The sequence below is a fragment of the Citrobacter sp. NCU1 genome, assembly GCF_010231475.1.
Lineage (GTDB): Bacteria > Pseudomonadota > Gammaproteobacteria > Enterobacterales > Enterobacteriaceae > Citrobacter_D.
Genome location: NZ_NRDO01000084.1, coordinates 1 through 56,865, shown reverse-complemented (window position 1 = coordinate 56,865; position 56,865 = coordinate 1). Strand labels below are relative to the sequence as shown.

Here is a 56,865-nt window from a genome sequence, read left to right as displayed (position 1 = left end):
ATTAAGCCTATGGTATGAAATAAACATAGCATAACAAAGTTGCGAAAAGTGTGACATGGAATAAATTAGTGGAATCGTTTACATTTCGATGTCTTTACGTCCTGCGATAGATTACTTCATTGTAAATCATGGGATTATGGAGTGGCTGCGGTGTTTGTCCGAAAAAAGGGCGCATTGACGCGCCCACGGATGAAAATCAATGTCGTGCTGTCTGTCGGTAGAGATACCCGTCGCCTTCTGGCACAAACTCTAGGCGATGGGTGATGCAGTCTGGCGCGTCTTCAGCATGGTGCGAGACAAACAGCAACTGAGTTTCCCCTTCACCGATCAGTACGTCGATAAAGCGACGGACAAGCTGACGATTCAGCGGGTCCAGCCCCTGTAGCGGTTCATCAAGGATCAGCAGAGTAGGGTGTTTCACCAGCGCACGTACAATCAGCGCCAGCCGCTGTTGTCCCCAGGAGAGGCTGTGGAACGGCGCGTCAGCAGTGCGTTTGTCCATTCCAAGAATATCCAGCCACTGTTGCACCAACTTGCGCTGCCTGTCCGAGACGGCCTGATAGATGCCGATCGAATCAAAAAAACCCGACAGGATCACATTACGTAGCGTGGTACTGACACGGTAGTCAAGGTGCAGGCTGCTGCTGACATAGCCAATGTGTTTTTTGATATCCCACAGGGTTTCACCGCTGCCACGACGACGACCAAACAGCGTCAGATCGTTGCTGTAGCCCTGAGGGTGATCGCCGGTCACCAGGCTGAGCAGTGTCGATTTCCCTGCGCCATTAGGACCGACAATCTGCCAGTGCTCGCCCGGATTTACCTGCCAGCTCAGGTGGTTGAGGATCGGACGATCGTTGTAGGAAACGACAGCGTCTTTAAGCACAATCCGCGCTTCTGTCTCTGGCAGGGTATGGCGTGCACAGGGAACATCGGGTTCTGGTAATTGCATACCTGCAAGTTGCTCGCTGTGGGCGAGTTGCGCGATCAGCGCTTGTTGCAACAGACCGGATTTCTCGCCGGTTTCCGTGAGTGTGCAGTCGGCGAGGACGCCAGCAAATTGCACAAAATCAGGGATCTCATCGAAACGGTTTAAGACCAGCACGAGCGTATAACCCGATTGATGCAGGGTGGCGAGGAGCTCTGCTAACTGGCGGCGGGAAGCAACATCAAGCCCGTCAAACGGTTCGTCGAGGATCAGCAGGTCTGGCTCAGACATCAGCGCCTGGCAAAGCAGGGTTTTGCGTGTTTCGCCGGTGGAGAGGTATTTAAAACGTCGGGTGAGTAACCCGGTGATGCCAAACAGCGTCGCGAGTTCCGCGCAACGGATGGGGTTTTTGACCTCATCCTGAATAATTTCCGCCGTTGTGCGCCCGGTATCCTCTTCGCCTGGGCTGAGCAAATCGGTGTTATTCCGTTGCCATTCATCGCTGACCAGTTGTTGCAACTGTTCAAATGAGAGGCGAGTCCTGCGCGTAAACCCGCACTGGCGTTCGCCTTTTAATAAGGGGAGTTCACCCGCCAGCGCTCGCGCCAGCGCGGATTTTCCACCGCCGTTTGAGCCAACAAACGCCCAGCTATCACCCGCATTCAACGTAAACGTGTTCAGTTGAAGCGTTTTGGTATCGCTCAGACGAAACGTGCCTTGCGAAATATGCAACGATGACATTTTGTATCCCATTTTTTGCAGCGATGAACCACAGGGATACGTCTTTCGTGAAACAATGTCAATGTGCTTAGCACAACGTGGCGATAATCACCCGGTCAGCATTAAAATACGCGGTAACGTTAGCGCCTTCGGCTAATTTCGCCGCCTCTTCAACCGGTAAGGTTGCACACAACGTCTGACCATCCGGAAGCGTCATTAGCACTTCGCACTGTTCAGCGCCATGTTCGATATGGCTGATGGTGCCCTGAAGTTGGTTGTCGGCAGCCTGCGCGGTGGCATCGTCCTGGGTAATACCAACCCAGGGGGCTTTCAGGAGGATCAGCACTTCTTTGCCTTCATTCAGCCCCAGACGTTCACCGCTTTGCGCCGTGATCGCCACTTTCAGTCGCGTTTCGCCGTCGGCTAACAGAACGTCGACGTGCTGCTGTACCTGATCGTGGTCGCGAGAGGTGATCGTACCAAACCACTGGTTGCGGGCGCTGGTTTGGAGTGAAAAACGGGAAATTGCCGCCAGCAGACTATTGAGTGGCAACGCATCGTCGTCGCTTAGAACATCGAAGGCTTTTTGCTGAATTTGCGCCAGTAAATCGTAAAGCTGGATCAGCCGTTGACCGTAGCGCGTTAACACCGCGCCACCGCCGCCTTTACCGCCAGTGGCGCGCTCTACGAGCGTCTGATCGCTGAGCTGATTCATCTCGTTAATGGCATCCCAGGCGCTTTTGTAACTGATGCCTGCATCTTTCGCTCCCTGACTAATGGAGCCGGAAAGCGCAATGTGCTTAAGCAGAGAAATGCGTCGTGGGTCCGCAAACAGTTTTTGCTGAAGTTTCAGGGTGAGAAGGATTTCGGCTTGCATAACAAGATCCTGGCAAAAGGACTATTGTGACGGAAAACGGCGGGCGCGCAAAGTCGATAGCACAAAAGGGGAGTGCTTTTCTCGCTTATAAGGTTAGAATAACTGAAGGATTATATCTGGAGTTGACCATGTTAGAGTTATTGAAAAGTCTGGTATTCGCCGTAATCATGGTACCTGTAGTCATGGCCGCCATCCTCGGGATGATCTACGGCCTCGGAGAAGTGTTCAACATTTTCTCCAGTATCGGTCAAAAAGACCAGTCCAGACAGAACCATTGATTCCCCAAACGCCCGCTCAGTCGGGCGTTTTTGTTTTCTCAAGATCCTGCTTTCCCTGCCGATATTTTCTTTGTGTCATCTCTCATGGGTGTGAATAACCGCTGGGAAAATAGTGGCAATATCGTTATATTTGCAGATACATAACGATATTCGAAAGGAGTTACAAATGGCACGTACATGGTTACGCCTGTTTGCCGGGGCAACACTCTCTCTGACAGTTGCCGGACAAACGCTGGCGGACGAAGGGAAAATCACCGTTTTTGCGGCGGCGTCACTGACCAATGCGATGCAGGATATTGCCGCGCAGTACAAGAAAGAGAAGAACGTTGACGTCGTCTCTTCTTTTGCCTCCTCTTCAACACTGGCGCGCCAGATTGAAGCGGGTGCGCCTGCGGACCTGTTTATCTCTGCCGACCAGAAATGGATGGATTACGCGGTGGATAAAAAAGCGATTGATACCGGTTCGCGTCAAACGCTGCTGGGCAACAGTCTGGTGGTTGTCGCACCGAAAGCAAGCGAGCAGAAATCGTTCACCATCGACAACAAAACGAATTGGACTCAACTGCTGAACGGCGGGCGTCTGGCCGTCGGTGATCCGGAACACGTTCCGGCAGGCATTTACGCAAAAGAAGCACTGCAAAAACTGGGCGCATGGGATACTCTGGCTCCGAAATTGGCGCCTGCTGAAGATGTTCGCGGCGCGCTGGCGCTGGTGGAGCGTAACGAAGCGCCGCTGGGCATTGTTTACGGCTCTGATGCCGTTGCCGGCAAAGGCGTGAAAGTGGTGGCGACCTTCCCGGAAGATTCGCACAAAAAAGTGGAATACCCAGTTGCGATTGTCGATGGACACAAAAACGCAACGGTCAGCGCGTTCTATGACTACCTGAAAGGACCGCAGGCTGCTGACATTTTTAAACGTTACGGATTTACGACGAAGTAATGATACTGACCGATCCAGAATGGCAGGCTGTTCTACTTAGCCTGAAAGTCTCTTCCCTGGCCGTGCTGTTTAGCCTGCCGTTTGGGATCTTTTTTGCCTGGTTACTTGTCCGGTGCACGTTTCCGGGCAAAGCCCTGCTCGATAGCATCCTGCATCTTCCGTTGGTGTTACCGCCCGTGGTGGTCGGTTATCTCCTGCTGGTTGCGATGGGGCGGCGCGGATTTATCGGTCAGTGGCTGTACGATGTGTTCGGCATTACCTTTGCCTTTAGCTGGCGCGGCGCGGTGTTGGCGGCAGCGGTGATGTCTTTCCCGTTGATGGTGCGGGCTATTCGCCTGGCGCTGGAAGGGGTGGACGTCAAACTGGAACAGGCCGCACGCACGCTCGGCGCAGGCCGTTGGCGCGTGTTTCTGACCATTACATTACCCCTCACCTTGCCAGGTATTATTGTTGGAACGGTGCTGGCGTTTGCCCGTTCGCTCGGCGAATTTGGTGCGACCATTACGTTTGTTTCCAATATTCCTGGCGAAACGCGCACGATCCCTTCCGCGATGTATACCCTGATCCAGACGCCTGGCGGGGAAAGCGCGGCGGCGAGACTGTGTTTGATTTCTATCGTACTGGCGCTGATTTCCCTGTTGGTGTCGGAATGGCTGGCCCGTATCAGCCGTGAACGGACGGGGAGATAACAATGCTGGAACTCAACTTCTCCCAAACATTAGGCTCACACTGCCTGACACTCAACGAAACGTTACCTGCCAGCGGGATCACCGCAATTTTTGGTGTTTCCGGCGCGGGAAAAACGTCACTCATTAATGCCATCAGTGGCCTGACGCGCCCGCAAACAGGGCGTATTGTGCTTAATGGCCGGGTACTGAACGATGTCGAAAACGGTATCTGTTTAACCCCAGAAAAACGGCGTGTGGGGTATGTTTTTCAGGACGCCCGCCTTTTCCCGCATTATAAAGTGCGCGGCAATCTGCGTTACGGTATGGCGAAAAGCATGGCCGGGCAGTTTGATAAGCTGGTGGCTTTGCTGGGCATTGAACCTCTGCTGGATCGTTTGCCGGGAAGTCTCTCCGGTGGTGAGAAGCAACGCGTAGCCATCGGGCGGGCGTTGCTGACAGCGCCAGAACTCCTGTTACTGGATGAACCGCTGGCCTCGCTGGATATTCCGCGTAAGCGTGAACTGCTGCCTTACCTGCAACGTCTGGCCCGCGAAATCCATATTCCGATGCTGTATGTCAGCCACTCCCTTGATGAGATTTTACATCTGGCAGATAAAGTCATGGTGCTGGAAAACGGTCAGGTAAAAGCCTTTGGGGCACTGGAGGAGGTGTGGGGGAGCAATGTTATGCATCCGTGGCTGCCGCAGGAACAGCAGAGCAGTATTCTGAAAGTCAGCGTGCTGGAACATCATCCGCATTATGCGATGACGGCGCTGGCGCTGGGGGATCAGCATCTGTGGGTGAGTAAGCTTGATGAGCCTCTGCAAACGGCGATGCGCATCCGCATTCAGGCCTCGGATGTGTCACTGGTCCTGCAACCGCCGCAGCAAACCAGTATCCGTAATATTTTGCGCGCAAAAGTGGCGCAGTGTTATGACGATAAAGGACAAGTTGAAGTGCAACTGGAGGTCGGGGGCAAGACTCTGTGGGCGAGGATCAGCCCGTGGGCCAGGGATGAGTTAGCTATCAAGCCTGGCCTGTGGCTCTATGCGCAAATCAAGAGCGTGTCGATTACCGCCTGATTACAGCAGATGCGAATAGATAAACGCCGCAATACTGTCGGTGGTGTTGTCGCCGATGACAATATTGGCTCTTTCTTTCACCGCATCCTCGGCATTGCCCATGGCGACGCCGGTGCCAGCGGCTTCCAGCATACTGATATCATTAAAGTTGTCGCCGAATGCGATCACGTCTTGCATTGAACCTCCCTGCGCCTCAACCCACTGTGTCAGGCGTTTTCCTTTACTGTTGCCTTCACGCGCAATATCGACCTGATCGTGCCACGACCATTCGCACTCCAGACCCAGACTCTGCCCGACATGCTGACTAAACTGTTGTAACTTTGGAATATCTTCATCAGTCAGAGCAAACTTCCAGACGGCATTCACTTCATGCGCGGCTTGCGCCAGCGAAGGCACCTGGGTAAACGTCGGGCGCTGTTCCGGCGGCAGGGCTTGCGCCCAGTTAGCGGTGCGAATCACGTGCCCGGTAGGACGCTCGTAGAGCATGGCGTCATCAACGTACATCAGCCCGTGGATCTGGTGCTCATTAAGCATATCGATTACTTGCAGCGCCTGACTCACTGGCAATGGGTCCGCTTCCAGTACGCTTTTTGCATGATAATCATACAAATAGGTGCCGTTACAGCAAATTGCAGGTGTATCCAGCGCCAGTGCCTGATAAAAAGGATGAATAGCAACGTGATGACGACCCGTGACAATGATAAGTTGATACCCGGCTTTTCTGGCGCGCGAAAGTGCCTCAAGGGTAGAGGGGAGCAAGGTCTTTTTCGGGGTCAGCAATGTACCGTCTAAATCCAGAGCAATCACGCGAGCGGTCATAGGTATTTCCAGGTTAAGGTTGAGAGTTTTGTCTGAGAGAATGGTACACCGAGACGAGGATCGGGCAAAACTCTGAGCGTTAATTCAGAATTCATCGTTAAAAGCGACTACGTTAAGCTGTATCCGGTTAGTGCAGTCAGTTGCCAAAAGCAAAGGAGCATTCATGAAGCAAACAGTTTATACCGCCAGCCCTGAAAGCCAGCAAATTCACGTCTGGAGCCTGAATCATGAAGGCGTGTTGACGCTTGTGCAGGTGGTTGACGTACCCGGACAGGTTCAGCCGATGGTCGTCAGTCCGGATAAGCGCTATCTCTACGTGGGCGTGCGTCCAGAGTTTCGTGTACTGGCGTATCGCATTGGGCCAGACGACGGTTCGCTGACGTTTGCTGCAGAATCCGCATTGCCGGGCAGTCCGACGCACATTTCCACCGATCGCAAGGGGCGCTTTGTCTTTGTCGGATCTTACAATGCCGGAAACGTCAGCGTGACGCGTCTGGAAGATGGACTGCCTGTTGAGGTAGTGGATGTTGTTGAAGGGCTGGAGGGATGCCATTCCGCGAATATCTCGCCGGATAATCGTACCCTGTGGGTTCCGGCACTCAAACAGGATCGCATTTGCCTGTTTACGCTTAGCAATGACGGCAAGCTGGTGGCGCAGGAACCGGCGGAAGTGACGACCGTTGAAGGGGCAGGTCCGCGCCATATGGCATTCCACCCGAACCGGCACTACGCCTACTGCGTTAATGAGCTGAACAGCTCTGTGGATGTCTGGGAACTCAAAGATCCCCATGGCAACGTGGAGTGTGTACAAACGCTGGATATGATGCCGGCAGATTTCTCCGACACCCGCTGGGCGGCAGATATTCACATTACGCCGGATGGCCGTCATCTGTACGCCTGCGATCGTACTGCCAGTTTGATCACGGTGTTCAGCGTTTCTGAAGACGGTAGCGTGCTGACCAAAGAAGGCTACCAGCCGACGGAAACCCAGCCGCGTGGCTTCAATGTTGATAACATGGGTAAATATCTGATCGCCGCCGGGCAAAAGTCACATCATATTGCGGTGTATGACATTGTCGGCGAGCAGGGACTGCTCAGCGAAAAAGCGCGCTATGCGGTAGGTCAGGGGCCAATGTGGGTTGTGATTAACGCGTACTAACTCTGTTTTGTAGACCGGATAAGGCGTATCAGCCATTATCCGGTTCATGTTCATGGCCCGGTGGCGCATGTGCTTACCGGGCCTGGACTGCGATTATTGCTTCGGTTCTGCAACCACTTTGCTGCCTAACCCGCGGTTGTTGTACTCCCACAGGCGGTTGAAGTTGGCGTCGTTCAGGTCGCGCTGAACGTCACCCTTATCATCCATCGTTCCGGTATTCCCGGTAAACGGGCGTTTAAAAATCGCGGTATCTGCCCACGGTTTGGCCATATTAAAGCCTTCATTGATCACGCTATCGCGGATCACCACCTGACCGTTGGTGTTGGTATCGACATCCAGCGAACGGCCCAATTGCGCGACATTATCACCACTTGCCGTGAAACGGCTGTTGGTCGCGAGGAAGCCGTAGAAGACGTTTGACAGCGTTGCCGGGGCGAAAACGTAAGCTTCTTTTTGGGTACGGGAGTTCACTACGCGGAAGTCCGTGTTGTCAAACACCACGGCGCCACGACCCGAAACAATATCCACATCCCCTTCGAGGTAGCTATTGGTGACCAATGTGCGCGGCTGACGATCGTTTTGCAGGCGGTTTTGCACCCCGCTGTTAGTCACCAGGAAGGTGTTCTGACGACCGAGAAGGTTCACATTGTTGATCTGAACTTTGTCGCCGTCGGTGCGCAGGGCAACGGCAGGGTGATGACCGTCATCTACGCTGTCACCGAGATTATTTTCGATAGTCAGGTTCTGCAATTGCAGGCCGTTATTCTGCGACCAGAATGCCGCTGAGCACATGACGCCAATGTTCGCGTTACGCTGGCTCTGGCAACTGTCAAACATGTACCACGCGGGTTTGCCCGGCATGTATTTACCGCCTGGGTTCACCGTGCGGCGCCAGTCAGCAATACTCATATCGCCGTCAATGGCATAACCAATTTTCACATCAATCGGCTTCTCGCCCATACCGTACAGCGTCAGGCTGCCAGGCGCGGCCGGAATGTACACGGTTCCCTGATATTCACCTGGCATAATCGCAATAAACTGACGTTTATCGGTACGTTTGGTAATTGCAGCGTCCACTGCCGCCTGAACCGTCGTATGCGTGACGCCCTGCGTGCCTGCCGGGCCGACCACAAAGTCAGGCTGTGCTGGCAGAGAAATAGAAGAAGGCGACCACGGTGCCGTGTTCGGTGTCAGTGAAGAGAAATAATGAGCAGCAACAAAGTTCTGCGCTTCATTCGCCGACAGGATCGGACGCGAGGACGTTCCTGGCGCAGTCTGATCGGAAGGGATTTGGTCGGGCGGCGTAGAGCTACAGGCGGTCAGCGTCACGCCAAAAGCCAGTGTCAGCGCCAGACGGGAAACTGATAATGTGTTCACAGGTTGCTCCGGGCTTTGAAAGTTAAATTAATTCCATCGAAGCCTGCTTTTTTATACTAAGTTGAGCGAAACGGGAAGGCGAAAAGGCAAAAAGTTCATTTTTAGGCGGTGGATGCCGCGTGGATTGGGCCTGCATGTCACAAATAAGCAACATTTATCGTCCCCCCGGTTGACAATAGTGCCGGAATAAAAATAAATGTCTATACAACCTATGACAAGTGGTGGATGGAATGCGGCAACTTTTACCTGATGACGTAATTTGGCGGAATGTCCGGCTGGCGACCATGGATCCCGAACGCAACACGCCGTATGGCATGGTCGATGGGCATGCGCTGGTGGTGCGTCAGGGCAACATACTGGCGATTGTCCCCGAAGCTTCATTAGACGTGGCGCAAGGAAAAACGTTTGATATGCAGGGCCGCCTGGTCACGCCTGGGTTGATAGACTGCCATACGCACCTGATTTTTGGCGGCAACCGCGCCGCAGAATGGGAACAGCGGCTGAACGGCGTATCGTATCAACAGATTAGCGCGCAGGGCGGTGGGATTAATTCGACCGTGGCAGCGACGCGAAAAGCCTCCGCAGACGATTTGCTTACCATCGCACGGGCCAGAATGGCGCGCCTTGTTAAAGAAGGCGTTACGCTACTGGAGATAAAGTCGGGCTACGGTCTGGATTTGCCGACAGAAGAGAAGATGCTACAGGTTGTCGCGGCGCTGGCTGCTGAAAATACCGTGGAAATCAGTCCGACGTTACTGGCGGCGCACGCCACCCCTGCGGAATATCGCGACGATCCTGACGGTTATATCACGCAGGTGTGCGAGTCGATGCTTCCTCGCTTATGGGAAAAGGGGTTGTTTGAGACGGTGGATCTGTTCTGCGAAAGCGTCGGCTTTACGCTGGCGCAAAGCGAGCGTGTGTTTCAGGCCGCACAGGCGTTGGGGATCCCGGTTAGGGGGCACGTCGAGCAACTCTCTTTGTTGGGCGGCGCGCAGTTAGTCAGTCGCTATCACGGTCTGTCTGCCGATCATATCGAATATCTGGACGAAGCGGGCGTGGCGGCGATGCGCCAAAGCGGCACCGTTGGCGTCCTGCTGCCGGGGGCGTTTTATTTTCTCAAAGAGACGCAGCGTCCGCCGGTTGAACTGCTGCGCCGCTACCAGGTGCCGATGGCCGTCGCCACCGATTTTAACCCGGGCACCAGTCCATTCATCAGTCTGCATCTGGCCATGAATATGGCCTGCGTTCAGTTTGGTCTAACGCCGGAAGAGGCATGGGCAGGTGTCACACGCCATGCTGCGCGCGCGCTCGGGCGGCAGGCCACGCATGGGCAGCTAAAAGCGGGCTATGTGGCTGATTTTGTGGTCTGGGATGCGGCGCTTCCGGTTGAAATCCTGTATGAACCGGGCCGTAATCCGTTGTATCAACGTGTTTTCAGAGGGCAAATCAAATGACGCAATGGCAACCGACCCCCCGTTCTTTGTGGCAAGGGCGTGATGACAGCGCTGAAGCCGCCAATGCGTTGCGCCTGTTCCAGACGATAACGCTCAGTCCGACATTCTCCCCCTCCTCATATCCGGATAGCATTGCGCTACTGGGTTTTGCCTGCGACGAAGGCGTAAAGCGTAATCAGGGGCGTCCTGGCGCGGCGGGCGCACCGGATGCGCTGCGAAGAGCGCTGGCGAACCTGGCGGCCCATCAGGGGCACGAGCGACTGGTGGATTTAGGCAATATCATCGCGCAAGCCCCCGATCTGGAGGCGGCGCAAAACGCGTTGCGTGATGCCGTACGACACTGTCACCAGGCCAGTATGCGTACTCTGGTATTGGGCGGCGGGCATGAAACCGCGTTTGGTCACGGGGCTGGCGTTCTGGATGCGTTCCCGGATGCACGCGTGGGGATCCTCAATCTGGATGCGCATCTCGATCTTCGCCACGCACAAAGCGCGACGTCCGGCACGCCATTTCGGCAACTGGCGCAGCTCTGCGAGTCTCAGGGGCGCGGGTTTCATTATGCCTGCTTTGGCGTGAGTCGGGCGGCAAATACCGCCGCGCTATGGGATGAAGCGCAACGGCGTAAGGTGACGGTCGTTGAGGATCTGGACTGTGGTGACGCACAACCGCAACTGTCGCAGTTTATCGCCAGCGTGGACAAAATCTATCTGACTGTCGATCTCGACGTGCTTCCCGTCTGGGAAATGCCCGCCGTTTCCGCACCTGCCGCGCTGGGGGTGCCGCTGGCCACCGTGATGCGTCTGGTGGAACCTGTTTGTCGAAGCGGTAAACTTCAGGCGGTGGATATGGTTGAATTTAACCCCCGCTTTGACGATGATGGCAAAGCAGCGCGAGTTGCAGCGCGGCTTGGCTGGCAAATCGCGCACTGGTGGCACTAACACCAGACCCACTTTTATACGCATAAGGAAGGCTGTTGCATGTTCCCCTCTCGCTCACGTTCTGCCACGGCCAGTGCGCCTGCGCCCTTTTATGAAAAGGTCAAACAGGCCATCAGCGAAAAAATCGCCAGCGGAGTCTGGCAACCTCATGATCGTATTCCGTCGGAAGCGGAGCTGGTGGCGCAGTATGGTTTCAGTCGAATGACCATCAACCGGGCGCTGCGGGAGCTTACCGATGAGGGGCTGCTGGTCCGTCTACAGGGCGTTGGGACATTCGTCGCGGAGCCGAAAGGGCAATCTGCGCTGTTTGAAATTCGCAGCATTGCTGACGAAATCATCGCCCGTCACCATCAGCACCGTTGCGAAGTGCTGACGCTGGAGAGCACGCGGGCAACGGCGTTGCAGGCGGCGGCGCTCAACGTCAAAGAAGGGACGCCCATTTTCCATTCCATCATGGTGCACTACGAAGACGCTCTGCCGGTGCAGATTGAGGATCGCTGTGTGAATGCAGACGTGGTGCCGGAGTATCTCTCTCAGGATTACCACCAGACCACGCCACATGCGTATTTGTCGCTGATCGCCCCACTGACGGAAGGGGAGCACATTGTTGAGGCGGTGCGCGCCACGGCGGAGGAGTGCGCCTTATTAACTATCAAAGAACATGACCCTTGCCTGCTGATCCGTCGTACCACCTGGTCGGCAACACAGATCGTCTCCCATGCGCGTTTACTCTTTCCGGGGTCGCGTTATCGCCTGCAAGGCCATTTTATGTCCTGACCGGACACCCCTGAAAACCGTGATTGCTGACGCAATATAACAAAAATGTATCATTTCTGTTAATTGCGTCCTTGCGATAGCTTGTATAGACAAGTATATGTTAGTGACTTATCTGAGCGTTAGTGAGGAATCTGTCATGCCCCAAAGCAAATATCGTGAGCAGGATATCCGTGCCCCAAGAGGGACGACCCTAACAGCCAAAAGCTGGCTGACCGAAGCGCCGCTGCGCATGCTAATGAATAACCTTGATCCCGATGTTGCTGAAAATCCCCATGAACTGGTGGTGTATGGCGGGATAGGGCGCGCCGCACGCGACTGGCAATGTTACGACGCTATCGTTAACGCGTTGACCCAACTGAATGACGATGAAACTTTGTTGGTGCAATCCGGCAAACCGGTGGGCGTATTCAAAACGCATGAAAATGCGCCGCGCGTGTTGATCGCCAACTCCAACCTGGTACCACACTGGGCGACCTGGGAGCACTTCAACGAGCTGGATGCGAAAGGTCTGGCCATGTACGGCCAAATGACGGCCGGAAGCTGGATCTACATCGGTAGTCAGGGGATCGTACAAGGCACGTATGAAACGTTTGTCGAAGCCGGACGGCAGCATTATCAGGGCAAACTGGCAGGGCGCTGGGTTCTGACCGCCGGGCTTGGCGGTATGGGGGGCGCTCAACCGTTGGCCGCAACGCTGGCTGGCGCGTGTTCACTGAACATTGAATGTCAGCAAAGCCGTATCGATTTCCGTTTGCGTACCCGCTATGTGGACGAGCAGGCTGAATCCCTGGATGACGCGCTGGCGCGGATTGCAAAATACACCCGTGAAGGTAAAGCCGTCTCAATCGCACTGTGCGCCAATGCGGCGGACATTGTGCCAGAACTGGTAAAACGGGGCGTACGCCCGGACATGGTGACTGACCAGACCAGCGCCCACGATCCGCTGCATGGCTATCTGCCCTCCGGCTGGAACTGGGAAGAGTACCAGCAGAAAGCGATTTCTGACCCGCAAGGCACGGTACTGGCCGCGAAACGTTCAATGGCGACGCACGTCCAGGCCATGCTGGCATTTAGCGAAATGGGCGTACCGACATTTGACTACGGCAACAATATTCGCCAAATGGCTAAAGAGATGGGCGTCGAAAAGGCGTTTGATTTCCCCGGCTTTGTCCCTGCCTATATTCGACCGCTGTTCTGCCGTGGGATTGGCCCGTTCCGCTGGGTGGCGCTTTCCGGCGATCCGCAGGATATTTATAAAACCGATGCCAAAGTGAAAGAAATCGTCAAAGACGATAAACACCTGCATCACTGGCTGGATATGGCCCGTGAACGCATCAACTTCCAGGGACTTCCCGCGCGTATCTGCTGGGTCGGACTGGAGTGGCGGCAAAAACTGGGACTGGCATTTAACGAAATGGTACGCAGCGGCGAAGTCTCCGCGCCGATTGTGATCGGACGTGACCATCTCGATTCCGGCTCCGTCGCCAGCCCAAACCGTGAAACCGAAGCGATGCGTGATGGCTCCGATGCGGTCTCCGACTGGCCGCTGTTGAATGCGTTGCTCAACACCGCCAGCGGCGCAACCTGGGTTTCACTGCATCACGGTGGCGGCGTGGGAATGGGCTTCTCCCAGCATGCCGGGATGGTGATCGTCTGTGACGGCACCGACGAAGCGGCAGCGCGCATCGCCCGGGTACTGCACAACGATCCGGCCACGGGCGTGATGCGTCATGCCGATGCCGGTTATGACATTGCCGTCGAATGCGCGGTTGAGCAGGGGCTGAACTTACCCATGATCGCGGCTACTCAAGGAACTCGTTGATATGAATACGCTAATGTTAACGCCAGGCCAGTTAACTCTTGAACAACTGCGTGCCGTCTGGCAGCAGCCAGTGCAACTGAGTCTGGATGCCTGTGCGATTGATGGCATCAATGCCAGCGTCGCTTGTGTGAACACGATCGTGGCTGAAGGGCGTACGGCTTACGGGATCAATACCGGTTTCGGCCTGCTGGCACAGACGCGCATTGCCAACGAAGATCTGCAAAATTTGCAGCGTTCGCTGGTGCTTTCACATGCGGCAGGGGTCGGCGAGCCGCTGGATGACGCGATGGTGCGTCTGATGATGGTGCTGAAAATCAACAGCCTGGCCCGTGGATTTTCAGGCATTCGCCTGAGCGTCATTGAAGCCCTGATCGCGCTGGTCAACGCAGAGGTCTATCCGCTGATTCCGGCAAAAGGTTCGGTGGGGGCGTCTGGCGACTTAGCGCCGCTGGCGCACATGTCACTGACGCTACTCGGCGAGGGCAAAGCGCGCTGGCAAGGTGAGTGGCTACCTGCGAAGGACGCGCTGCGTAAAGCGGGTCTGGAGCCTGTCACGCTGGCGGCAAAAGAGGGGCTGGCGCTGCTTAACGGCACGCAGGCATCGACGGCGTTTGCTCTGCGTGGTTTGTTTGAGGCGCAAGAATTATTTGCTTCTGCGTTGGTGTGCGGCGCGCTGACCACGGAAGCCGTGCTGGGATCGCGTCGCCCGTTTGATGCGCGCATTCATGCGGCGCGTGGGCAACGCGGGCAGATAGACGCGGCGGCGCTTTATCGCCATGTACTGACTGAAAACAGCCCGATTTCCGACTCTCACCATAACTGTGAAAAAGTGCAGGACCCGTACTCTCTGCGCTGTCAGCCACAGGTGATGGGCGCGTGTCTGACGCAAATGCGTCAGGTCATGGAGGTGCTGCTGGTGGAGGCCAACGCGGTCTCGGATAACCCGCTGGTGTTTGCCGAAGAGGGCGATGTGATTTCCGGTGGCAATTTCCACGCGGAGCCGGTGGCGATGGCAGCGGATAACCTTGCGCTGGCGATCGCGGAGATTGGCGCGCTCTCAGAAAGACGCATTGCGTTGATGATGGACAAACACATGTCGCAGTTACCGCCGTTCCTCGTGAAAAATGGCGGGGTTAACTCCGGCTTTATGATAGCCCAGGTGACGGCGGCGGCGTTGGCCAGCGAGAACAAAGCGCTGGCGCATCCGCACAGTGTCGACAGTCTGCCGACATCGGCGAACCAGGAAGACCATGTCTCGATGGCGCCGGCGGCGGGTCGTCGGTTGTGGGAAATGGCTGCCAATACACGAGGGGTGATCGCCGTCGAGTGGCTGGCCGCCTGTCAGGGGATTGATTTACGTGAAGGGTTAACCTCAAGTCCACTGCTGGAGCAGGCGCGCCAGGCATTACGTGAACAGGTTCCGCACTATACTCAGGATCGTTTCTTCGCCCCGGATATCGAGTGCGCCACTGCGCTATTGGCGCGGGGGGATTTATTGCGCCTGGTGCCTGCGTTTTTGTAACAATACCGGATGGCGCGAAGGCTTATCCGGCCTGTGCATGAGCCAGGCAGGCCGGGTAAGGCGCAAGCGCTGCCCCCCGGCATAACGACACTTAACTAAACATCGCGGTAATTGACGCGCTGGCGAGCGAATGGAAATGGACATTAAATCCGACCATCGCGCCGCTGGCGCCTTCATCGACGTCAATGCGTTCCACATTCAGGGCATGCACCGTAAAGATATAGCGGTGAGTTTCCCCTTTTGGCGGCGCGGCGCCGCCGTAACCTGCTTTACCAAAATCGGTGCGGGTTTGAATCGCTTCTTCCGGCAGCGGCGTCAGACCGGAGCCGGAGCCTTGCGGTAAAACGCGCGTGTCGGCGGGCAAGTTGGCGACAATCCAGTGCCACCAACCTGAACCGGTGGGTGCGTCAGGATCGTAACAGGTCACGACAAAGCTTTTCGTTCCGGTCGGGACGTCGTCCCAGGCCAGGTGCGGAGAGATATTATCCCCGTCATAACCCATCCCGTTGAACACCTGGCGATGGGGTAGTTTTTCCCCGTCACGCAGGTCGTGGCTGATAAGTTTCATGCCCCCTCCGTTAATCGACTGAATCGCAAAAAAGTGTAGCCAGTATCCGACGGGCTTACCGCCGATTAATGGATAAAAAATGTTTCCTGCGTCACGGCGTCGTTCACTGCCTGCGTCAGCTTACGCAGTTGCTCAGGCTGAATCAGGTAAGGCGGCATCAGATAGACAAGTTTACCGAACGGGCGAACCCACACCCCTTGTTCCACAAAGAAGCGTTGCAGCGCCGCCATATTCACCGGATGCGTTGTTTCCACCACCCCAATGGCGCCCAGCACGCGCACATCCGCCACCCATGGTGACTGCGCGGCAGGCGTTAATTCTGCGCGTAATTGCGTTTCGATGGCGGCAACCTGTTGTTGCCACTCTCCGCTTTCCAGCAGCGACAAGCTGGCGGTCGCCACGGCGCAGGCCAGTGGATTGCCCATAAACGTTGGGCCATGCATAAAGCATCCCGCTTCGCCGTTGCTGATGGTTTCCGCGATATGGCGGGTGGTTAACGTTGCGGAGAGGGTCATAGTACCGCCAGTCAGCGCTTTGCCCAGGCACAGAATGTCCGGCGAGATGTCGGCGTGCTCGCAGGCAAACAGTTTACCTGTCCGGCCAAATCCGGTGGCAATCTCGTCGGCAATCAGCAGGATGCCTTCACGGTCGCACATTTTGCGGATGCGTCGTAGCCATTCAGGATGATACATCCTCATGCCGCCCGCGCCCTGGACTATCGGCTCCAGAATGACCGCCGCAATCTCGTTGCGGTGTGCGGCCATGACACGGGCAAACGCCACCATATCCCGTTCATCCCACTCACCGTCCATCCGGCTTTGCGGCGCGGGAGCGAACAGGTTATCCGGCAGATAACCCTTCCACAGGCTATGCATGGAGCTCTCCGGATCGCAGACGGACATCGCGCCAAATGTATCCCCGTGATAACCGTTACGAAACGTCAGGAACTGCTGGCGGGATTCGCCTAATGCCCGCCAGTATTGCAGCGCCATTTTCATCGCCACTTCCACCGCGACGGAACCGGAATCCGCCAGAAAAACGCATTCAAGTCGCTCTGGCGTCATCGCCACCAGTTTACGGCACAGATTGATGGCTGGGGCGTGGGTGATACCGCCGAACATGACGTGTGACATGGCGTCGATCTGCGTTTTCATGGCCGCATTGAGCTGTGGGTGGTTGTAGCCATGAATGGCTGCCCACCAGGAGGACATGCCGTCAACCAGGCGTTCGCCATTAGACAAAATCAGCTCGCAACCTTCGGCGCGCTCCACCGGATATACCGGGAGCGGTGAGGTCATGGAGGTGTAGGGATGCCAGATATGGCGTTGGTCAAAGGCAAGATCATCCGTTGTCATAATCGACTTGTAAACCAAATTAAAAAGATTTAGGTTTACGAGTCTACACCGAATCAAAAATTAACAACACCTTTTGGAGAGGCCACATGGCTCACCACGCTCGCTGGACAATGTCGCAAGTCACCGAATTATTTGAAAAACCGTTGCTGGATTTGCTGTTCGAAGCACAACAGGTTCATCGTCAACATTTTGACCCGCAGCAGGTGCAGGTCAGCACGTTGTTGTCGATCAAAACCGGCGCCTGCCCGGAAGACTGTAAATATTGCCCGCAGAGTTCTCGCTACAAAACGGGTCTGGAGTCAGAACGTTTGATGGAAGTTGAACAAGTTCTGGACTCTGCGCGGAAAGCCAAAAATGCGGGGTCGACCCGCTTCTGTATGGGAGCGGCCTGGAAGAATCCACATGAGCGCGATATGCCGTACCTGCAACAGATGGTGCAGGGGGTGAAAGCGCTGGGGCTGGAGGCGTGTATGACGCTGGGCACCCTCAACGAATCCCAGGCGCAGCGCCTGGCTGAAGCCGGTCTGGACTATTACAACCACAACCTCGACACCTCGCCAGAGTTCTACGGCAACATTATCACCACCCGTTCGTATCAGGAGCGTCTCGACACGCTGGATAAAGTCCGCGAGGCGGGAATTAAGGTTTGTTCTGGCGGTATTGTGGGTTTAGGTGAAACCGTAAAAGACCGGGCCGGACTGCTGCTGCAATTAGCCAACCTGCCGACGCCGCCGGAAAGCGTGCCCATTAACATGCTGGTGAAGGTGAAAGGAACGCCGCTGGCTGATAATGACGACGTCGACGCGTTTGATTTTATTCGCACCATTGCCGTGGCGCGAATCATGATGCCCACCTCGTTTGTGCGTCTCTCCGCGGGCCGTGAGCAGATGAACGAACAGACCCAGGCCATGTGCTTTATGGCGGGCGCAAACTCGGTGTTCTACGGCTGTAAACTGCTGACCACGCCAAACCCGGAAGAGGATAAAGATCTGCAGTTGTTCCGCAAACTGGGGCTGAATCCGCAACAAACGGCTGTGCTGGCGGGTGACAACGAACAGCAGCAACGCCTCGAACAGGCGCTGATGACCCCGGACACCGACGATTATTACAACGCGGCAGCCGTATGACCTGGCAGCAAAAAATCGACGATGCGCTGACAGCGCGTCGTTCTGCCGATGCGTTGCGCCGCCGCCATGCGGTGGTGCAGGGGGCCGGGCGCTGGCTTTCTGCGGGCGATCGTCAGTATCTCAATTTCTCCAGCAATGATTATCTGGGGCTGAGTCACCATCCGCAGATTATCTGCGCCTGGCAACAAGGCGCGGAGCGTTTTGGCGTCGGTAGCGGCGGTTCGGGTCATGTTAGCGGTTATTCCGTTGCCCATCAGGCGCTGGAGGAAGAACTGGCCCAGTGGCTGGGGTATTCGCGTGCGCTGTTATTCATCTCCGGTTTTGCGGCGAATCAGGCGGTCATTGCCGCATTGATGGCCAAAGACGATCGCATCGTGGCAGACCGGCTCAGCCATGCGTCGCTGCTGGAGGCCGCCAGCCTCAGTCCTGCGCAACTGCGTCGCTTTACGCATAACAACCCTGAACATTTGTCTCGTTTACTGGCTGCCCCGACTTCGGGTCAACAACTGGTGGTGACCGAAGGGGTATTCAGCATGGATGGCGACAGCGCGCCGCTCGCCGATATTCAGCGTGCCGCGCAACAGCATCGTGCGTGGCTGTTGGTGGATGATGCGCACGGTATTGGCGTTATCGGAGATGAGGGGCGAGGAAGTTGCTGGCAGCAGCAGGTGAAACCTGAACTGCTGGTGGTCACGTTCGGCAAAGGGTTCGGCGTCAGCGGGGCGGCGATTCTCTGTTCCGACAGTGTGGCAGAGTATCTGTTGCAGTTCGCCCGTCACCTGATCTACAGCACCAGTATGCCACCCGCTCAGGCCCAGGCGTTGCGCGCCTCTTTGGCGGTGATTTGCAGCGATGAAGGTCGTCAGCGCAGAGAAAAACTGGCGTCATTGATTGCATATTTTCGCGCGGGCGTGGATACCACGGCGTTCGCCCTGGCGCCTTCGCACAGCGCAATCCAGCCGCTGATCGTCGGCGATAACGCGCGCGCATTACAACTGGCGGAAACGTTGCGCAGCCAGGGGTGCTGGGCGACCGCGATCCGCCCGCCCACCGTTCCTGCTGGCACTGCGCGGCTACGTTTGACGCTGACCCAGGCTCACGAAAAACAGGACATCGATCGTTTGCTGGAGGTGCTGCATGGCGCAGTTTGATAAGCAGGCCATCGCAGCGGCATTCGGGCGAGCCGCGACGCAGTACGAACAACATGCCGAACTGCAACGCCAGAGCGCGGATGCGTTGCTTGGGTTATTGCCGGATCGCGCGTTTTTACAGGTGCTGGATGCCGGTTGCGGGCCGGGACGCATGAGCCGCTACTGGCGAGGGCTGGGTTGTGAAGTGACGGCGCTTGATCTCTCGGCGCAAATGCTCGAGGAGGCGCGTCGGCAACAGACGGCGAACCATTATGTGATGGCGGATATTGAAGCGATTTCGCAGCCCACGGCGAGCTTCGATCTGGCCTGGAGTAACCTTGCGGTGCAATGGTGCAGTGATTTACCCCAGGCGTTGTCGGAGCTGTATCGCGTGGTACGCCCCGGTGGACAGGTGGCGTTTACCACCCTGGCGCAAGGATCGTTACCGGAGCTGCGTCAGGCGTGGCTGGCGGTCGACAATCGGGCGCACGCCAATCATTTTTTAGACGGCGTTGCGATAGAAAACGCCTTGCGAGGCTGGCGTGCCCGTCACAGGATTCAGGCGATCACACTCTGGTTTGACGATGCACTGAGCGCGATGCGTTCGCTCAAAGGCATTGGGGCAACCCATCTGCATGAAGGGCGCGAACAGCGAGTGCTCACCCGCCGTCAGCTCCAGCAGCTGCAACTGGCCTGGCCGCAACAGCAGGGGAAATACCCGCTGACTTATCATCTTTTTCTGGGAGTGATTGAACGTGACTAAGCGTTATTTTGTCACCGGGACTGACACCGAAGTCGGGAAAACCGTCGCCAGTTGCGCGCTACTGCAGGCCGCCGCTCTGCGGGGTTACCGTACGGTGGGTTACAAACCGGTGGCGTCGGGCAGTGAAATGACGACGGACGGTTTACGCAACGGCGATGCGCTGGCATTACAGCGTAACAGCGCGTTGAGGCTGGCGTATGAGGAGATCAATCCGTACACCTTTGCGGAGCCGACATCGCCGCATATTATCAGCGCCGACGAGGGAAGACCCATTCTCGCGACGGTCATGTCTGACGGTTTACGGGCATTAGAAGCCCAGGCTGACTGGGTGTTGGTTGAAGGGGCTGGGGGGTGGTTTACGCCACTTTCAACCACGCTGACGTTTGCTGACTGGGTCTGTGCCGAGCAACTGCCGGTGATTCTGGTGGTGGGCGTCAAACTGGGATGTATCAACCACGCGATGCTGACAGCGCAGGCGGTTCAGCAAGCCGGTTTAACGCTCGCAGGCTGGATTGCCAACGACGTAACGCCGCCAGGGAAGCGTCACCAGGAGTACATGGCGACGTTATCACGGGTGATCCCCGCGCCGCTGTTAGGGGAAATTCCCTGGCTTGCCGAGTCGCCGGAATACGTCCCGACAGGCCATTACCTCGATCTCAGCGCTCTGGAGCCGGCGTCATCCACTGATTAAGAAGTCTGTCGTTTAGCTGGGTCAGATGCCCCTGTGCCACGTTGCGTCCCCGGTGCAGGAGGCAAAAGCGGTCGGCGACCCGGCGAATAAACGGCAGGCGTTGTTCCACCAGCAAAATGGTGAGTCCCTATTCCTGATTCAGCCTCACAAGCACATTCCCCAGTTTGTGGATAAAGGCGTGTCCTATCCCTCGCGTCGGTTCATCCAGGATCAGCAAACGTGGTTGCGTTACCAGCGCACAGGCCAGCGCCAGTTGCTGTTGATGGTTCTCGGGGAGAATGACGCCTTTGCTGTGGCGCAGGGCATAAAGTTCAGGGAAGAAACCGTAGATATCACCGCGCGCCGCGGTGTTGTTTTCCCCTGCGGCTTTGCGGGCAATATGCAGATTCTCTTCTACGGTCAGTTGTGAAAAGATGCGTCGCTCTTGCGGGACATAACCCATTCCCATCGCAGAACGCGCAGCGGCAGGCATGGCGCGCAGGTCCCGGGGCGGAGCCCCCGTTTCGTGCCAAAAGATTGTCCCGCTTTCGATGGGCAGACTCCCCGTAATACAGTTCACCAGCGTTGTTTTCCCCATCCCAGGCAGCCCCAGCACGCAGGTGCATTGTCCGGGGATTAAATCGAGATCAACATTCCACAGCGTGTGTTGACCACCGTAATACTGATTCACCGCGCGAAGACTCAACATAACTCCTCCATCAAGATGCTATTCGCCTGACCGGCAGGACCGGATTCGCTGCAATTCTCTTGCCATAACCCCCTCATGAGTGAAAAGCGAAGGATTTTCGACGGTTACCCTGAGTTTGGGCGGCGGGAGTTTCTCCGGCCAGGCGTAATGGCAGAAGATTGCACGCTGTCGGTGCCCGGTGAGACGAAAGCAGTGCAACCAACAAAATGATGAAAATGCGAGCAAGATCTCGTCTGGACGGGAGCGTATTGTTAGCTGATAAAAATCAAAAATTAGCGATAATTTTTTTTTAGTCACACGAAAATGACCAGAAGGTCGATTTTGCCAGGCGGCACTCCATACGGGCTGGAAGCAGTTATCCACTATTCCTGTGGATAACCTTGTGCATTAGAGTTAGAAAACATAACGTAAGCGAGAGAATACGCGGCTTGCGACTGAATTGGCGCGAAAGACGGCTTAAAGAAATATCTCTTGTAAAACAGCGTGTTAAATAAAAGCAATGGCTGCAAGAAAAGTGTCATTGAATGTCATAAAACGCACATTACATGGCTTGACAAATGTTAAAAAAGTCATAGGTCTGGGGATAACCGACATCGGATGGTTTTTTATCTCGTCTGAGGCTAAATTTTGCACTGTGATGACGTGGTTTTTGCCCGCGTAACAGAAATACTTTACTGTGCTACTGTTTTTTCATCCAGTATATTTTACTGGCAATATTAGCTATCCCGAGTAAAATTACACACCTGCCCGCCCATTCCTTCAGGTAGCTGCTCATGAGTAAACCGTTCAAACTGAATTCCGCATTTAAACCCTCTGGCGATCAACCTGAGGCGATACGTCGTCTGGAGGAAGGGCTGGAAGATGGTCTGGCGCACCAGACCTTGCTGGGTGTCACGGGGTCAGGAAAAACGTTCACCATTGCCAACGTGATTGCGGACTTGCAGCGCCCGACAATGGTGCTGGCGCCAAATAAAACGCTGGCGGCGCAACTGTACGGTGAAATGAAAGAGTTCTTCCCGAAGAACGCGGTGGAATATTTCGTCTCTTACTACGACTACTACCAACCCGAAGCCTATGTGCCCAGTTCCGACACGTTTATCGAGAAAGATGCTTCGGTGAACGAACACATTGAACAAATGCGTCTGTCGGCCACCAAAGCGCTGCTGGAACGGCGGGATGTGGTGGTGGTGGCCTCTGTTTCTGCCATTTACGGTCTGGGCGATCCCGATTTATACCTGAAAATGATGCTGCATCTGACGGTGGGCATGATTATTGACCAGCGCGCCATTTTGCGTCGCCTGGCGGAGCTGCAATATACCCGCAACGATCAGGCTTTCCAGCGCGGTACATTCCGTGTGCGCGGCGAGGTGATCGACATTTTTCCTGCAGAGTCTGATGACATCGCCCTGCGCGTGGAGTTGTTCGACGAAGAAGTGGAGCGCTTGTCGCTGTTTGATCCGCTCACCGGGCAGGTGGAGTCAACGATTACACGTTATACCATCTACCCTAAGACGCACTACGTCACCCCGCGTGAACGTATTGTGCAGGCGATGGAAGAGATTAAAGTCGAGCTGGCGGAACGGCGTAAAAACCTGCTGGCGAACAACAAACTGCTTGAAGAACAGCGCTTATCACAGCGTACCCAATTCGATCTGGAAATGATGAACGAGTTGGGATATTGCTCCGGCATCGAAAACTACTCTCGTTATCTTTCCGGGCGTGGGCCGGGCGAGCCGCCGCCGACCCTGTTTGATTACCTGCCTGCTGACGGTCTGCTGGTGGTGGATGAATCCCACGTGACTATTCCGCAGATTGGCGGGATGTATCGTGGCGACAGAGCGCGTAAAGAGACGCTCGTTGAGTATGGATTTCGTTTGCCGTCAGCGCTGGATAACCGTCCTCTGAAGTTTGAAGAGTTCGAAGCGCTGGCACCACAAACCATCTATGTATCCGCAACGCCGGGCAACTATGAGCTGGAGAAATCCGGGGGGGATGTTGTGGATCAGGTGGTGCGTCCGACCGGGCTACTGGATCCGGTTATTGAAGTCCGTCCGGTGGCGACGCAGGTGGATGATTTACTCTCTGAAATCCGTCTTCGCGCGGCGATCAACGAGCGTGTGTTAGTGACCACGCTGACCAAACGGATGGCGGAAGATCTGACGGAATATCTGGAAGAACACGGTGAGCGCGTGCGCTACCTGCACTCAGATATCGACACCGTTGAGCGTATGGAAATTATTCGCGACCTGCGTCTGGGCGAATTTGACGTGCTGGTGGGGATTAACCTGTTACGTGAAGGGCTGGATATGCCGGAAGTCTCGCTGGTCGCGATACTTGATGCCGACAAAGAAGGTTTCCTGCGTTCTGAACGTTCGCTAATCCAGACCATCGGGCGCGCGGCGCGCAATATCAACGGCAAAGCCATTCTCTACGGCGATAAAATCACCGCGTCAATGGCAAAGGCCATTGGCGAAACAGAACGTCGCAGAGAGAAGCAGCAGCAGTACAACGAAGAACACGGTATTATCCCGCAGGGGCTGAACAAAAAAGTGGTCGATATTCTGGCGCTCGGCCAGAACATCGCGAAGACAAAAGCGAAGGGGAAAGGGAAGTCGCGCGCAGGGGCGAAGTCCGATGTGGTTGAGCTGGACATGACGCCGAAAGCGTTGCAGCAAAAAATTCATGAGCTGGAAGGGCAAATGATGCAACATGCGCAGAATCTGGAGTTTGAAGAAGCCGCGCAGATCCGCGACCAATTGCACCAGTTACGCGAGTTGTTTATTGCGGCGTCTTAAGGGACTTCGCGGTATGCCTGATAAGACGCGTGAGTGTCGCTATCAGGCATACCGATTTAACCGAGCGTCTGTACCGCTTTTTCCAGCGCGCAGTGCAGCAACTGACGATCATGGCGATACGGAATGTCGCTGGCCTCAAGAATCTCCTGAATCACAATTCTGTCGGTGATGGCACTGGCATCGACTTTCGGCCCGACCACGACCGCATCAATCACTTTCTTGCCGACATACTGCTCCATAATGGCGAGCTTATCGGCCAGGGATAAACTGGCGGCGGGCAAACTCAATTCGCGCCCCAGATTGCCGATATACACCATCGGCGCAGGGGTGCGTCGTAACGCCTGCGCCAGATCGTCCAGCAGCAGGATAGGCATCAGGCTGGTGTAAAAACTGCCCGGTCCAATCAAAATCAGATCTGCTTCGCTAATGGCTTGCACGGCCTCGCGGGTTGCGGGAACTTTAGGCGACAGCATCAATTCTTGCGGCGGCATGGATAACTGGTCGATATTGACCTCGCCGTACACTTCATGCCCCTGGGAGTCGATCGCCATCAGGTCTACCGGCAACTCCGACATCGGAATTAAATGCGCATCCACTTTCAGCAGATTACGAATTAAATTGATGGCTTCAAGAGGCCTTACGCTAAGGTGATCCAGCGCCTTTAACATCAGATTTCCGAGGTTATGCCCGGAAAGTTCGCCATTACCGCCAAAACGATACTCAAACATGGCTGAAGCGACGCTGGGCTCCGTAATTAACTGGTTCAGACAATTACGCATATCGCCCCAGGCAATACCGCCCTCTGAACGGCGAATTCGTCCTGTTGAGCCGCCGTTGTCGGTTGTCGTAACAATACCGGTCAGGCGTGAACCTAATGGCGAGAGTGAAGAAAGAACGCGTCCTAATCCATGCCCTCCGCCGAGAGCCACAACACGGTCGAGGTCTGCCAGCGTGCGATTGCGCATATGAATTCCTGATGTCAAAAGATCTGCATTACAGTAGCGCAAATCGCGGGTTTTCAGCAATTAGCCTGGTGGGCTGAGTGGAAATAAAATCTTGCCATCTACCTCTTTATGGCGAGGGGGATGGTACAGCAAAATGATGTATATCAATGCAAAACTGTGATTTTTGCTTATTCTGTAGCGAAAGTGCACGATCAATACGTTATGTATATGATTATACAGCGTAAGTGTAGATGGCGTAAAAAACGTTTACACGCTAGTATCGGCATAACCACAATAAACACTCTAGCCTCTGCACCTGGGTCAACTGATACGGTGCTTTGGCCGTGACAAATGCGTAAACGTGTTTGTCGCCAGGGCGCAGGAAGAAATGACTCCGCCTCCCGTATTTGGAAAGGTGTACATGGGCTCACAACTTACCGATGCTTTCGCGCGTAAGTTTTACTACTTACGTTTGTCAATTACCGATGTGTGTAACTTTCGTTGCACCTACTGCCTGCCGGATGGCTACAAGCCTGGCGGGGTCACCAATAATGGCTTCCTGACCGTCGACGAAATCCGCCGGGTTACGCGCGCGTTTGCGAATCTCGGCACGGAGAAAGTGCGCCTGACGGGCGGTGAGCCGTCCTTACGTCGTGACTTTACCGACATCATCGCCGCCGTGCGCGAAAATGCCGCGATCCGCCAGGTAGCGGTCACCACCAATGGCTATCGCCTGGCGCGTGACGCGGCGAACTGGCGCGACGCCGGACTGACCGGCATCAATGTTAGCGTCGACAGCCTTGACGCTCGTCAGTTTCATGCCATTACCGGGCAGGATAAATTTCAGCAGGTGATGGCGGGAATCGATGCCGCCTTTGACGCCGGGTTTGAAAAGGTCAAAGTCAATACCGTGCTGATGCGCGATGTCAATCACCATCAACTGGACACCTTCCTTGCGTGGATTCAGACACGCCCCATCCAATTGCGTTTCATCGAATTGATGGAAACCGGGGAGGGGAGCGAACTCTTCCGTAAACACCATATTTCTGGTCAGGTGCTGCGTGACGAACTGTTGCGTCGCGGCTGGCTTCATCAGCTACGCAAGCGCAGCGACGGCCCGGCGCAGGTGTTTTGTCACCCTGACTATGCCGGTGAAATTGGTCTTATCATGCCGTATGAGAAAGATTTCTGCGCAACCTGCAACCGTCTGCGCGTTTCGTCAGTGGGGAAACTTCACCTGTGCCTGTTTGGCGAAGGCGGCGTCAGTCTGCGCGATCTGCTGGAAGATGACACTCAACAGCCGGCGCTGCAAGAGCGCATTTCTGCCGCGTTGCTGGCGAAAAAACAGACCCATTTCCTGCATCAGAACCAGACCGGAATTACGCAAAATTTATCGTACATTGGTGGATAAACGCTAAAAGGAGATTTCAGATGAGTCAGGTAAGTACTGAATTTATCCCAACCCGTATCGCTATTCTTACGATTTCCAGCCGTCGCGGCGAAGAAGATGACACTTCAGGGCATTTTCTGCGTGATTCCGCGCTGGATGCTGGCCATAAAGTGGTCGATAAAGCCATCGTCAAAGAAAACCGTTACGCCATCCGTGCCCAGGTTTCCGCCTGGATTGCCAGCGACGACGTGCAGGTGGTGCTGATAACCGGCGGGACCGGGCTAACAGAAGGTGATCAGGCCCCGGAAGCGTTACTGCCGCTGTTTGACCGAGAGGTTGAAGGGTTTGGCGAAGTATTCCGCATGCTCTCCTTTGAAGAGATTGGCACCGCGACGTTGCAGTCGCGCGCGGTGGCAGGTGTGGCGAATAAAACGCTGATTTTCGCCATGCCAGGTTCCACCAAAGCGTGTCGCACCGCGTGGGACAATATTATTGCGCCGCAACTGGATGCCCGCACGCGTCCGTGCAATTTCCACCCTCATTTGAAGAAATAAGTATGTCGCAACTGACCCATATTAACGCCGCTGGCGAAGCGCACATGGTGGATGTCTCCGCCAAAGCGGAAACCGTTCGCGAGGCGCGCGCAGAAGCTTTCGTCACGATGCATAGCGAAACGTTGGCCATGATCATCTCTGGCAGTCACCACAAAGGCGACGTTTTTGCAACCGCCCGTATTGCCGGAATTCAGGCCGCCAAACGCACCTGGGAGCTGATTCCCCTGTGCCATCCGCTGTTGTTAAGCAAAGTGGAAGTACAACTGCAGGCTGAACCAGAGCACAACCGTGTGCGCATCGAATCTGTCTGCCGTTTGACAGGGAAGACCGGTGTGGAAATGGAAGCTCTGACCGCTGCGTCTGTGGCGGCGTTGACCATCTACGATATGTGCAAAGCCGTGCAAAAAGACATGGTGATTGGCCCGGTTCGTTTACTGGCGAAAAGCGGCGGTAAGTCAGGAGATTTTAAGGTGGATGCCGATGATTAAGGTGCTTTTCTTCGCCCAGGTGCGCGAACTGGTCAATACCGATGCGCTGGAACTGCCAGCCAACTTCACCACGGTGGAGGCGCTTCGTCAGCATCTGGCGGCGCAAAGCGATCGTTGGGCGCTGGCGCTGGAAGATGGCAAATTGCTGGCGGCGGTTAACCAGACATTAGTCAGCTTTGATCAGCCGTTAGTCGACGGTGATGAAGTGGCGTTCTTCCCGCCCGTAACGGGAGGCTGAGATGGCTGAAACGCGAATTGTTGTCGGACCTGCCCCGTTTAGCGTAGGGGAAGAGTATCCCTGGCTGGCGGAGCGCGATGAAGATGGCGCGGTCGTCACGTTCACCGGGAAAGTCCGCAATCATAATCTCGGCGATAGCGTGAAGGCGTTGACGCTGGAACACTACCCTGGCATGACGGAAAAGGCGCTGGCGGATATTGTCGATGAGGCGCGTAGCCGCTGGCCGCTGGGGCGCGTGACCGTGATTCATCGCATCGGCGAACTATGGCCTGGGGATGAAATCGTCTTTGTCGGCGTGACCAGTGCGCATCGTAGCAGCGCGTTTGAAGCCGGGCAGTTCATTATGGATTATCTGAAAACGCGTGCGCCGTTCTGGAAGCGCGAGGCGACGCCGGAGGGTGATCGCTGGGTAGAAGCGCGTGATAGTGATCAACAGGCGGCGAAACGCTGGTGAGATAATGTGATACGCTTAGTGACAGGTATCACTTTCAACCAGGAGATTATCATGGACCGATTTCCACGATCCGATTCTATCGTTCAGGCGCGTTCCGGCCTGCAAACCTACATGGCGCAAGTCTATGGCTGGATGACCTGCGGTCTACTGCTGACGGCGTTTATCGCGTGGTATGCCGCCAATACGCCTGAACTGATGATGTTTATCTTTTCCAGCAAAATTACCTTCTTTGGTTTGATTATCGCGCAGCTTGGGTTGGTTGTTGTGCTGTCTGCGATGGTGCATAAACTCAGCGCCGGGATGGCGACCACGCTGTTTATGCTTTATTCCGCGCTGACCGGATTAACGTTGTCGAGCATTTTTATCGTCTATACCTACTCTTCCATCGCCAGCACCTTTGTAGTTTCGGGCGGCATGTTTGGCGCGATGAGCCTGTACGGTTACACCACCAAACGCGATCTCAGCGGTTTCGGCAACATGCTGTTTATGGCGCTGATTGGCATCGTTCTGGCGTCATTGGTCAACTTCTGGCTGAAAAGTGAAGCGCTGATGTGGGCGGTGACCTATATCGGGGTGATTGTGTTTGTCGGACTGACCGCGTACGACACGCAAAAGCTGAAAAACATTGGCGAGCAGATCGACGTCCGTGACAGCTCAAGTCTGCGTAAAACAGCTATTCTCGGCGCGCTGACGCTCTATCTCGATTTCATCAATCTGTTCCTGATGCTGCTGCGTATTTTCGGCAATCGCCGTTAATGGCTGTTGTGCCGGATGGCGTTCGTACTGAACGGCTGTCCGGCAAAAATCACTTCGCCATCGCCTTCTCGTTTTTTGCCCGCAATTTCTTCGCCCGACTCTCCAGGACCAGATAACAGCAAAGCGCCAGCAAAAGCGGAATAAAATAATAGAGCGCCCGCCAGGCGAGCAGGGCGGCGATAATCGTCCCTTGCGACGTCTGTTCTCCCGCGAGAAGGGCGATAAAAACAGCTTCCAGTACCCCTATCCCTGCCGGAATATGCACAATGACGCCAGCAATACTGCTCACCAGTAACACGCCAAGGACAAAGAAATAGTTTACGGACTGCCCCAGTAACAGCCAGATAATCGCCCCCATCACCATCCAGTTAAGGCTGGAAATGGTCATCTGCGTGAGGGCGAACGTCCAGGAGGGCAACACCAGCTTTTGCCCTTTGATGGTGAGATGGCGATGCGTTGCAAAGGCACAAAACCACAGGTACAGCGTAATGGTCAAAAGCAATGCCACGCCCAGCATACGTAGCGTACTTTCATCGACATACCAGTGGTCAGGCAGTTGCACCATACCGAAGGTAAAGATCACGCCCCCCAGCACGATGTAACCCAGCCAGTTAGTGGCAATGCTGAGTGAGAAAATCCGCGTAATCGTGCTGCCCGGTAAGCCGAGGCGGGAATAAAGTCGGTAACGCATCCCGATACCGCCAACCCAGGTACTGAGGGTCAGATTGAAGGCGTAACAGATGAAAGAAACCAGCATGACCTGCCGTTTTGCCAGCCGGTGCCCACAGTAGAGGCGCGCGAGCAAATCATAACAGCCATAGAGTAAGTAGCTGACGATCACCAGCCCGACGGCGCCCGCCATGACACGCCGGTTATAGTCGCGGAACACGGTCCAGACATCGTTCCAGTTGACTTTGCTGGCGTAGACCACCAGCAACACGACGACGGCAATAAAAAACAGCCCAGTGAGGATTTTTTTAGCCCGCCGCCAGCGCGTATGCGATTTCGCCATCAGGGTTTTCCCCCTGTCTCTTGCGCTTCTACCCGGTCCTGAGTTTCCATCGCCGGTTGGGCTGGCGGTTCAACCCGCGCGAGATGCGGAGTATGAGCCGGAAGCCAGCCCACCAGCGCGGGGAAGTGACGTAAAAAGTGGAACGCCAGTACGCTTTTGCTGAGATTCCACCAGGTGCGTCTGGGCAACATGGATTCATCAACCTGTTTGCAATCATCGGCGATCATTGTGCTGAGATTGTCGCGCAACGTCTGGTTAAATGTTCGATCATAAATGATGATGTTCGCTTCCAGATTGAGCGACAGACTGAGTGGGTCGAGGTTGCTGGAACCGACGGTGGCCCAGTGGTCGTCCATCAGGGCCACTTTGCCATGCAAAGGACGACGGCGATATTCATAAATCCGTACGCCGCCTTTAACCAGATAGTTGTAGAGCAATCGTGCGCCGACTTTGACAATGGGCATGTCAGGTTCACCCTGAACGATAAGTTGTACGCGCACGCCGCGTCGGGCAGCGTTGCGCATCGCATGCAGCAGGCGATAGCCCGGGAAGAAATAGGCGTTCGCAATCATCACTTCGCGTTTTGCCTGAGTGAGCATTTTCAGGTAATGGCGTTCAATATCGTCACGGTGTTCGTCATTATCGCGCCAGACAAACAACGCCTGCGCTTCACCGGGGTGACGATTCACCTGTGCGCGATGATGGCGCCGCCACCAGCGGCGTGCCGCGCGCTGTCCCGGCAGGTTCTCCAGCTCAAATTGCAGAATGTCTTCCACAATCGGCCCTTCCACCCGAACGGCGTAATCCTGTTTGGCCTCGGGGCCATAGTCGGACATATGTTCTGCGGAGTAGTTAATCCCACCGACAAAGGCGATCCGGGCATCTATCACCACAATCTTTCGGTGCATCCGACGAAAAAGATTGGTGCGCATCCCCAACAGACGAGGGCGGGGATCGTAATAGCGAAAAATAATCCCGGCCGCTGTCAGTGCTTCGACAAAGGGAGCGCTGAGATCCGGAGAGCCGTACCCGTCCAGTAACACTTCAACGTGTACGCCACGTTGTGCGGCATTGAGCAGGGCCGCGTGTAGTTGTCTTCCCACCTCATCTTCAAACCAGATAAAGGTTTCCAGAATGATTTTCTGCTCCGCCCGGGCGATGGCGCCAAACACGGCGGGGTAATACTGATCGCCGTTCTCCAGGAGCTGAATCTGATTACCTTCACGCCAGCCGCATTTCATAAATGAATCTCCGCACTCAGAGGCGCATGGTCAGATAAGTGTCGCCAGTGATGCAGCGGTAGCGCCGTGGGGGCGCTGGCGTTGGCGTTTTTGACATAGATGCGATCAAGGTGCAGCAATGGCAGGCGCGCCGGAAACGTTCGTGCCGGGCGTCCGTGGGCGCGAGTGAAGATCTCCTCCAGGCCGGCACGGGTTTTCAACGGACGGCTGGCGCGTTGTCGCCAGTCATTAAAATCCCCGGCGACAATCACCGGCTCGCCAGTGGGGAGGCTGTTCACCCAGTCGGCCAGCATGTTGAGTTGCGCCTGGCGGTGAGCTTCACGTAAGCCCAGATGGACACACATAACGTGGATCGGGCGGTTCAACTGCGGCGGCATAATGCGGCAATACAGCACGCCTCGTTTTTCGCTGTTGCCAACGGAGATGTCACGATTTTCATCATGTTCAATGGGATAGCGTGAGAGTACTGCGTTGCCGTGATGTCCCTCCGGGTAAACGGCATTGCGCCCATACGCGAAATCACGCCACAGGGTGTCGGCGAGAAACTCGTAATGAGGGTTATCCGGCCAGTTCGCAATGTGCAGGGGGTGTACGTCATGGGCGCCCATCACTTCCTGCAAACAGACAATATCCGCACTGACGGTTCGCACCGCATCGCGCAGCTCCGGTAAAATAAAGCGCTGGTTAAAGGCCGTGAAACCTTTATGGGTATTGAGGGTGAGCACGTTGAGTGAAAATCGCTGTGTTTGTCCGGGCATAATTCTCCTGTTTGCATCACTTTCCTGAATAAAAATAGTGTAGTCGTCGTCACAAAAAGATGCGGTCTTACGGAATTTTCCGTAAAGTCCGGTACTCTGAGTTATTAGACAAAAATCCTTCAGGAGAATAGCCATGAGGTGGCAACAACGTGTTCGTGTCGCAACGGGTCTAAGTTGCTGGCAGATTATGTTGCATTTACTGATAGTGGCGTTGCTGGTGATGGGCTGGATGAGCGGTACACTGGTACACGTGGGTCTCGGACTTTGTGTGGTTTACGGCGTGACGGTTTTGCTGATGCTGGCGTTGCAGCGCCATCATGAACAGCGCTGGCGTGATGTTGCGGATGTACTGGAAGAGCTGACGACAACCTGGTATTTCGGCGCGGCAATGATTGTGCTGTGGTTACTGTCTCGTGTTTTACAAAATAACATATTGTTGGCTTTTGCGGGGCTGGCAATCCTTGCCGGACCCGCCGTGGTGTCGTTACTGGCGAAAGAGAAAAAGTTACATCACTTTGCGTCTAAACATCGCATACGCCGCTGATCCCGTTGTGGCTGCTATCACCAGTAGCGGCCACAAACTTCCCCAGACAATTTTCAGACTCGCATCCTTCAAATAAATCTGCTTGGTGATATCCGTAAAATGGCGGATAGGGTTTATCCACGTTAAATTCTGCAACCAGACAGGCATATTCTCGACCGGGGAAACGTACCCCGAGAGCAAAATCGCCGGCATCATAAAGACAAATACACCGATAAACGCCTGTTGCTGGGTCGCGCACAGTGATGAGATCAACAACCCGAAACCGACCAGTGACAAACCGTAAATCATCATCGTGAAGTAGAACAGGGCCAGTGAACCGGCGAAGGGTATTTGGTACGCCCAGATGCCGATACCCAGCACGATAGTCGCCTGGCCGGTGGCCACAATCAGCGCAGGGACAGCTTTGCCGATGAAAATTTGCCAGGTGGTCAGAGGGGAAACTAACAGCTGATCCAGCGTACCTTGCTCGCGTTCGCGGGCAACAGAAAGCGAGGTGACGATCATCACGCCAATGGTGGTGATCATGGCGATCAGCGACGGCACCACGAACCACTTATAGTCGAGATTCGGGTTGTACCAATTTCTCACCACCAGCTCGCTGTTATTGGGTTTGGGCTTACCGTCCATCAGCTCCTGCTGGTAATCTTTGACGATCTGCTGCAAATAGTTGGCTGCGATTTGCGCGCTGTTGGAGTTACGTCCGTCAAGAATCAACTGCATTGGTGCCTGCTGGAAAGTATCCAGATTACGTGAGAAATCTGCCGGGAAACGCACCAGCAACAGCGCTTTCTGGGTATCGATGGTCGGTTGGATCTCTTGCGGGCTATTGAGCAGCAAAATGTGCGTAAAGGCTTTGGCGCGGGCAAAACGTTGGGTTAGCTCGACCGAATGCTTGCCATTATCTTCGTTATAAATGGCGATGGTGGCGTTAGTGACCTCCAGCGTGGCGGCAAAGGGAAACAGAATGACCTGAAGCAGCACGGGCAAAATCAGGATCGCGCGAGTCTGCGGCTCGCGCAGCAGCGATTGCAGCTCTTTGCGGATTAACGTCCATAAGCGATGAAACATGCTCTTCTCCCTAATCCAGCCGACGTTTGGTTTTGAGCCACGTCAGACCAATAAACATGACTGCCGACGCGATTAAAAACAGGACGTTGATCATCAGCACCACCGGAATATTGCCAGCCAGGAACAGGCTTTGCAGAGTACTGACAAAATAGCGCGCCGGAATAATGTATGTCACCGCGCGGATCACCGCAGGCATGCTGTCTATCTGGAAGATAAATCCCGACAGCATAATCGAGGGCAAAAAGGCGGCGTTTAACGCCACCTGGGCGGCGTTAAACTGGTTACGGGTAATGGTCGAGATGAGCAATCCCATCCCCAATGTGCTGAGTAAAAACAGGCTGGTGATAAAAAACAGGATCAATAGCGAACCACGATAGGGTACGCCGAGAATAAACACCGAGACCAGCATACACAGCAGCATTGCCAGCATCCCGAGGAAGTAATAAGGGATCAGCTTACACAGCAGCAATTCAACGCGAGTGATTTCGGTAGAAAGTAGCGCTTCCATCGTGCCGCGTTCCCATTCGCGCGCGACCACCAGTGACGTGAGGATGGCGCCGATCACCGTCATAATGATGGTGACAGCGCCCGGAATAATAAAATGCTGGCTGATGGCTGCCGGGTTAAACCAATAGCGGGTCTGTACGTCAATCAACGGTTTAAATTCTTCTCCGCGATCTTCCGCCCGCTGCATTTGCCAGATCTGCCAGATCCCCTCGACATAGCCTTGTACAAAATTGGCCGTGTTCGGCTCGCTGCCGTCAGTGATCACCTGAATCGGAGCGGTATCATTGTCTCGCGCCATTTTTTGGGCGAAATCGACCGGGATCACCACCAGACCGCGAATGCGCCCGGCCTGCATCTTTTCGATAAGCTCATGGCGGTTATCGCTGATGGTGGCGTCGATGTAGGGAGAGCCCGTCATGGTGTGCGTAAAGTCGAGCGCCTCTTCACTTTGCTGCTCAAGCAAGATCCCCACCCGCAGTTTGCTGGAGTCGAGGTTGATGCCGTAGCCAAAAATAAACAGCAGCAGTAGAGGGATCACCACCGCAATCAGCCAACTGCTGGGATCGCGAACGATCTGGCGCGTTTCTTTGACGCACAAGGCGCGCACCCGGCGCCAGGAGAGTACGGTGTTACTCATGCGTATGCTCCTTGTCCCAGTTGTGGATGAGCGTGATAAAGGCGTGCTCCATCGTCGGGTCCGGCGTGTCGTTGTCGGCGGTCTGCGCTTTCAGGTCATCCGGGGTGCCGCTGGCGATCAGTTTCCCGCGATACACAAGCCCAATACGGTCGCAGTATTCTGCTTCATCCATAAAGTGGGTGGTGACCATCACCGTCACGCCTTTTTCGACCATGCTATTGATATGCAGCCAAAATTCGCGGCGGGTGAGGGGGTCTACGCCTGACGTCGGTTCATCAAGAAAGAGAATATCCGGTTCGTGCATCAGCGAGCAGGCCAGCGCCAGACGCTGTTTAAATCCCAGAGGCAGTTCGTCAGTGGCATGTGACGCAATGCTTTTCAGACCAAAGGCTTCGCTCATCCGCGCAATTTTTTCGTTTTGCGCGCGTCCCCGCAGCCCGTAGACGCCGGAGAAGAAGCGCAGGTTCTGCTCCACCGTCAGGTTGCTGTAGAGGGAGAATTTTTGCGCCATATAGCCCAAATGCTGGCGCGCCTTTCCTGAGCTGACTTTCAGGTCCATATCCAGGACCAACGCCTTACCGGAGGTCGGCACCAACAGACCGCACATCATTTTAAAGGTGGTGGATTTCCCCGCGCCGTTTGGCCCGAGCAGGCCAAAAATCTCGCCACGTTTGACGGCAAAATTCACCTGATCGGTCGCGGCAAAATCACCAAATTTTTTGGTCAGAAGCTTTGCTTCAATCACCGTCTCGCCGGGTATTCCTTCCACGGTATGGAGGATTGCGCCAAGCGGGGACTCTGACGTGCCCGCTCCGCCGAGCAGATCAATAAACGCATCTTCAAAGCGCGGTGCGGTTTCATCGATAGCGATTTCCGGCATTCCTTCACCGTGACGAATATCGTCTGCGGTGGCCTCTTTTTTCAGGATCAGACGAACGGATTTTCCCTGAATCATGCCATCGCTGACCTGCGGCAGTTTTAGCGCCTGCTGCAACAGCTTGCGGTTGTTTATCTGCGGACTGCTGATTAAGAAACTGCGACCCGCCATAGTTTGCGTCAGCGCCGTTGGTTCGCCCTGATAGAGCAGTTCACCTTCGTTCATCAGCAGCACGTCGCGACACTGTTCGGCTTCATCCAGATACGAGGTGCTCCACAGGATCAGCATCCCGTCACCCGCCAGTTCATGCACCATCTGCCACAGCTCGCGTCGTGATATCGGGTCCACGCCGACGCCGGGTTCATCCAGCAGCAAAACTTTTGGCGCGCCGACCAGCGTACAGGCCAGCCCCAGCTTCTGTTTCATCCCACCGGAGAGCTTACCGGCGAGTCTCCCGGTAAACGGGCCGAGCGAGGTGAATTCCAGCAGACGCGCAAAGGTTTTTTTCCTTGCCTCACCGGTGACGCTGCGCAGATCGGCATAGAGGTTAAGGTTCTCCATGACGGTTAAATCTTCATAGAGGCCAAATTTTTGCGGCATATAGCCGAGTACGGCATGCAGCGCGCTGTCGTCGCGAATCGGATCAAAACCCATCACCGACGCCTGACCGCCGTCGGGTTTCAGTAACCCCGCCAGCATCCGCATCAGCGTGGTTTTTCCGGCGCCGTCCGGACCCACCAGTCCCGTGACATAGCCCGCGTGAATTGTGCAGTCGAGCGGAGCTACGGCGCATTTTTCCATTCCCGCAAAGCGTTTAACCAGTCCGTTTAACGTAATGACAGCGTCATTCATGCCGCGCCTCATCACCGAGCTTTAGGGTCACTGGCATCCCCTGGCGTAGCGCATCATCGGCGTCCGTCACCACAATGCGCAGACGATAGACCAGATCGGTTCGCAGGTCTGGAGTCTCGACAGTCTTCGGGGTGAATTCCGCAGTCGGAGAAACAAAGCCGATTTTACCGTGGTAAGGCTTATCGGGACGGCCATCGGTATAGAGCAAAATTTCCCGTCCTGGCGACACCTGACTCAGGTTGCGCTCATCGACGTAAGCGCGAACCCAGACCGGGCGCGTTAGCGAGAGGGTGAGAACCGTGCCGCCGGCATTCAGCATACTGCCCGGCTCCACGGCGCGGGTTAACAGCGTCCCGTCAGAGGGGGCTACCAGGGCGGTATCCTGCAAATCGAGTTCAGCTTGCGCCAGTTGCGCCTGTGCCTGTTCGAGGCTGGCTTTCGCCTGGGCGATATCCTGTTGGCGGTTACCGGTGCGGTACTGGCTCAGTTTATCCTGTGCTGATTTCAGCGTTGCCTGGGCCTGGTCACGGGATGAGCGGGCGTTTTCCAGATCGTTGGCAGAAATGGTGCGGCTTTTCCACAATCCTTGCTGGCGTTGGTAAAAGTTCTGCGCGTAGTCAAAGGCGGCTTGCGCCTGTTTTACGGCGGCTGCAGCCTGGGCTATCTCTTCGTCGCGATAGCCTGCCAGCATCAGGTCGTACTGCGCCTGTGCAACCGAGACGCCCGCTTTGGCCTGCATTAAGGCGTTTTCATAGGGCGCTTTATCGAGTGTGCCCAGCACCTGCCCGGAGGTGATGGTATCGCCCTCGTCAACGGCCAGTGAAGAGAGCCGGCCGCCGACGCGGAAGCTTAAATTAACCGTGCGGATGTCCACATTGCCATACAGCGTCAGCCCGTTATCTTGCCGACTTTGGTACCACCATGTTCCACCGGCAATCACGGCAACAATCACCGCCACGGCCAGTCCGATAACGACGGGTTTCTTCATGAGTCCAGACTCCTTTGCGTTAAACCTTGCAGAATGAGATCGATATGACAGGTGATCGTCTGGTAAATCAGTGCGGTTTTTTCTTCATCAAATTGCGACCAGCCTGTGCGCTTGAGGATCGTTTCTTTCCCCAGACGGAATGCCAGAACTTCACCTAGCAGAGCGTGGGTGTGCAAAATGGTTTGGGTATCTTCGGCATCACAGCCGGTATAGGCCGCAATTAACCTTGTGAGATGGGTGTGTAGCGGGGCGATAACCTGGTTGTGTATCAGTTGATAGGCCGCCGTTGGAGAGAGCTGCTCGCGCGAGATGAATTTACTGAGATTCACCGTGTCTTCCTGCGTCAACAGCATAATCATGTTCTTACACGCGCGAAGAATCAGCTCGCGCATCGCATCACGATCGGGCTGCGGCTGGGCGAAGAGCTGTTCCGCCTCTTCGGCGTGGGGACGAAACTGTCCGCCAATAAAGTCGGCAATCCACTGGGCGCAGGCGAGGTAGAGATCGTCCTTTGAGCCAAAATAGTAGGTAATGGCGGCGATATTCTGCCCGGCCTGCGCGGCAATATCCCGGGTGGTGGCATGCAGGCCATATTCACCGAACTGCGCAAGGGCCGCGGCGATCAACTGGCCCTTTGCCTGCTCGCCTTTGGTCGTCATGGTCGAAGTATTCATGGCATGACCTAAGTATTAATCAATCGATTGATTAACATTATGACTGATTTTTCCGCGTGTCCAGTCCTGGCTTTATTTTGTTTCGGCTACGTTCCGGGATAATTTATGCGGTGCGTCACAAAAACTGCTACACTCCGCCCCTTCATGACATTGTGGTTTTTGTCATCTCTTTTGCGTGTATCTCCCTGAAAACTACACCGGGAACGGTCGGGGCGGTTCGGAGTAGTTATGTCTTTTGATTCCCTGGGTTTAAATCCTGATATTTTGCGCGCCGTTGCAGAGCAGGGCTATCGCGAACCCACCCCAATTCAGCAGCAGGCGATCCCTGCGGTGCTGCAAGGTCGCGACCTGATGGCCAGTGCACAAACGGGTACGGGTAAAACCGCGGGCTTTACGCTGCCGCTGTTGCAGCATCTCATTTCCAATGAACCCCATGCGAAGGGGCGTCGCCCGGTACGAGCATTGATTCTGACCCCGACCCGCGAACTGGCCGCGCAAATCGGCGAGAACGTGCGGGATTACAGCAAATACCTGAACATTCGTTCGCTGGTGGTCTTCGGCGGGGTTAGCATCAACCCACAGATGATGAAACTGCGTGGCGGCGTAGACGTGCTGGTGGCCACCCCTGGCCGTTTGCTCGATCTGGAACATCAAAACGCCGTTAAATTGGATCAGATTGAAATTCTGGTGCTGGATGAAGCTGACCGCATGCTGGACATGGGCTTTATTCACGATATTCGTCGCGTACTGGCTAAATTGCCGCCGAAGCGTCAGAACCTGTTGTTCTCTGCGACCTTCTCCGACGACATCAAAGCGCTGGCCGAAAAATTACTGCGTAATCCGCTGGAAATCGAAGTTGCGCGGCGTAACACCGCGTCCGATCAGGTGACGCAGCACGTCCATTTTGTTGATAAGAAACGCAAACGTGAACTGCTGTCGCAGATGATTGGTCAGGGCAACTGGCAACAGGTGCTGGTCTTCACCCGTACTAAACATGGCGCCAACCATCTGGCGGAACAGTTGAATAAAGACGGCATTCGTAGCGCGGCCATCCACGGCAATAAATCGCAAGGGGCGCGTACGCGTGCGCTGGCTGATTTTAAATCCGGCGACATTCGGGTACTGGTTGCCACGGATATCGCGGCGCGTGGGCTGGATATTGAAGAGCTGCCGCACGTGGTGAACTATGAATTGCCAAACGTGCCGGAAGATTACGTCCACCGTATCGGTCGTACCGGGCGTGCTGCGGCCACCGGTGAAGCGCTGTCGCTGGTCTGTGTGGATGAACACAAGCTGCTGCGCGACATCGAAAAGCTGCTGAAAAAAGAGATCCCACGCATTGCGCTGCCGGGCTATGAGCCGGACCCTTCCATTAAAGCGGAACCGATTCAAAATGGTCGCCAGCAGCAACGTGGCAACGGCAACGGTGGCGGCCGTGGTCGCTCTCAGCAGGGGCAAGGTCAGGGCGGTGCTGGCCGTGGTCAGCAGCAACCGCGTCGTTCTGAAGGCGGAGCGCCAAAATCCGCGGCCAAACCTTCACGCCGACTCGGTGATGCGAAACCGGCAGGCGATAAGCCGCGCCCGCCGCGTCGTCCGCGCCGACTGACGTCGGCAGAATAAGGCAGTCAACGGGAAGCCCGACCACATGGTCGGGTTTTTCTTTTTGCGACCCGTTAAGGAAAGTGCCACAATAGTGGCTGTTTATACAGTATTTCAGGTTTTCTCATGGCATTGACGGCGGCGCTAAAAGCGCAAATTGCTGCCTGGTATAAGGCGCTTCAGGAACAGATCCCCGACTTTATTCCCCGTGCGCCGCAGCGGCAGATGATTGCTGATGTCGCCAAAACGCTGGCCGGGGAAGACGGACGGCATCTGGCGATTGAAGCGCCGACCGGTGTCGGGAAAACCCTCTCGTATCTGATCCCCGGTATCGCCATCGCGCGCGAAGAACAAAAAACGCTGGTGGTGAGTACCGCCAACGTCGCGTTGCAGGATCAGATTTACAGCAAAGACCTTCCTCTGCTGCGAAAAATTATCCCCGATCTCCGTTTTACTGCCGCGTTTGGACGTGGGCGGTATGTGTGTCCGCGCAATCTGGCGGCGTTGGCCAGCACTGAACCTGACCAACAAGATCTGCTGGCATTTCTTGACGATGCGCTGACGCCGAACAATCAGGAAGAGCAAAAACGCTGCGCCAGGCTGAAGGGCGATCTGGACAGCTACAAGTGGGATGGCTTACGCGACCATACCGATATCGCCATTGATGATTCACTGTGGCAGCGTCTGAGCACCGACAAAGCCAGTTGTCTCAACCGTAACTGCCACTATTACCGCGAATGCCCGTTCTTTGTGGCGCGTCGTGAGATCCAGGAAGCCGAGGTGGTGGTGGCAAACCATGCGCTGGTGATGGCGGCAATGGAAAGCGAAGCGGTGTTGCCGGACCCCAAAAATCAGCTGCTGGTGCTGGATGAAGGACATCATCTGCCGGATGTGGCGCGTGATGCGCTGGAAATGAGCGCTGAAATCACGGCGCCCTGGTATCGCCTGCAACTCGATCTCTTTACCAAACTGGTTGCGACCTGTCTGGAACAGTTTCGACCCAAAACCATGCCGCCGCTGGCCAACCCTGAGCGTCTGAACGCGCACTGCGAAGAGCTGTATGAACTGATTGCCTCGCTGAACGCGATTCTGAATCTTTATCTGCCCGCCACCCAGGAGGCGGAGCACCGCTTCGCAATGGGCGAATTGCCCGCAGAGGTGATGGAGATTTGTCAGCGGCTGGCAAAACTCACCGAAATGTTGCGTGGACTGGCGGAACTGTTTCTCAACGATCTCAGTGAGAAAACCGGAACCCACGACATCGTACGTCTGCACCGGGTGATTTTGCAGATGAACCGGGCGCTGGGCATGTTCGAAGCGCAAAGCAAGCTGTGGCGTCTGGCGTCGCTGGCGCAGGCCTCCGGTGCGCCGGTATCCAAATGGGCCACCCGCGAGGTGCGCGACGGGCAAATGCATGTCTGGTTTCACTGTGTCGGGATCCGCGTCAGCGATCAACTGGAAAGACTGCTCTGGCGTAGCGTGCCGCATATTGTGGTGACATCCGCCACGCTACGGTCGCTGAACAGTTTCTCTCGCTTGCAGGAGATGAGCGGGCTGAAGGAGAAAGCGGGCGACCGTTTCGTGGCTCTCGACTCGCCATTCAACCATGTTGAACAGGGGAAAATCGTCATACCGCAGATGCAGTATGAGCCGTCGATAGACAACGAAGAGCAACATATTGCGGAGATGGCGGCCTATTTTCGTCAGGAGCTTGAGAGCAAAAAGTACCACGGCATGCTGGTATTGTTTGCCAGCGGCAGGGCGATGCAACGGTTTCTTGAGCATGTCATGGACTTACGTTTGCTGTTGTTAGTGCAGGGCGATCAGCCGCGATACCGGCTGGTAGAGTTGCACCGCAAGCGGGTGGAAAACGGCGAACGCAGTGTGCTGGTCGGTCTGCAATCTTTTGCGGAAGGCTTGGATCTCAAAGGTGACTTGCTCACCCAGGTTCATATTCACAAAATTGCTTTCCCGCCCATCGACAGCCCGGTGGTCATTACCGAAGGGGAGTGGTTGAAAAGTCTGAACCGTTACCCCTTTGAAGTGCAGAGTTTGCCCAGCGCGTCGTTTAATTTGATCCAGCAGGTGGGGCGATTGATACGTAGCCACGGCTGTTGGGGGGAAGTGGTGATTTACGACAAGCGTCTGTTGACCAAAAATTACGGGAAGCGTTTACTGAATGCGTTACCCATTTTTCCGATAGAGCAACCTGCCGTGCCAGACGTTATAGTAAAAACCAAAGCAAAAGCGACTCGCCGCAGACGGCGCTAATGGTGTGCGCACCCCGCAAGGAGTTTTCGATGGATTACCGCAAGATAATCAAAGAGGTTGGGCGAGGTAAAAATCACGCCCGCGATCTGGACCAGGACACTGCACGCGGTCTGTATACCCACATGTTAAACGGTGAAGTTCCTGACCTGGAAATGGGCGGCGTACTGATTGCGCTGCGTATTAAAGGCGAGGGTGAGGCCGAGATGCTGGGTTTCTATGAGGCGATGCAGAAGCACACTCTTCGTCTGACGCCGCCGGTTGCAAAGCCGATGCCTATCGTGATCCCCAGCTACAACGGGGCGCGTAAGCAGGCAAACCTGACGCCGCTGCTGGCTATTCTGCTACGTAAACTGGGCTTTCCGGTGGTGGTTCACGGGGTGAGCGAAGATCCAACCCGCGTATTGACGGAAACCATTTTTGAAATGATGGGAATTACGCCGACCCTGCATGCGGGTCAGGCTCAGGCCAAACTCGACGGACACCACCCGGTGTTTATTCCTGTCGGCACACTGTGCCCGCCGCTGGAAAAACAACTGGCGATGCGCTGGCGAATGGGCGTGCGTAACAGTGCGCACACGCTGGCGAAGCTGGCGACGCCGTTTGCAGAAGATGCTGCCTTACGTCTTGCCAGCGTTTCTCATCCGGAATATGTCCCGCGTGTGGCGAAGTTTTTTGGTGACATCGGCGGTCGCAGTTTGCTGATGCATGGCACCGAGGGAGAAGTGTATGCCAATCCGCAACGCTGCCCGCAAATTAGCCTGATCGATAACCGTGGTGTGCGCGTGCTTGTGGATCGTCAACGCGAGATGCCCGAGGAGCCGGTACCACTGCCTGCTGCGAAAGATCCTGAAACCACAGCGCGTTGGATTGAGCGTTGTCTGGCGGGTAGCGAACCGGTTCCCGACGCGTTAAAAATTCAGATGGCCTGTTGTCTGGTGGCAACGGGTGAGGTGGAAACGCTGACAGACGGTCTGGCGCGTGTCGGACAGAGTTTTTAACGGATTCGGGTAAAAAAAAAGCCCGTCCAGTGGCGGACGGGCAAACAAAGGGTAACACAGGTCTATGAGGGTTGGTGCAGGGCGTCTGTAGGCAGACAGACAAAAAATTATTTGTAGATAACCGCAGTACCGCTCATTTTGTTGTTGCTGTATGCAGAGGTAATGCTATAGCTGCTTGCGCCAGCAGCAGCGGCTTTCTCAGCCAGTTTCGCTTCCAGGCCGTCCAGCGTGGTGGCGCCTTCCGCAGAAACCACACCGATTTTATTCATGTTTTGTGCCTGAGCAGCCGTCACCGGTTCGGCAGCGAATACGCCAAATGACAGTCCAGACAGAGCGATAGCGGCAACAGCATATTTGATCGTTTTCATTGTTAATCTCTCGCAGGTTATTTTGTTCGTAAGACGATGCTCCGTCGATGTGACAAGTATCACGTTTTTGGGCGGGGGATAAAATCGAATAGAATTGACGGCATTAATCAAAAATATTGAATGACAAATAAATTATTGATTATTAATAAATTCAGGATAGGTATTTACAGTTCTTGTTATTGCTGTTTACAGAGTGAAGGATGACGGCACATTTTGCTATGCAGTCCGCAAAAAAACGTGAGTGTAAAGGAAATCGCATCGCGCGATTATTTCGGTAAAGATAAGTTAACGTAACTGGCTGTCTTTCGATCCTCTGCGATTATATCCTGAAAAAGTTTCATTTTTTGAATCTTTCTCCTGTTGGCAGGTGAGGCATAATCTGACCCCCGGCACCGCTTTGCGTCGGGCGTCGGGGATTGTTTCGCCACACTCTTCGCATTCATGCAGACTTTCACCCTGGGGTAATTCCCCGCGAACGCGCGCGACAGCATCTTCAATGGTATTGTTGATCTGCTCATTCACCGCGTCGTCATTTGCCCATCCGGATGCCATAAGTGTCACCTCCACATTCATTTCATAGGGTAATTGTAGTGAATGTGGGGGCAATAATCGCGCCGTCAAAGCGGTCTCTTCTCAGATCTCAGACCAATCGCGCAGCAGGTTATGGTAGAGGTTGAGTAAAGAGAGGATCTCCTCACTTTCACCGCTGCGGCTTTTGAGCGACTGGATATTTTTATCCAGTTCAAACAGCATGGCGCGTTTCTTATCATCGCGGATCATCGACTGAACCCACATAAACGATGCAACGCGGACGCCCCGCGTTACGGGAGTGACGCAATGCAGGCTGCTGGAGGGATAAAGCACTAAATCTCCGGCCGGTAGCTTCACCGAATGCTGCCCGTAGGTATCATTAACAATCAGTTCCCCGCCGTCATAACTCTCTGGTGAACTCAGGAATAAAGTGGCGGAAAGGTCGGTACGCATCCAGCCGCTTTCCGGATGGCTGCGTACTGCGCCATCAACATGGAAACCATAGGTTTCATTATCCTGATAGCGGTTAAACAATAGCATGGAAATCGTTTTCGGTAAGGCGGCCGAGAAAAACAGCGGGTTCTGGTTGACGGCGGACAGTACCGCCTGCTGTAAAGCGATATACAGCTCGCTGTTGGTATCAACCTGCTGGTTATTTTTGACCTGAGCGCCCTGAACGCCAGTGGTTGCCCGGCCATCGATCCAGTCAGCCTGTTCAAGTTGTTGGCGACATTGCGCGACGCCTTGCGGCGTTAAAACGCCCGGAATGTGATACATCATGTGCGATTCTCCGGAGAGTGGGGCCGGGGGCCCCACGTAATGCTTATCAGAAATGCATATTGGCCGTGAACAGGAAGGTTCTTGGTTCACCCGGATGATAACGGTATCCGCTCTTGTTAATTGAAGAGACGTAGTCAGTATCAAACAGGTTGTAGACGTTCAACTGGAAGTCGAGATTGCGGTTCACGCGGTATCCCAGTTTTGCATCAGCGACCCAATACCCTTCGGTATAAGACGGCGTACCTACCGCACCGTCGGAACCCCGGTGCATACTGCCGATATAGCGCGCGCCAGCCCCGACGGAGAGATCACTGGTGGCTTGATACTGGCTCCACAGTGTAAAGGCGTGTTCTGGCGTATACGGCAGGGAGGAAGACCCATCCTGCGCGACGTCTTTGCCGTCGCGGACGGTGGCGTGTTGTTGAGTGTAACCGCCGATGACTTGCCAGGCTGGCGTGATGTTCCCGGCAATCGACAGTTCATACCCTTCTACGCGTTTCTTCCCGTACTGGGAGTAGGTTCCGTCGTCGTTCTGTTCTACTTCATTTTCGATATCGGTACGGAATAGCGCTGCGGTTAAAAGCAGACGTTTATCCAGCACTTCCCACTTGGTGCCAATTTCGCTGGTTTTCGCTTTCTGCGGTTTGAAGTCAGTACGGTTTGCGCTGTTGCCGCTGCCGCTCTGGGCGAGAGCAAAGTTATTTCCGCCTGGCGGTTGCTGAGAAATGGCGTAGTTAACATAAATATTGCCGTTGTCCGTCAGATGGTACAACGCGCCGGCTTTCCAGTTTACCAGGTTTCCCGATTTCGCGGTGTCCACTGTCGTGACAGGAGAACCTTTCGCTACGCCCGCCGGGCACGCCACCGCGCCGCGACCTGTGCCGCCGCAGGCGGTAGCGCTATCGTACTCGGTACGGTAATTATCGAGTCGAATACCGCCGTTGAGTTCAATGTCGCGCGTGATTTGCAGCGTATCAAACGCGTAGATGCCGAAAGTGTCAGTCTGGCCATTGGCGTTTGCGCCATTACGGGTTAGCCCGCCAATGTGAACGTTGCTATTTGGGTTGTAAATATTGACCGGAGGCGGTGTCAGCGGATTGACACCGTAGTTGGTCTGGGTTTCGCGGGTAAATTCGATACCCGTGCTGATGTCGTGTCCAATAGAGCCGGTATAAAATGTCGACGTCAGGTTGGTCTGGTTAGTGAGGATCTTATTGCTGACATCTTTGGTATTCGCAAGGCGAGACCAGGTCCAGGAGTCAACGTTGTTGTCAGGCTGCGTGATGTTCGATGCGCCGCCCATCACGGCGGTCATCAGATAATCCTGTTTGATGCGTGACCAGCGCGTGGTGTTACGAACGGTGGTGCTGTCGGTCAGGTCATGTTCGAAACGCATGGTGGCGGTGTCGGTCGTGGAGTCGTCGTAGTCAGAATCCGTGCCGTAAAAATTATGTGTATCCACTTTGCCAGAACTGTTGAGTGCGGACGTGCCAGCAGAAGGCGCAGAATAACCAGGTAAACCAATGGTCGGGATCCCGCCGTCTGGCGTGTTGTGCTGAGTGACGTGCAGATAGTTCAGATACAGGCGAGTGGACGTATCCAGGCCGAAAGCGATAGAAGGGGCGACGCCATAACGTTCATTTTTAACGTTATCCCGGCCAGCGTCGTGCGTTTTTTCGCCCATCAGGTTCAGGCGCGCGGCGGTGGTTTCGTCTATTACCTGGTTAATATCCAGCGTACCACGGCGGAACCACGCGCTACCCACGCTTGCCGAGGCATCAATGCCCGAGTCGGTACGCGGCTGTTTGCTGATCATATTGATCGAACCGGTCGGTGCGCTGCGGCCGTAATCGGTCCCGGATGGACCTTTGATCACCTCAACTTGTTCGGTGTTGAAGGTATCGCGCGTGACGCTGCCAATGTCACGCACGCCGTCAATGTAGATGCTGTTTGAGGTATCGGCGCCACGCATATAAACCGCATCGCCCGTGGTGGAGTTGCCGTTTTCGCCTGCAAAGAAAGCGCCAACGCCGGGCACGTTTTTCAACGCATCGGTCAAATTGGTGGCGCCCTGATCTTTGATTACCTGTTCTGAAATCACCGTCATTGTGCGTGTGGTGTCCGCTACCGGGCGTGAGAATTTCGGATCGGCGGATTGCGTCGGAGCATAAAGTGACGGTGTGGAGGCTTCCACCACTAACGTATCATCCTGTTTCTTTGCCTGTTCATCTGCGGCGACAGCGTGTGCTACAGGTGAAAGTCCGATGCATAGACCGGCAAAAAACGTGAGCGAATGGAAGCTACTGGAAGGCAGGTTGCGATTTTTATCCATGTTAATAAGCGACTTTTTATTATTTGATTGATATTTCCACCCCGCGAAGGGGACATCTCTGCGGATGTCATGCCACTGCAGGTCTCGTCAGAGTGAAATCGTAAGTGATAATGATTTTGATAAAGATTATCACTTGGCGCGACTTTCTATCATTCATTGGTAAAAAAATAAATACATTTATTTACATGGTTCTCAAATTTCACACACAGTGTTTACAATTTGAACGAATAGTGAAGCAGCGGTGAGACGAGGGAGAAAAGGAAACTGCATTCAGGACGAATGCAGTTGAGCAGGTAAGAGCATTATTTGTAGATGGTTGCAGTGCCGTACATCTGATTGTTACCGCCAGCTGAGTTAACCACAAAACCTTTAGCGCCTTTCTCACGCGCTTTTTCCGCCAGTTTATCTTCCAGATCGCTCAGGTTAGTTGCCCCTGAAGCGGAAACGGTACCAGATGCTCTTAGCTGTCCGGTTTCTGGACTGGTGATGGGCTGTGCGGCAAATGAGGCAAACGTCAGGCCGGTAAGTACGGTGGCTGCAAGTAATGTGAGGCATTTTTTCATGATGACATCCTCTGAGAAACAACAGGTAGTGCCTGATAAGTTTAGGACGTTAGAAGACGACAATTAACGCAAAAAATTGATGAAGATCTGCTCATTTTTTGAACGATATATATTGACGTATATTGACAAATCAAAGACATAAATCTTGCTTATTTTGGTAGCTCTGGCAGTAAAATTTATGCGATTTGTTGATAACCTTCTGGAGTCATAACGGTTTTCGCCGCTTAAGCATGTTTACCGCGTTGCGTTATACGGGTATCTTACGCCGCTGTTAAAAGGAGAATGCCATGTCCCCCCTGAAACCGGGATTACACCCCCGTAATCGTCACCACAGTCGTTACGATCTCGCGACACTATGCCAGGTCACGCCAGAGCTGGCGCAATTTCTCGTTCGCACGCCAGGCGGCGAACAAAGCATTGATTTTGCCAACCCGCTGGCGGTAAAGGCGTTGAACAAAGCGCTGTTAGCGCATTTCTACGCCGTGACGAGCTGGGATATTCCTGACGGTTTTTTGTGTCCACCCGTACCGGGGCGCGCGGATTATATCCACCATCTGGCAGATCTGCTCGGTGAGACGACAGGCACAATTCCGACCACGGCGAGCATACTGGACGTGGGCGTGGGGGCGAACTGTATTTACCCGCTGATTGGGGCGCATGAATATGGCTGGCGTTTTACCGGAAGTGAAACCAGCGAAGAGGCGCTCGCCAGCGCCCAGGCGATTATTAAAGGCAATCCGGGGCTAACCCGGGCTGTCCGTTTGCGTCGACAAAAGGATCCTTCGGCTATCTTCAACGGCATTATTCACAAAAATGAACAGTTTGAGGCCACCCTGTGTAACCCGCCGTTCCATGACTCGGCCGCCTCTGCGCGTGCGGGCAGCGAGCGTAAACGCCGTAACCTCGGGCAGGATAAAGACGATGCGCTGAATTTTGGCGGCCAGCAGCAGGAATTATGGTGTGAAGGCGGAGAAGTCGCGTTCATCAAAAAGATGATCGCGGAGAGCCAGGCGTTTGGCCGTCAGGTGATGTGGTTTACCACGCTGGTCTCGCGCGGTGAGAATTTACCCCCGCTGTATCGTGCTTTAACGGATGTTGGCGCGGTCAAAGTCGTTAAAAAAGAGATGGCCCAGGGGCAAAAGCAGAGTCGCTTTATCGCCTGGACCTTTATGGATAACGATCAGCGTCGCCGCTTTATGACGCAGAAACGCTGACTGGCCTATAGCGTCGGTTCATCAGGCGGCAGAACCCCTGCCGCCGCAGCCCCCCCGGTCGGCGCCGGTAGAACCTGATACGTTTGTACCGGCGTACGGATATTAGCGAGGTCAAAGTGTTTTTTGACCTGCGTGTCGAGCGCAAAGCGAACAGTCCACTGCTTCAGCGGCAATGTGGTAAACGAGACACGCAACGTAAATGAGGTATTGGTTAAGCCCACAATGCCGGAGAATGACGGCTCGCCAATAATCAGACCACGCACATCCTCTATTTCCATCACCGCCGCAACGGCGTCTTTCAGCGCCTGGTTAGCTTTGTCGGCATCCTCATGACGATCCACATCATAATTCGCCACAACCGAGCCGATACCGCGTACAAAGTTGGCGAAGGTGGTAATCGATGACCACGGAACAATATGATAAGCCCCGGTATCCTGACGTACGCCCACTGAGCGAATAGACATCCGTTCTACTGTTCCGGTTAAAGGACCGATCGTCACCAGATCGCCGGTGTTCATCCCGTTTTCAAACTGGATAAAGATCCCGGTAATAATATCTTTCACCAGCGTTTGCGAGCCGAAGGACACCGCCAGCCCCAACGCCCCGGCACCGGCCAGTAACGGCGCGATATTGACCCCAATTTCCGAGAGCACAATCATAATGGTGATGGTACTGATGATCACCGCCAGCGCATTACGAAACAGGGTAAGCAGCGTGCGCGTGCGGGCGCTGGGCAGCGGACGTCCGTGGACATCGGAGGCCAGACGGTTTTCTATCAGGCTGGCCAGTACCGTCCAGCCGATGGCAGAGAAAAACAGAATCAGCGCGATGCGGATCAGGATATCCACCGTTTTTTCGCCTGCGCCGTAATGCAGCCAGTTCCAGAAGTCGAACAAGCCCCAGGCATTCAGCAGTAACATCGCGGCGATGCAGACCGTCAAGAATCGCGCCACTTTCAGCGCCATCGACAGCCAGTTATTGAGCCGTTTTTGCAGCTCGGGGTAGTTTCGCTGCGTTTCGGGAGACAGGGTGATGGTTTTGGCAATCCAGCGAGAGAACACCCCGGAGATAAACGCGGCGGCACCGATAATAATAAGACTTCGCACCGTGGCGCCCATCATAAATTTCAGGCTATTGCCGGGATCAAACAACGAAAAGAAAAACAGCACGATGAAATAGGCGCTGGCCAGCCAGTGCCACACCAGGGCAAACGCGCGGATAAACAGACTAAAAAACGCCAGCGAACGTTCCGCCAGATCCAGCAGATGCTGGGTGATCTCCCGCTTATTTTTGAAGATCAGATACAGCGCCCATAGCGTGATGCACAGCATGATGATGACGTTTGCCATCGCGCCGACCTGGACATTCACCTGATTGGAGATAATGGGGACGGCGACAATCAATCCATAGCCAATCAGGCTGCTGAGCGAACTTAAACGGCGGTTCCAGTAGCGCGCTCCGGCATCATGAAGATTAAACGGACGCAGCTCTGGTACGCCAGGGCAAAATATCAGGCGCAGGATAGCCTTGAAAAATTCAATCAGCGCAAACGCATTGAGGAACAGACTCTGCTGAAACGCGATGGTCCGACTACCGGCGTTCATTTTGTCGCTCAGTATCTGCCCGAAAAATAACGTCAGCGCCAGCAGGAGCAGGTCGATAATAAACGCACCGACAATGATCGCGGGTAGCTGTAGCCAGTTACTACGATCGCGGTTTTTGTTACGCGCCCACTGCCCCATTTTGCGATACAGCGGCATCGTACACAGACGAATCACCCAGTAAAACGTGAAGACAGCGGCCGCCAGCATTAAAAAATGGGTCAGGGCATTGGTAAACGTGTGTGAATTAAAGGGTTTGTGCGGGGAATCGGTAATATTACGGTAGAGCTGGGCAAACTTCCCTGAGAGCGCATCGCCGTAATGGCGACTGATGTCAGTGACATTCTCCAGCACGGTTTTTTCTTCGGTGAGCGTGGGAGGCGTGATTTTAGGCACCGGTTCTGCAGGCGGCGTCTTAGCGACACTGCGTAACTGCGCAATCAATTCGTTACGGGACGTCTCGTTTTCCAGCACGTCCGCGAGCGCCGCATAGGCCGCTTTCTTTTGTTCGACATCCGGTTGTGCTGTCGGTGCCGTGCCCGCTTGTGATGACGTGCCCGTCGCTACGCCGGGTATCGGAACTGCATGGGCGGGAGCGCCCAGTAAAATGAAGAGGATAAACAAGATCCACCGCATGACTCCTCCAGTGAGAAAGTAAAACAAAAAGATAAGTATAGAGGATGGGGGAGGCAGGATTTGAAATGGGAAAATTCGCAGGGAACCTCCCTTCGTAAAGAAGGGAGGCGAGAGCGGTGATCAGGAGACGTGCTGTAAAAATTCCTGTAAACGCTGACTGGGTGGATTTTTGATCAGCGCTTGCGGGTTACCGTCTTCCGCAATGCGGCCTTTGTCGATAAAGATCAGGCGTGAGGCCACTTTCTCGGCGAAGCCGATCTCGTGTGTCACGATCACCATCGTCATGCCTTCTTCCGCCAGATCCTGCATCACTTTCAGCACTTCGTGGCGCAGTTCCGGATCAAGCGCGGAGGTTGGCTCATCAAACAGCATCATTTTGGGCTTCACTGCCAGCGCGCGGGCGATTGCCACGCGCTGTTGCTGGCCGCCGGAAAGCTCAGAAGGGTAGTGATGCGCGCGTTCTGCCAGCCCCACTTTCGCCAACAGCTCTTTGGCCAGTTTTTCCGCGTCCTCTTTTTTCGTACCGCGCACGCGTTGTGGACCGAACATGACGTTTTCCAGCGCCGTCAGATGCGGGAAGAGGTAGAACTGCTGAAACACCATCCCGGCTTCCTGGCGGATTAAGCGCTCGTCCACCTTTGGATCGTTCACTTTCAAACCATCGACAATCAGATCGCCAGCGGTGATTTCTTCCAGCTTGTTAATGCAGCGCAGCAGGGTGGATTTACCGGAACCGGAAGGCCCGATAATGACCACCACTTCACCCTGCTTAATGTTCAGATCGATGTTATGCAGCACCTGGGTTGGACCAAAATGCTTAGAAACGTTTTTAAATTCAATCACAGGATTTTCATCCTTCTTTCCAGACGACGCAGAATAAAGCTCAGTACCAGCGTAATGATCAGGTAGAACACCGCAACGGCGCTCCAGATTTCCAGTGCGCGGAAGTTACCGGCAATGATCTCCTGGCCCTGACGGGTGAGTTCAGCCACGCCGATCACAATGAACAGTGAGGTATCTTTAATGCTGATGATCCACTGGTTACCCAGCGGCGGCAGCATACGGCGCAGCGCAAGCGGCAAAATGACATGACGAATGGTTTCTGTGCGAGAAAGTCCAAGCGCCAGTCCGGCTTCGCTGAAACCTTTATGTATTGAGAGCACCGCCCCACGCGTAATCTCGGCGATGTAGGCGCCTGAGTTGATCATGATGGTGACGACGGCGGCGCTGAACGGATCAATCCGCAGATCGTTAAACGCCATTGGCAGTGCGAAGTAGATAAACATCACCTGTACGACGATGGGCGTACCGCGGATGACTTCAATAAAGACCAGCGCGACGTGGTTGGCAATCCAACCGCCAAAGGTGCGCGCAAACCCTGCTGCCAGCCCAATAACCAAACCGCCAGCCAGACCGAGGACCGAGATCCACAAGGTCATTTTGGCGCCTTCAATGAGAAGCGGAATGGCGGACCAGATGGCACTCCAGTCAAACTGCATATGTCGTTCCTGTTACCGTGGTGAAATTATTCAAACGCCCATGCTGTGGATGCGAACAGGGGCTAAAACGCAGGCCCGGTAAGCGTGAGCGCCACCGGGCACGACGAGCCGATATTCAGGCTGTTTTATTTAGGTTCAGTACCGAACCATTTTTTGTAGATTTCGTTATAAGTGCCATTTTCACGTAGCGTTTTCAGTGCGCCGTTCACCTTCTCGCGCAGTTCATCGCTGCCTTTCGGGAAGGCGACACCGTATTGCTGTGCTTCCAGAGACTCACCGACCGCTTTGAACTGGCCGTTGCCCGCGGTTTTGATGAAGTACAGAATGTTTGGCGTATCATGCAGAACGGCATCTGCGCGATTGGTACCCAGTTCCATGTACGCGTTATCAATGTTCGGGAACTGACGCAGATCTTTGGTTTTGATGTTGGCTTTCGCGTAATCAACAGAACCGGTTCCGCTCTTCACGGCAACGACTTTGCCATCGAGATCTTTTACGCTTTTGACGTCGTTATTGTTCGCTTTCACCATCACTAACAGACCACTTTTGTAGTAGCCATCAGAGAAGTCGATCGCTTTTTTACGTTCTTCTGTAATGGTGATGCCAGCCAGCGCCAGATCGATGTTTTTGGTTTGCAGCGCAGGGATGATGCCGCTGAAATCCATGGGTTTCAGTTCATAATCCAGCTTCAGTTCTTTGGCCACCGCCGCCCACAGATCCACATCAAAGCCAACATATTTGTCGCCCTGTTTGAATTCAAACGGAACGAAGGCCGTGTCGGTTGCGACGACGAGTTTCTTATCCGCGGCGTGAGAAGATACCGCAAAAGCCAGGGTAAGTGCTGCCAGTGAAACTTTTAATACAGACTTCATAGCATTTCCTTTTTATATCCACGGGGCGATCCCCTGCGAGAACAAAAAATGTAATGAAAAAAACATGCCAACTTTGCAACTCATTGTTTTAACTGACATGTATTTTATGTCATTGCACAATATGTGTAGCAAAGCCGACGCTTCGCACCGTTTTGGGGCACTGAATTAGTGCAGAATTGTCCTGGTGCAAACGGTATGACTATTTAGCGTAAAAATTGTTGCTAAAACAATCTTTAGTTAACGATTGTGTGAGGTGATTATTACAATTAATTCACTTTTGCAGGGAGGGAACTGCCTTTGATGCACTATAAAAGTGCAAAACCCCCGCCAGAGCGAGGGTTATTAGAGGAAATACTTATGGCGTGTTTATTCGATGTTGGATTCAATGAACCACAGGAATTTGTCGAGATCGCGAGAGGCGGCAGTGAAGATATCTGCGGTGTCTTCATCTTTCGCTTCGCTGATGGCTTTACGCACATCGTTGGCGACTATCGCATAGCGATCGGCCAGCTCTTTCAGGTGATCCTGGACGGTATGGATATCCAGCGGATAGCTTTTCAGCGGCGTCTTGCTGTTAATGACTTGCGTTGTGCCTAATGCCACGCCACCCAGCTGTACTGCGCGTTCAGCCATCGTATCAAGGTGATCGGTCAATGCAGTGCGAAAACCATCCAGCATTTCATGTACGGCAATGAAATTGGCACCGCGCATGTTCCAGTGAGCCTGTTTGGTAATCAAGGACAGGTCAATAAACTGGATCACCTGACGATTCAACAGCTCAATTGTCGCTTTCTTATCGCTGTCGGAGACATCGTTACGGGTATAAAGCAGATTAGACGCTTTCGTTTTTACTAATTTAGCGGTACTCATAATCTCATATCCTCTTGATGTTTTGTGTCCCAGGTAATTAACGGAATTAAGTATAGCAGCAGATTTAACGTCTGCTGTTTTGGTTATGCCTATTGCATTAATAGTGCTGATGGTGGGAAATAAAAAAACAGATAAAAATCAAGGTGGTGATTGTTTTGTTGCGTGTTTGTTGCTTATTTGAATCGGGGAATGAAAATGAGAATAAATATGCCAACGAGAATGTCAAAAATAAAAGGATATCAGATGGTTCAGCAGGGGAGAATATTCTGCATGATGACGCACATCATGCAGAACGGCGAAGTTAATTAATATCGACCTGCTTAATTTGGGTTTCACGACGCAGGGTGAGCGTTGAGCCCATTGAGGCCACAATGATGGCACATAAGGCCAGCGTCTGTATCAGCGTCAGGGTCTCCCCGAGGAAGATCATCCCGGAAACGGCAGCCAGGGCAGGCTCCATACTCATCAGCGTGCCAAATGTACGCGTGGGCAGACGTGTTAGCGCTATCATCTCCAGCGAGTAGGGCAGTGCTGTGGAAAGGACAGCCACCGCCAGACCTAATGGGATAATCGACCAGTGCCATAGAGCATCGCCCGCCTGGATGACGCCAAGCGGGACAAAAACCATTGCGGCAATGAGCGAGCCTACCGCGACGGTGGCGGGACCGTGCTCCTCCCCCGCGCGGTGTCCGGTGAGAATATAGACAGCCCAGCAGGTTCCTGCCCCCAGCGCCAGCATCGCGCCGGTAGGATCAACATGGGAGACATCTTGCCCCAGCGGTAACAGAAACCAGAGTCCGAGAACCGCCAGCGTCACCCAAATAAAATCGACAGGACGTCGTGAAGAAAACAGGGCCACCGCAAGGGGACCGGTGAATTCCAGAGCAACGGCAATACCCAGCGGCACTGTCTGAATTGACAGATAAAAGAGGTAGTTCATTCCCCCCAGCGACAGCCCGTAAAACACCAGAGGAAGACGTTGTTCTTTTGCAAAACGCAGACGCCAGGGTTTAAAGAACGCGATGAGGATTAACGTACCCAACGCAAGGCGCAGCGCAGTAACGCCCGGCGCGCCAACGATAGGGAATAGTGTTTTCGCCAGTGAAGCCCCGCTTTGAATTGAGGACATGGCAATAAGTAAAACCAAGATGGGTAACCAGACTGGCGTTTTTCGTGACGACCCCGGCATCTTTTCTCCTGTCAATAAATGTGTAGAAAAGTAAAAGGGGAGTGTAAAGGAAATAACCCTCTGGTGGTTGAGTATTCGTTGAAAAAAAAATTCCAGAAATCCGTAAAATGGGCGTCAGTTGATGGATTAATAATCTGCGTGATTAGGATTAATCTGGATGAACGTGCCATATTTTGCGCGTAATAATGGTGCAATCATGCGGAAAAGTGATGTTATTTGAAAGAGATAGCGAGCCTTGGAAACGTTCTGTTACATGAAAGGCTTCGTTAGACATCGCGAATCGCAAAGAGTTTCTCATCAATATTTGATATATTTAAAGCTTAGGATTTACTTGAAGCACATTTGAGGTGGTTATGAAAAAAATTGCATGTCTTTCAGCACTGGCCGCTGTACTGGCTATCTCCGCAGGTACTGCTGTAGCTGCTACTTCTACCGTTACTGGTGGTTACGCTCAGAGCGATGCTCAGGGCCAGGCCAACAAAATGGGCGGTTTTAACCTGAAGTATCGTTACGAGCAGGACAACAACCCGCTGGGCGTAATTGGCTCCTTCACCTACACCGAAAAAAGTCGTACTAACAGTGCAGGCGATTACAACAAAACCCAGTATTACGGCCTAACTGCAGGTCCGGCTTACCGTCTGAACGACTGGGCAAGCATCTACGGTGTAGTTGGTGTTGGCTACGGTAAATTCCAGGAAACGAACTACCCGGCTGACAAAAACGACACCAGCGACTACGGTTTCTCCTACGGTGCTGGTCTCCAGTTCAACCCGATCGAAAACGTTGCTCTGGACTTCTCCTACGAGCAGAGCCGTATTCGTAGCGTGGATGTTGGTACCTGGATCGCGGGTGTTGGTTACCGCTTCTAATCACGACGGTGATATGAAAAATCCGCCTCTTAAGGCGGATTTTTTTTGTCTATAGAAAACCCCCAGCTAGGCTGGGGGTTCAGTAAAGCTTTCAGCTTTGAGCCAGTTATTAAAACCCCTTTTGATTTGTTAAAACACCTTGCGGTCTGGCAACTGCAAATGTTCAACAAGAAATCAAAAGGGGGTCCCAATGAGGGACGAAAAGAGCTTAGA

General features: G+C 54.3%; 53 protein-coding genes, 1 pseudogene and 1 riboswitch. Of the genes and pseudogenes, 27 read left to right on the top strand and 27 right to left on the bottom strand.

Going from position 1 to position 56,865, the window contains the following annotated elements:
* Nucleotides 1-196: 196 nt before the first annotated feature.
* Nucleotides 197-1,669: a molybdate ABC transporter ATP-binding protein ModF gene (modF, locus tag CJP72_RS21870; RefSeq protein ID WP_162383410.1), complete on the bottom strand. Its 1,473-nt coding sequence runs from the start codon at nucleotides 1,667-1,669 to the stop codon at nucleotides 197-199.
* A gap of 67 nt (nucleotides 1,670-1,736) precedes the next feature.
* Nucleotides 1,737-2,525: a molybdenum-dependent transcriptional regulator gene (gene modE, locus CJP72_RS21865; protein ID WP_162383409.1), complete on the bottom strand. Its 789-nt coding sequence runs from the start codon at nucleotides 2,523-2,525 to the stop codon at nucleotides 1,737-1,739.
* A gap of 128 nt (nucleotides 2,526-2,653) precedes the next feature.
* Here modE and CJP72_RS21860 point away from each other — a divergent pair, with 128 nt between their 5' ends.
* From CJP72_RS21860 to modC, 4 genes are all read left to right on the top strand, one after another.
* Complete coding sequence (locus CJP72_RS21860) at nucleotides 2,654-2,803, top strand: AcrZ family multidrug efflux pump-associated protein (RefSeq protein ID WP_162383408.1); 150 nt, start codon at nucleotides 2,654-2,656, stop codon at nucleotides 2,801-2,803.
* Nucleotides 2,804-2,969: 166 nt separating this feature from the next.
* Nucleotides 2,970-3,743 carry a molybdate ABC transporter substrate-binding protein gene (gene modA / locus CJP72_RS21855; RefSeq protein ID WP_162383407.1) on the top strand — a complete coding sequence of 258 codons (774 nt, stop codon included), beginning with the start codon at nucleotides 2,970-2,972 and terminating at the stop codon, nucleotides 3,741-3,743.
* Entirely contained in the window at nucleotides 3,743-4,432 is a 690-nt protein-coding gene (gene modB, locus CJP72_RS21850) for a molybdate ABC transporter permease subunit (RefSeq protein WP_162383406.1), read from the top strand. The genes modA and modB overlap by 1 nt, the downstream gene beginning before the upstream one ends.
* A gap of 2 nt (nucleotides 4,433-4,434) precedes the next feature.
* Nucleotides 4,435-5,493 carry a molybdenum ABC transporter ATP-binding protein ModC gene (gene modC / locus CJP72_RS21845; RefSeq protein ID WP_162383405.1) on the top strand — a complete coding sequence of 353 codons (1,059 nt, stop codon included), beginning with the start codon at nucleotides 4,435-4,437 and terminating at the stop codon, nucleotides 5,491-5,493.
* On the opposite strand, the gene CJP72_RS21840 is transcribed toward modC, so the two are convergent.
* The gene (locus CJP72_RS21840) at nucleotides 5,494-6,312 is read right to left on the bottom strand and encodes a pyridoxal phosphatase (RefSeq protein WP_162383404.1); all 819 of its coding nucleotides are present in this window, start codon (nucleotides 6,310-6,312) and stop codon (nucleotides 5,494-5,496) included.
* 163 nt (nucleotides 6,313-6,475) lie between these two features.
* Here CJP72_RS21840 and pgl point away from each other — a divergent pair, with 163 nt between their 5' ends.
* A complete protein-coding gene (gene pgl / locus CJP72_RS21835) occupies nucleotides 6,476-7,471 on the top strand; it encodes a 6-phosphogluconolactonase (RefSeq protein ID WP_162383403.1) in 996 nt (331 codons plus the stop codon).
* A 93-nt stretch (nucleotides 7,472-7,564) separates the two neighbouring features.
* Here the strand turns inward: pgl and CJP72_RS21830 are convergent, their stop codons facing one another.
* Nucleotides 7,565-8,848 carry a putative acyl-CoA thioester hydrolase gene (locus CJP72_RS21830; protein WP_162383402.1) on the bottom strand — a complete coding sequence of 428 codons (1,284 nt, stop codon included), beginning with the start codon at nucleotides 8,846-8,848 and terminating at the stop codon, nucleotides 7,565-7,567.
* Between the two features lie 230 nt (nucleotides 8,849-9,078).
* On the opposite strand from CJP72_RS21830, the gene hutI reads away from it, so the two are divergent.
* The 5 genes from hutI to hutH all read left to right on the top strand — a co-directional run bounded on the left by hutI (nucleotide 9,079) and on the right by hutH (nucleotide 15,361).
* Complete coding sequence (hutI, locus tag CJP72_RS21825; protein ID WP_162383401.1) at nucleotides 9,079-10,302, top strand: imidazolonepropionase; 1,224 nt, start codon at nucleotides 9,079-9,081, stop codon at nucleotides 10,300-10,302.
* Nucleotides 10,299-11,240: a formimidoylglutamase gene (hutG, locus tag CJP72_RS21820; RefSeq protein WP_162383400.1), complete on the top strand. Its 942-nt coding sequence runs from the start codon at nucleotides 10,299-10,301 to the stop codon at nucleotides 11,238-11,240. The genes hutI and hutG overlap by 4 nt, the downstream gene beginning before the upstream one ends.
* A gap of 39 nt (nucleotides 11,241-11,279) precedes the next feature.
* A complete protein-coding gene (locus CJP72_RS21815; protein ID WP_162383399.1) occupies nucleotides 11,280-12,017 on the top strand; it encodes a histidine utilization repressor in 738 nt (245 codons plus the stop codon).
* A gap of 136 nt (nucleotides 12,018-12,153) precedes the next feature.
* Nucleotides 12,154-13,839 (top strand): urocanate hydratase, encoded by a 1,686-nt coding sequence (gene hutU / locus CJP72_RS21810; protein WP_162383398.1) that lies wholly within the window; start codon nucleotides 12,154-12,156, stop codon nucleotides 13,837-13,839.
* A gap of 1 nt (nucleotide 13,840) precedes the next feature.
* Nucleotides 13,841-15,361 (top strand): histidine ammonia-lyase, encoded by a 1,521-nt coding sequence (gene hutH, locus CJP72_RS21805; RefSeq protein ID WP_162383397.1) that lies wholly within the window; start codon nucleotides 13,841-13,843, stop codon nucleotides 15,359-15,361.
* Between the two features lie 91 nt (nucleotides 15,362-15,452).
* On the opposite strand, the gene CJP72_RS21800 is transcribed toward hutH, so the two are convergent.
* Nucleotides 15,453-15,929: a kinase inhibitor gene (locus tag CJP72_RS21800; protein ID WP_162383396.1), complete on the bottom strand. Its 477-nt coding sequence runs from the start codon at nucleotides 15,927-15,929 to the stop codon at nucleotides 15,453-15,455.
* A 65-nt stretch (nucleotides 15,930-15,994) separates the two neighbouring features.
* Complete coding sequence (gene bioA / locus CJP72_RS21795; protein WP_193568838.1) at nucleotides 15,995-17,284, bottom strand: adenosylmethionine--8-amino-7-oxononanoate transaminase; 1,290 nt, start codon at nucleotides 17,282-17,284, stop codon at nucleotides 15,995-15,997.
* 86 nt (nucleotides 17,285-17,370) lie between these two features.
* Here bioA and bioB point away from each other — a divergent pair, with 86 nt between their 5' ends.
* Genes bioB through bioD form a run of 4 tightly spaced genes read left to right on the top strand, consistent with a single transcriptional unit; the run spans nucleotide 17,371 to nucleotide 20,995 of the window.
* Nucleotides 17,371-18,411: a biotin synthase BioB gene (bioB, locus tag CJP72_RS21790; RefSeq protein ID WP_162383394.1), complete on the top strand. Its 1,041-nt coding sequence runs from the start codon at nucleotides 17,371-17,373 to the stop codon at nucleotides 18,409-18,411.
* Entirely contained in the window at nucleotides 18,408-19,562 is a 1,155-nt protein-coding gene (gene bioF / locus CJP72_RS21785; protein WP_162383393.1) for an 8-amino-7-oxononanoate synthase, read from the top strand. The genes bioB and bioF overlap by 4 nt, the downstream gene beginning before the upstream one ends.
* Nucleotides 19,549-20,304, top strand: coding sequence for a malonyl-ACP O-methyltransferase BioC (gene bioC, locus CJP72_RS21780; protein WP_162383392.1), 756 nt, complete (start codon nucleotides 19,549-19,551; stop codon nucleotides 20,302-20,304). Before bioF ends, bioC begins: the two co-directional genes overlap by 14 nt.
* Complete coding sequence (gene bioD / locus CJP72_RS21775; RefSeq protein ID WP_162383391.1) at nucleotides 20,297-20,995, top strand: dethiobiotin synthase; 699 nt, start codon at nucleotides 20,297-20,299, stop codon at nucleotides 20,993-20,995. Before bioC ends, bioD begins: the two co-directional genes overlap by 8 nt.
* On the opposite strand, the pseudogene CJP72_RS21770 reads toward bioD, so the two are convergent.
* Nucleotides 20,961-21,683 (bottom strand): annotated as a pseudogene (locus tag CJP72_RS21770) (ABC transporter ATP-binding protein). The gene bioD and the pseudogene CJP72_RS21770 overlap by 35 nt on opposite strands.
* A gap of 773 nt (nucleotides 21,684-22,456) precedes the next feature.
* Here CJP72_RS21770 and uvrB point away from each other — a divergent pair.
* The gene (gene uvrB / locus CJP72_RS21765; RefSeq protein ID WP_162383390.1) at nucleotides 22,457-24,478 is read left to right on the top strand and encodes an excinuclease ABC subunit UvrB; all 2,022 of its coding nucleotides are present in this window, start codon (nucleotides 22,457-22,459) and stop codon (nucleotides 24,476-24,478) included.
* 56 nt (nucleotides 24,479-24,534) lie between these two features.
* Here the strand turns inward: uvrB and yvcK are convergent, their stop codons facing one another.
* Nucleotides 24,535-25,443 (bottom strand): uridine diphosphate-N-acetylglucosamine-binding protein YvcK, encoded by a 909-nt coding sequence (gene yvcK, locus CJP72_RS21760; RefSeq protein ID WP_162383389.1) that lies wholly within the window; start codon nucleotides 25,441-25,443, stop codon nucleotides 24,535-24,537.
* 266 nt (nucleotides 25,444-25,709) lie between these two features.
* Nucleotides 25,710-25,856, top strand: a riboswitch (molybdenum cofactor riboswitch).
* Here yvcK and moaA point away from each other — a divergent pair.
* The 6 genes from moaA (at nucleotide 25,844) to CJP72_RS21730 (ending at nucleotide 29,302) form a co-directional block, all read left to right on the top strand.
* Nucleotides 25,844-26,833 (top strand): GTP 3',8-cyclase MoaA, encoded by a 990-nt coding sequence (gene moaA, locus CJP72_RS21755; RefSeq protein WP_162383388.1) that lies wholly within the window; start codon nucleotides 25,844-25,846, stop codon nucleotides 26,831-26,833. It overlaps the preceding riboswitch by 13 nt.
* A gap of 20 nt (nucleotides 26,834-26,853) precedes the next feature.
* Entirely contained in the window at nucleotides 26,854-27,366 is a 513-nt protein-coding gene (gene moaB / locus CJP72_RS21750) for a molybdenum cofactor biosynthesis protein B (RefSeq protein ID WP_162383387.1), read from the top strand.
* Between the two features lie 2 nt (nucleotides 27,367-27,368).
* Nucleotides 27,369-27,854, top strand: a complete 486-nt coding sequence (moaC, locus tag CJP72_RS21745; RefSeq protein ID WP_162383386.1) for a cyclic pyranopterin monophosphate synthase MoaC — start codon at nucleotides 27,369-27,371, stop codon at nucleotides 27,852-27,854.
* Entirely contained in the window at nucleotides 27,847-28,092 is a 246-nt protein-coding gene (gene moaD / locus CJP72_RS21740; protein ID WP_162383385.1) for a molybdopterin synthase sulfur carrier subunit, read from the top strand. Before moaC ends, moaD begins: the two co-directional genes overlap by 8 nt.
* 1 nt (nucleotide 28,093) lies before the next feature.
* Nucleotides 28,094-28,546, top strand: coding sequence for a molybdopterin synthase catalytic subunit MoaE (gene moaE, locus CJP72_RS21735; RefSeq protein WP_162383384.1), 453 nt, complete (start codon nucleotides 28,094-28,096; stop codon nucleotides 28,544-28,546).
* A 51-nt stretch (nucleotides 28,547-28,597) separates the two neighbouring features.
* Entirely contained in the window at nucleotides 28,598-29,302 is a 705-nt protein-coding gene (locus CJP72_RS21730) for a Bax inhibitor-1/YccA family protein (RefSeq protein ID WP_162383383.1), read from the top strand.
* Nucleotides 29,303-29,351: 49 nt separating this feature from the next.
* Here the strand turns inward: CJP72_RS21730 and CJP72_RS21725 are convergent, their stop codons facing one another.
* From CJP72_RS21725 to CJP72_RS21715, 3 genes are read right to left on the bottom strand one after another with little or no spacing between them, the layout of a single operon-like run.
* On the bottom strand, nucleotides 29,352-30,314 hold the full coding sequence (locus CJP72_RS21725) for a lysylphosphatidylglycerol synthase transmembrane domain-containing protein (protein WP_162383382.1): 963 nt from the start codon (nucleotides 30,312-30,314) through the stop codon (nucleotides 29,352-29,354).
* Nucleotides 30,314-31,555, bottom strand: a complete 1,242-nt coding sequence (clsB, locus tag CJP72_RS21720) for a cardiolipin synthase ClsB (RefSeq protein WP_162383381.1) — start codon at nucleotides 31,553-31,555, stop codon at nucleotides 30,314-30,316. Before clsB ends, CJP72_RS21725 begins: the two co-directional genes overlap by 1 nt.
* Nucleotides 31,552-32,313, bottom strand: coding sequence for an endonuclease/exonuclease/phosphatase family protein (locus CJP72_RS21715; protein WP_162383380.1), 762 nt, complete (start codon nucleotides 32,311-32,313; stop codon nucleotides 31,552-31,554). Before CJP72_RS21715 ends, clsB begins: the two co-directional genes overlap by 4 nt.
* A 133-nt stretch (nucleotides 32,314-32,446) precedes the next feature.
* Here CJP72_RS21715 and CJP72_RS21710 point away from each other — a divergent pair, with 133 nt between their 5' ends.
* Nucleotides 32,447-32,857 (top strand): YbhQ family protein, encoded by a 411-nt coding sequence (locus CJP72_RS21710; protein ID WP_162383379.1) that lies wholly within the window; start codon nucleotides 32,447-32,449, stop codon nucleotides 32,855-32,857.
* Here the strand turns inward: CJP72_RS21710 and CJP72_RS21705 are convergent.
* Genes CJP72_RS21705 through cecR form a run of 5 tightly spaced genes read right to left on the bottom strand, consistent with a single transcriptional unit; the run spans nucleotide 32,819 to nucleotide 38,460 of the window.
* On the bottom strand, nucleotides 32,819-33,925 hold the full coding sequence (locus tag CJP72_RS21705) for an ABC transporter permease (protein ID WP_162383378.1): 1,107 nt from the start codon (nucleotides 33,923-33,925) through the stop codon (nucleotides 32,819-32,821). The genes CJP72_RS21710 and CJP72_RS21705 overlap by 39 nt on opposite strands.
* A gap of 10 nt (nucleotides 33,926-33,935) precedes the next feature.
* Nucleotides 33,936-35,069: an ABC transporter permease gene (locus CJP72_RS21700; protein WP_162383377.1), complete on the bottom strand. Its 1,134-nt coding sequence runs from the start codon at nucleotides 35,067-35,069 to the stop codon at nucleotides 33,936-33,938.
* Nucleotides 35,062-36,798, bottom strand: coding sequence for an ATP-binding cassette domain-containing protein (locus CJP72_RS21695; RefSeq protein ID WP_162383376.1), 1,737 nt, complete (start codon nucleotides 36,796-36,798; stop codon nucleotides 35,062-35,064). Before CJP72_RS21695 ends, CJP72_RS21700 begins: the two co-directional genes overlap by 8 nt.
* Nucleotides 36,791-37,786, bottom strand: coding sequence for a secretion protein HlyD (gene hlyD, locus CJP72_RS21690; RefSeq protein WP_162383375.1), 996 nt, complete (start codon nucleotides 37,784-37,786; stop codon nucleotides 36,791-36,793). Before hlyD ends, CJP72_RS21695 begins: the two co-directional genes overlap by 8 nt.
* Nucleotides 37,783-38,460, bottom strand: a complete 678-nt coding sequence (gene cecR / locus CJP72_RS21685; RefSeq protein ID WP_162383374.1) for a transcriptional regulator CecR — start codon at nucleotides 38,458-38,460, stop codon at nucleotides 37,783-37,785. Before cecR ends, hlyD begins: the two co-directional genes overlap by 4 nt.
* A 228-nt stretch (nucleotides 38,461-38,688) precedes the next feature.
* Here cecR and rhlE point away from each other — a divergent pair, with 228 nt between their 5' ends.
* From rhlE to ybiB, 3 genes are all read left to right on the top strand, one after another.
* Nucleotides 38,689-40,080, top strand: coding sequence for an ATP-dependent RNA helicase RhlE (gene rhlE / locus CJP72_RS21680; RefSeq protein ID WP_162383373.1), 1,392 nt, complete (start codon nucleotides 38,689-38,691; stop codon nucleotides 40,078-40,080).
* Nucleotides 40,081-40,185: 105 nt separating this feature from the next.
* The gene (gene dinG / locus CJP72_RS21675) at nucleotides 40,186-42,330 is read left to right on the top strand and encodes an ATP-dependent DNA helicase DinG (protein ID WP_162383372.1); all 2,145 of its coding nucleotides are present in this window, start codon (nucleotides 40,186-40,188) and stop codon (nucleotides 42,328-42,330) included.
* A gap of 29 nt (nucleotides 42,331-42,359) precedes the next feature.
* Complete coding sequence (gene ybiB / locus CJP72_RS21670) at nucleotides 42,360-43,328, top strand: DNA-binding protein YbiB (protein ID WP_162383371.1); 969 nt, start codon at nucleotides 42,360-42,362, stop codon at nucleotides 43,326-43,328.
* 107 nt (nucleotides 43,329-43,435) lie between these two features.
* Here ybiB and ybiJ read toward each other — a convergent pair whose 3' ends face one another.
* The 5 genes from ybiJ to mcbA all read right to left on the bottom strand — a co-directional run bounded on the left by ybiJ (nucleotide 43,436) and on the right by mcbA (nucleotide 47,902).
* Nucleotides 43,436-43,696 carry a DUF1471 family protein YbiJ gene (ybiJ, locus tag CJP72_RS21665; protein ID WP_162383370.1) on the bottom strand — a complete coding sequence of 87 codons (261 nt, stop codon included), beginning with the start codon at nucleotides 43,694-43,696 and terminating at the stop codon, nucleotides 43,436-43,438.
* A 285-nt stretch (nucleotides 43,697-43,981) separates the two neighbouring features.
* Nucleotides 43,982-44,248, bottom strand: coding sequence for a DksA/TraR family C4-type zinc finger protein (locus CJP72_RS21660; protein ID WP_162383369.1), 267 nt, complete (start codon nucleotides 44,246-44,248; stop codon nucleotides 43,982-43,984).
* Between the two features lie 81 nt (nucleotides 44,249-44,329).
* Nucleotides 44,330-45,007: a PKHD-type hydroxylase YbiX gene (gene ybiX, locus CJP72_RS21655; protein ID WP_162383368.1), complete on the bottom strand. Its 678-nt coding sequence runs from the start codon at nucleotides 45,005-45,007 to the stop codon at nucleotides 44,330-44,332.
* Between the two features lie 46 nt (nucleotides 45,008-45,053).
* Nucleotides 45,054-47,339, bottom strand: a complete 2,286-nt coding sequence (locus CJP72_RS21650) for a catecholate siderophore receptor Fiu (RefSeq protein ID WP_162383367.1) — start codon at nucleotides 47,337-47,339, stop codon at nucleotides 45,054-45,056.
* Between the two features lie 302 nt (nucleotides 47,340-47,641).
* On the bottom strand, nucleotides 47,642-47,902 hold the full coding sequence (mcbA, locus tag CJP72_RS21645; protein ID WP_162383366.1) for a DUF1471 family periplasmic protein McbA: 261 nt from the start codon (nucleotides 47,900-47,902) through the stop codon (nucleotides 47,642-47,644).
* A gap of 287 nt (nucleotides 47,903-48,189) precedes the next feature.
* On the opposite strand from mcbA, the gene rlmF reads away from it, so the two are divergent.
* Nucleotides 48,190-49,116 (top strand): 23S rRNA (adenine(1618)-N(6))-methyltransferase RlmF, encoded by a 927-nt coding sequence (gene rlmF, locus CJP72_RS21640; RefSeq protein ID WP_162383365.1) that lies wholly within the window; start codon nucleotides 48,190-48,192, stop codon nucleotides 49,114-49,116.
* Nucleotides 49,117-49,121: 5 nt separating this feature from the next.
* On the opposite strand, the gene ybiO is transcribed toward rlmF, so the two are convergent.
* The 6 genes from ybiO to rhtA all read right to left on the bottom strand — a co-directional run bounded on the left by ybiO (nucleotide 49,122) and on the right by rhtA (nucleotide 55,783).
* Nucleotides 49,122-51,353: a mechanosensitive channel protein gene (gene ybiO / locus CJP72_RS21635; RefSeq protein ID WP_162383364.1), complete on the bottom strand. Its 2,232-nt coding sequence runs from the start codon at nucleotides 51,351-51,353 to the stop codon at nucleotides 49,122-49,124.
* Between the two features lie 120 nt (nucleotides 51,354-51,473).
* Complete coding sequence (gene glnQ / locus CJP72_RS21630) at nucleotides 51,474-52,196, bottom strand: glutamine ABC transporter ATP-binding protein GlnQ (RefSeq protein ID WP_162383363.1); 723 nt, start codon at nucleotides 52,194-52,196, stop codon at nucleotides 51,474-51,476.
* Entirely contained in the window at nucleotides 52,193-52,852 is a 660-nt protein-coding gene (gene glnP, locus CJP72_RS21625) for a glutamine ABC transporter permease GlnP (RefSeq protein WP_162383362.1), read from the bottom strand. Before glnP ends, glnQ begins: the two co-directional genes overlap by 4 nt.
* Nucleotides 52,853-52,977: 125 nt before the next feature.
* Nucleotides 52,978-53,724: a glutamine ABC transporter substrate-binding protein GlnH gene (gene glnH, locus CJP72_RS21620; RefSeq protein WP_162383361.1), complete on the bottom strand. Its 747-nt coding sequence runs from the start codon at nucleotides 53,722-53,724 to the stop codon at nucleotides 52,978-52,980.
* A gap of 366 nt (nucleotides 53,725-54,090) precedes the next feature.
* Nucleotides 54,091-54,594 carry a DNA starvation/stationary phase protection protein Dps gene (dps, locus tag CJP72_RS21615; RefSeq protein WP_162383360.1) on the bottom strand — a complete coding sequence of 168 codons (504 nt, stop codon included), beginning with the start codon at nucleotides 54,592-54,594 and terminating at the stop codon, nucleotides 54,091-54,093.
* Between the two features lie 301 nt (nucleotides 54,595-54,895).
* Nucleotides 54,896-55,783, bottom strand: coding sequence for a threonine/homoserine exporter RhtA (gene rhtA, locus CJP72_RS21610; protein ID WP_162383359.1), 888 nt, complete (start codon nucleotides 55,781-55,783; stop codon nucleotides 54,896-54,898).
* A gap of 353 nt (nucleotides 55,784-56,136) precedes the next feature.
* On the opposite strand from rhtA, the gene ompX reads away from it, so the two are divergent.
* The gene (gene ompX, locus CJP72_RS21605; protein WP_162383358.1) at nucleotides 56,137-56,652 is read left to right on the top strand and encodes an outer membrane protein OmpX; all 516 of its coding nucleotides are present in this window, start codon (nucleotides 56,137-56,139) and stop codon (nucleotides 56,650-56,652) included.
* Nucleotides 56,653-56,865: the final 213 nt, after the last annotated feature.

Bases quoted from the DNA above. Each gene is read 5' to 3' on its own strand.
- modF (WP_162383410.1), bottom strand. From the start codon at position 1,669: ATGTCATCGTTGCATATTTCGCAAGGCACGTTTCGTCTGAGCGATACC.
- modE (WP_162383409.1), bottom strand. From the start codon at position 2,525: ATGCAAGCCGAAATCCTTCTCACCCTGAAACTTCAGCAAAAACTGTTT.
- CJP72_RS21860 (WP_162383408.1), top strand. From the start codon at position 2,654: ATGTTAGAGTTATTGAAAAGTCTGGTATTCGCCGTAATCATGGTACCT.
- modA (WP_162383407.1), top strand. From the start codon at position 2,970: ATGGCACGTACATGGTTACGCCTGTTTGCCGGGGCAACACTCTCTCTG.
- modB (WP_162383406.1), top strand. From the start codon at position 3,743: ATGATACTGACCGATCCAGAATGGCAGGCTGTTCTACTTAGCCTGAAA.
- modC (WP_162383405.1), top strand. From the start codon at position 4,435: ATGCTGGAACTCAACTTCTCCCAAACATTAGGCTCACACTGCCTGACA.
- CJP72_RS21840 (WP_162383404.1), bottom strand. From the start codon at position 6,312: ATGACCGCTCGCGTGATTGCTCTGGATTTAGACGGTACATTGCTGACC.
- pgl (WP_162383403.1), top strand. From the start codon at position 6,476: ATGAAGCAAACAGTTTATACCGCCAGCCCTGAAAGCCAGCAAATTCAC.
- hutI (WP_162383401.1), top strand. From the start codon at position 9,079: ATGCGGCAACTTTTACCTGATGACGTAATTTGGCGGAATGTCCGGCTG.
- hutG (WP_162383400.1), top strand. From the start codon at position 10,299: ATGACGCAATGGCAACCGACCCCCCGTTCTTTGTGGCAAGGGCGTGAT.
- CJP72_RS21815 (WP_162383399.1), top strand. From the start codon at position 11,280: ATGTTCCCCTCTCGCTCACGTTCTGCCACGGCCAGTGCGCCTGCGCCC.
- hutU (WP_162383398.1), top strand. From the start codon at position 12,154: ATGCCCCAAAGCAAATATCGTGAGCAGGATATCCGTGCCCCAAGAGGG.
- hutH (WP_162383397.1), top strand. From the start codon at position 13,841: ATGAATACGCTAATGTTAACGCCAGGCCAGTTAACTCTTGAACAACTG.
- CJP72_RS21800 (WP_162383396.1), bottom strand. From the start codon at position 15,929: ATGAAACTTATCAGCCACGACCTGCGTGACGGGGAAAAACTACCCCAT.
- bioA (WP_193568838.1), bottom strand. From the start codon at position 17,284: ATGACAACGGATGATCTTGCCTTTGACCAACGCCATATCTGGCATCCC.
- bioB (WP_162383394.1), top strand. From the start codon at position 17,371: ATGGCTCACCACGCTCGCTGGACAATGTCGCAAGTCACCGAATTATTT.
- bioF (WP_162383393.1), top strand. From the start codon at position 18,408: ATGACCTGGCAGCAAAAAATCGACGATGCGCTGACAGCGCGTCGTTCT.
- bioC (WP_162383392.1), top strand. From the start codon at position 19,549: ATGGCGCAGTTTGATAAGCAGGCCATCGCAGCGGCATTCGGGCGAGCC.
- uvrB (WP_162383390.1), top strand. From the start codon at position 22,457: ATGAGTAAACCGTTCAAACTGAATTCCGCATTTAAACCCTCTGGCGAT.
- yvcK (WP_162383389.1), bottom strand. From the start codon at position 25,443: ATGCGCAATCGCACGCTGGCAGACCTCGACCGTGTTGTGGCTCTCGGC.
- moaA (WP_162383388.1), top strand. From the start codon at position 25,844: ATGGGCTCACAACTTACCGATGCTTTCGCGCGTAAGTTTTACTACTTA.
- moaB (WP_162383387.1), top strand. From the start codon at position 26,854: ATGAGTCAGGTAAGTACTGAATTTATCCCAACCCGTATCGCTATTCTT.
- moaC (WP_162383386.1), top strand. From the start codon at position 27,369: ATGTCGCAACTGACCCATATTAACGCCGCTGGCGAAGCGCACATGGTG.
- moaD (WP_162383385.1), top strand. From the start codon at position 27,847: ATGATTAAGGTGCTTTTCTTCGCCCAGGTGCGCGAACTGGTCAATACC.
- moaE (WP_162383384.1), top strand. From the start codon at position 28,094: ATGGCTGAAACGCGAATTGTTGTCGGACCTGCCCCGTTTAGCGTAGGG.
- CJP72_RS21730 (WP_162383383.1), top strand. From the start codon at position 28,598: ATGGACCGATTTCCACGATCCGATTCTATCGTTCAGGCGCGTTCCGGC.
- CJP72_RS21725 (WP_162383382.1), bottom strand. From the start codon at position 30,314: ATGGCGAAATCGCATACGCGCTGGCGGCGGGCTAAAAAAATCCTCACT.
- clsB (WP_162383381.1), bottom strand. From the start codon at position 31,555: ATGAAATGCGGCTGGCGTGAAGGTAATCAGATTCAGCTCCTGGAGAAC.
- CJP72_RS21715 (WP_162383380.1), bottom strand. From the start codon at position 32,313: ATGCCCGGACAAACACAGCGATTTTCACTCAACGTGCTCACCCTCAAT.
- CJP72_RS21710 (WP_162383379.1), top strand. From the start codon at position 32,447: ATGAGGTGGCAACAACGTGTTCGTGTCGCAACGGGTCTAAGTTGCTGG.
- CJP72_RS21705 (WP_162383378.1), bottom strand. From the start codon at position 33,925: ATGTTTCATCGCTTATGGACGTTAATCCGCAAAGAGCTGCAATCGCTG.
- CJP72_RS21700 (WP_162383377.1), bottom strand. From the start codon at position 35,069: ATGAGTAACACCGTACTCTCCTGGCGCCGGGTGCGCGCCTTGTGCGTC.
- CJP72_RS21695 (WP_162383376.1), bottom strand. From the start codon at position 36,798: ATGAATGACGCTGTCATTACGTTAAACGGACTGGTTAAACGCTTTGCG.
- hlyD (WP_162383375.1), bottom strand. From the start codon at position 37,786: ATGAAGAAACCCGTCGTTATCGGACTGGCCGTGGCGGTGATTGTTGCC.
- cecR (WP_162383374.1), bottom strand. From the start codon at position 38,460: ATGAATACTTCGACCATGACGACCAAAGGCGAGCAGGCAAAGGGCCAG.
- rhlE (WP_162383373.1), top strand. From the start codon at position 38,689: ATGTCTTTTGATTCCCTGGGTTTAAATCCTGATATTTTGCGCGCCGTT.
- dinG (WP_162383372.1), top strand. From the start codon at position 40,186: ATGGCATTGACGGCGGCGCTAAAAGCGCAAATTGCTGCCTGGTATAAG.
- ybiB (WP_162383371.1), top strand. From the start codon at position 42,360: ATGGATTACCGCAAGATAATCAAAGAGGTTGGGCGAGGTAAAAATCAC.
- ybiJ (WP_162383370.1), bottom strand. From the start codon at position 43,696: ATGAAAACGATCAAATATGCTGTTGCCGCTATCGCTCTGTCTGGACTG.
- CJP72_RS21660 (WP_162383369.1), bottom strand. From the start codon at position 44,248: ATGGCATCCGGATGGGCAAATGACGACGCGGTGAATGAGCAGATCAAC.
- ybiX (WP_162383368.1), bottom strand. From the start codon at position 45,007: ATGATGTATCACATTCCGGGCGTTTTAACGCCGCAAGGCGTCGCGCAA.
- CJP72_RS21650 (WP_162383367.1), bottom strand. From the start codon at position 47,339: ATGGATAAAAATCGCAACCTGCCTTCCAGTAGCTTCCATTCGCTCACG.
- mcbA (WP_162383366.1), bottom strand. From the start codon at position 47,902: ATGAAAAAATGCCTCACATTACTTGCAGCCACCGTACTTACCGGCCTG.
- rlmF (WP_162383365.1), top strand. From the start codon at position 48,190: ATGTCCCCCCTGAAACCGGGATTACACCCCCGTAATCGTCACCACAGT.
- ybiO (WP_162383364.1), bottom strand. From the start codon at position 51,353: ATGCGGTGGATCTTGTTTATCCTCTTCATTTTACTGGGCGCTCCCGCC.
- glnP (WP_162383362.1), bottom strand. From the start codon at position 52,852: ATGCAGTTTGACTGGAGTGCCATCTGGTCCGCCATTCCGCTTCTCATT.
- glnH (WP_162383361.1), bottom strand. From the start codon at position 53,724: ATGAAGTCTGTATTAAAAGTTTCACTGGCAGCACTTACCCTGGCTTTT.
- dps (WP_162383360.1), bottom strand. From the start codon at position 54,594: ATGAGTACCGCTAAATTAGTAAAAACGAAAGCGTCTAATCTGCTTTAT.
- rhtA (WP_162383359.1), bottom strand. From the start codon at position 55,783: ATGCCGGGGTCGTCACGAAAAACGCCAGTCTGGTTACCCATCTTGGTT.
- ompX (WP_162383358.1), top strand. From the start codon at position 56,137: ATGAAAAAAATTGCATGTCTTTCAGCACTGGCCGCTGTACTGGCTATC.